We start from the raw sequence: 54335 nt of genomic DNA, 5'->3' as shown, positions 1-54335 counted from the left end.
CCCGAGCCGCCCGTGCGGTGCGTGCAGCTTCTGCCAGCAGGGCCTGCAGAACCATTGCCTGGACATGCGCTACTACGGCAGCGCCATGCGCACGCCGCACGTGCAGGGCGCCTTCCGCCAGCAGATCGTGGTCGAGCAGCACCAGGCGCATCGGCTGGCCGATTCGGTGAGCGACGGCGAAGGCTCGATGGCCGAGCCCTTTGCGGTGGCGCTGCATGCGGTGCGGCGCGCCGGCTCGTTGCTCGGCAAGCGCGTGCTGGTCACGGGCTGCGGGCCGATCGGTGCGTTGGCGATCATCGCGGCGCGGCGCGCGGGCGCCAGCCACATCGTCGCCACCGACGTCGGCGCGCACACGCTGGGCAAGGCGCTCAAGGTGGGCGCCGACGAGGTCGTCAACGTGGCGGACGAGCCCGAAGGCCTGGCACGCTTCACCGCCGACAAGGGCAGCTTCGACGTGCTGTTCGAGGCCAGCGGCAATGCGCGCGCCCTGGTCGGGGCCTTCGACGCGCTGCGCCCGCGCGGCATCATCGTGCAGCTGGGGCTGGGCGGCGACATGACGCTGCCGATCAACACCATCGTGGCCAAGGAGTTCGACCTGCGCGGTGCCTTCCGCTTTCATGAGGAGTTTGCGGTGGCGGTGGAGCTGCTCAACAAGGGGCTGGTCGACGTGAAGCCGCTGATTTCGGCCACGCTGTCGTACCGCGATTCCGCGCGTGCGTTCGCGCTCGCGGCCGACCGCACGCAGGCGATGAAGGTGATCCTGAACTTCGACTAGAGCCTTGCGCATCCTGCTCATCGATCCCGGGCTGGTGCCCGCCACCGGCCACAACCAGGCGATGCTGCAGGAACTGGACGCGGCGATCCGCGAGGGAGACGGCACGGCCACGTTGGTCTGCGCATGCGCGCGGCAGGTCGATACCCGCCATTTCGCACATCTGGCTTGCGAAGTACGCCCCGTCTTCCGGTTTCACGGCTATGCAAGATGGCGTGCCAGCGACGCGGCGCAGTTTGCAAGTCCGACATTCTTCGAAGATGTGTGCATCGAAGATCTGTCGAGCCTGCCGCTTCAGGACTTCGACATCGTGCTGATGCCGACCGCGTATCCCTTCCACCTGGCGGCACTGGCCACCTGTGGCGAGCGCTTTCCGCAGCTGCGAATCGCATGCGGCCTGTTGATGCCACCGCGCTTCTGGGCAGCGGACGAGGCATCGGTGGCCATGCTCGAAGCCGCCATGCACCGCGCGGTGCTTCTTCTCGGCAAGCGCGAAAACACCCTGCTCTACTCCGAGTCCGGCCAGTGCCGCATCGGATCGGCGCTGGTATCCACCCCATGCCTCTTGCCGCCTGCGTCGCGCGCGACTCTGCGCCAGATGCAGCAACTCTGCCGCGACGTTCCATCGACTTTTGGCGGCGCGCTGCGCCTCGGCTTCCTTGGTCAACCCGAGGTGCGCAAGGGGTTCGCGCATGTCGAGGCGCTGGTGCAGGCCGGCTTGCCTGCCGGCGTCTCGTTGACGGTGCGGCTGCCACCCGGCTGGGAGGCGCTTTGCGCGAAGTGGACGGCCGATGCACCCGCAGTGGACGCAACAAGCGCGCCCATGGACAACCGGGCCTTTCTCGACGCGATGGCTTCCGTCGATGTGGTGCTGGCGTTCTATTCCCCGGGGCACCACCGCGAGCAGATGTCGGGCATCGTGGCCGAGGCGATCTGCCTCGGAAAACCCTTGCTCATTGCCATTGGTTGCGATGCACTGATCGACTTTCTCGCCAGGCAAGCGCCCGGCAGCTACCTCTGCCAACCCTATGGACTCGAAGGCCTGGTCGCCGCACTGACGGCATCACCCGGATCGTGGCGCAGCAGGGCTCTCGCAGCGCGCGCATCGGCAGCCGCCATGCAGGAGTTGAAATCCGCCGACCGATACCTTGCCATTGTTTCCGGCTGACCAGGCGCATGAAGCGACCGCCTCGGCACGTCACCGGCTTCGCTGGTGCCCGACCTCGAAGTCATTGCGCCCGCTGCGATCCACGCCTTTGAGCAGCCACAGCGGCCGTTGCGCGAAGTTGACGGCGACGCCGCTCTTGCCATCCGCCGGACGCAGGCCGCGCTCGAACACCGACGTCGCCGGCATGTAGCGCAGCGCGACACCGGTGCGGCGTTTCGTCGACGTGTTGGCCTTGGCGCCGTGGATCATGTAGACGTCGTGCAGCGACATCTGGCCCGCCTGCAGTTCGAGATCGACTGCATCGGCTTCGTCGAACGCGCCTTCGGCCATGCGCTGGTTCAGCGTGAGGTCGGTGCGGTCTTCGTGAAGATGCGGGTGCAGCACCTCGCCGACATGCGAGCGCGGGATCACGCGCAGGCAGCCGTTCTCGACGGTCGACTCTTCCAGCGCAACCCATACCGTGCAATTGGCGAGCGGGCGAATCGGCCAGTAATGCCCGTCCTGGTGCCACGGCGTCTCGAAGCCTTCCGACGGCGGCTTGCAGAAGACGTGGCATCCCCAGAGGATCACGTCGTCACCCATCACGCCGGAAACGAGTTCGACGATCTCCGGATCCATTGCAAGTTCGAGGAACTGCCGGCTGCCGCGCACGCCTTCGCCGTTGTCGCCTTCGATGTGGGCCGAGACGAGCTTCTCGGGCCGCACGCCGGGGTTGTCGCGGATCAGCGCATCGAGCGCCTCGCGCATCTGCGTCACGCGATCGGGCGCGAGGCGAAACCGCGGGATCACATAGCCTTCGGCGGCGTAGTGCGCGATCTCGCTGTCCGATAACCGCGCCATGGCTAGCCTCTGACGAACAGCGTCACCAGCGGCTCATCGCCCACCTGGCGGCTCCAATGGCCATGCACCGCCGCGTCGAAGGTCGCGCCTTCGGGCAGCGCATCATCGGAATAGAAATGCTCGCCGGGCTTGAAGACACGCGACACGCCGCCCTGCAGACCGATCTCCATCTGCCCCTGCAGGATGAAGACCCACTGCGGCGTGGTCGTGCAATGGAACTGGCTGCGAAAACCCACCGGGCTATGGCGCAACTGGTAGCCCGGCGATGAAAACAGCTTCGACAACTGCGATGCCGGCGTGCCCTCCGCGAGTTCGACAGGTTCCTCCCGAAAACGCGCCTTGCCGTCGGTATCGGTGAACAGGATGATCTTGTTGAAGATGGTCATGTCGTGCAGGTCTTTCGATCAATCGAGGCGCACGCCGCTGGTACCGTGGAACACGTGCGCGTTGGCCGGATCGAGCGCGAGGTAGACGGTGTCGTCCGGCCCCACGTCGGCGCGGCCGTGCATTACCAGCACCAGTTTCTCGGTGCCGATCTGCAGCAGCAATTCTGTTTCGGCACCGGTGGGCTCGACCACCACGACCTGGGCCGGAATGCCCTGCTTGGCGGGCGCCAGGACCAGATCGGTCGGCCGCACGCCGTAGTGCACCGCCAGGCCATCGCTCACTTTCGCGCCGTCCGGCAACGGCCAGTACGCCCCTTGCGCCTCGACCCAGAAACTGCCCTCCACCTTGCGCACCGTGCCGGCCAGCACGTTCATCGAGGGCGAGCCGATGAACTGCGCCACGAACAGGTTGCCGGGCCGGTCGAACAACTCGAGCGGCGTGCCGATCTGCTCGATGATGCCGTCGTGCATGACCACGATGCGGTCGGCCATGGTCATGGCTTCGATCTGGTCGTGCGTCACATAGACGGTGGTGGTCTTCAGCCGCTGGTGCAGCGCCTTGATCTCGGCGCGCATTGCAACGCGCAGCTTGGCGTCGAGGTTGGACAACGGCTCGTCGAACAGGAACACCTTGGGGTCGCGCACGATGGCGCGGCCCATCGCCACCCGCTGGCGCTGGCCGCCGGACAGTTCGCGCGGATAGCGCTCGAGCAGCTTGTCGAGGTTGAGGATCTTCGCAGCGTTGGCCACGCGCTCCGCCGTGATGCCCTTGTCGGCGTCGCGCAGGCGCAGGCTGAAGGCCATGTTCTCGCCGACCGTCATGTGCGGATACAGCGCGTAGCTCTGGAACACCATCGCGATGTCGCGGTCCTTCGACTCGAGTTCGTTGACCACCTTGCCGTCGATGAGGATCTCGCCACCGGTGATGTCCTCCAGGCCGGCCAGCATGCGCAGCAACGTGGACTTGCCGCAGCCCGACGGGCCGACCAGAACGACGAACTCGCCATCGGCAATGTCGAAGCCGAGGCCCTTGAGGATGTCTGTCTTGCCGAAGGATTTCTTGATATTGCGGAATGTGACTGAAGCCATTTGGGTCTTCTCCTCGTTCTTGTCGTTCAGCTCTTCACGGCGCCAGCGGTGAGGCCGCCGACCATGTAGCGCTTGAAGGCGTAATAGATGGCCGCGGGTGGCAGCGCGTAGATGAGGCCGGTGGTCATCAGCAGTTCCCACGGCGAATCGTCCGCCGCCAGGAAGTTGCCGAGCGCCACGGCCAGCGTCACGCTCGTGTCCTTCGAAAGCAACAAGAACGCGAAAAGGTATTCGTTCCAGGCCAGCAGCAGTGCGTACGTGCCCACGGCCACCAGCGACGGCACCATCAGCGGCAGGTACACCAGGCGAAACAGTTGCAGCGGCGAGGCGCCGTCCATTCGCGCTGCTTCGTCCAGCTCGTAGGGCAGCTTGTCGGAGGCCTGCTTGAGCACCCAGATGCAGTACGGCGAGGCGATGGTCACCATCGCCAGGATCAGCGACCACTGGCTGTTCAGCAGCCCGTAGTTGCCCATGGTCTTGTACATCGGCACCGCAAGAAACGCGGCGGGAATGAAGTACGTGAACAGCGCCATGTTCAACACCGTGCGACCGCCGCGCACGCGCAGCCGGCTGATCGCAAAGGCCGCGGTGGTCGCGACGAACAGCGTGAGCACGCCCACCGTCACCGCGATGAGCAGCGAGTTCCCGAGCTGCTGCCAGAAGTGGTTGAGGTAGAAGTGCTTCTGCCCGAAGACCGTCGCGAAGTTCTGCAGCGTCGGATGGGTCGGCCACAGGTGGCCGGAGGTTGCGGAGTCCCTCGGCGAGAGGGCGAACAGCACCATGTGATAGACCGGGATCAGCGTCCACAGCGTGACGGGGATACCGATCAGCAGCAGCTTGGCCTCGGTGGCGATGGCCTTGGGTGTCCAGCGCTTGCTCATGTCGACCTCCGGTTCATTTCGACAACCTCTTCATCATGAAGTAGACGAGTGGCAAGACGAGCGGCATCGCAACGACGATCGACGCCATCGACAAGTCCACCTGGTCCAGCCGCAGGTAACGAATGCCCAGCGTCGCCAGCACGTGCGTCATGTCGGCAGGGCCGCCGCCGGTGAGCAGGTAGACGCTGTTGAAGTCACCCAGCGTCCAGATCATCGAGAGGATGGTCGAGGTGAGGTACAGCGTCTTCAGCGCCGGCCAGCTGATGAACTTGAATTTCTGCCACGACGTGGCGCCATCGACGGAGGCGGCCTCGTATTGCTCGCTCGGAATCGCGAGCCGCCCCGCCACGAGGATCAGTGTCCAGAACGGCAGCGACTTCCACACGTGCATCAACATCGCGAACGTCAGCGCCAGCGTTGGATCGTTGAGCCAGTTGGGCCCATCGGCGCCGGTCAGCCGGAAGATGGTCGTGTTGATCACGCCCCACTCCGGGTTGAGCATGAAGCGCACCGACAAGATGGTCGGGATCGACGGCATCGCCCACGGCAGGATGAACAGCGCCGACACGATCTTGATCCACCAGCGTGTCTGCACGAAGAAGCCCGACAGCACCAGCGCCACGATCATCTTGATGTTGATGGCGACGACCAGGAACACGAAGGTGTTGACCACCGAGCGCAGGAAGATCGGGTCGGCTTCCAGGTGGACGTAGCTCTGCGGATGCCGCGCCAGCCAGAGGCCATAGCCCACCGGGTACAGCACGAACACCAGGAAGATCAGCAAGTAAGGCAAGACCATCCACCGGCCCCAGGCCTGCCATCGGTCTTTGCCCCGGGTGGCGGGTGGCGTCGCGGGTGGCGTGGCGGCCACGGCAATTGCAGAGCTGCTCATGGGATGCCCCTCATTCAAAAACAATCCGATTCCCGGAACACCACGGAACCGGCTTTTGCCGGCTCGCGGGTGTCGGGAGCGATTACTTGGCGACGACCTTGATGCGCTCGATCATCTCGTCCACGGCCTTGTCGACCGCGATCTTGTCGGTCACGACGCGGCTCATCGCCTTGGCCCACACGTTCTCGTTGTTGAGAATGGTGAACTTGTAGTTCTTCGTGAATTCGAAGGTCACCGTGCCGCTGGCGTACTGGTTGAACACCGACTTGCGGTGCTCATTGGCCTGCCAGAACGGACGTGCCTGGCCTTCCTTGGTCACCGGGAACCAGCGGCCGAGCGCGCCTTCCACATAGGGCGTCAGGTTCTCTTCCTGCAGCAGGAACGACACGAACTCCTTCGCACGCGCCTTGTTCTTGGCTTCCTTGAACACCACCCCAGTCTTCACCGCCGTGCGGTAGACCATCTTGCCGCCGTCGGGCTTGTTGGGGAAGCCTGCCGTGCGGATGCGTTCGGTGAAGTTCTTCTTGGCCTCTTCGCGCTGTTCCGGCGTGAGGGTCTGGTTGTCCATGTCGTCGAGCCACTTGGCCGCGATCGAGATGGTCGCGTTGTGCGTCATCACTGTCGTCTTGTTGTGGAACGCGACGTTGTTGTCCGGATCCTTCCAGCTCGTCGACGACGGCGGCGTGCAGCCCTTGACGTAGGGCGCGGTGTAGTCGGTGAGCGCGCCGATCAGGCCGGCCTTGACCTTCGGGTCGTCGACCAGCAACTTGCCGTTGTCATCGACCAGCTTCACGTTGTAGGCGTCCATGAAAGTCAGGAACGAATAGAACGAGTCGCTCGAATCCACGCCCATCGGCATGCCGATGCCGAAGGTGCGCTTGCCCGACTTCGCACGGCTGCCCGGCTGGACCTTGTCGCACCAGAACGACCAGTAGTCCTTCCAGCCCGTCGGGATGTCCGACTCCTTGAAGCCGGCTTCCGTCAGCATGTCGAGCCAGTACTCGATGTGCATGGTCTGCTGCTTGATCGGGAAGGCGTAGTAGGCCTTGGCCTTGGTCTTGTCGTCGTAGAGGTAGGTGGTCTCGATGGTATTGGGCGCAAAGCGCGCCTTGATCGGATTGATCACGCTGCTCAGGTCTTCGAGCTTGTCCTCGTAGGCCCACTTGCCGGTGACCTGGAAGTCATACACGTCGGCATATGCCACATCGGGCGGACTGCCGGAGTCGAGCGCCGACACGGTCTTTGGAATCATGTCCTGGACGGGGTACTGCGACAGGTCGATCTTGACGTCCTTGTGCAGTGCCTCGTACTTCTTGATGGCCGCGAACAGCGCTTCGTCCTCGGCCTTGTAGAAGCCCTTGACCCACCAGACGGTGAGCTTTTCCTCGGCGGCCGCCTGGCCGCTGGCCAGGAGCCCCAGCGCGACGAGCGATGCGGCGAACAGCGGTTTCAATTTCATAGCGAGTTGTCTCCTTGATTTGCGGGATGCGTCGATTTCAACGGGAACGGGAACCTGGATGAATGTCTGCAGCCGTGCCGGCCACGGCCTTGAGCCGTGGCGGCGGCCTGCTCAATCGCGGAAGGCGGCGGCGCGAGCCGAGCACGGCCTCGATGTCGGCGCGTGCACCGTCGATCAGCTTGAGGACGGAACGTTCGGCCTTTGCGCCATCGTGGGCGATGACGGCATCCAGCACGGCGCGATGCATCGGCAGCGAGAGCGCCGGTCCATTGCTTCGCGTGGTGGAAATCTCGAAGCTGGTGCGCAGCAAGGCGTTCAAGGCCTTGCTCATTTGCGTGAGCATGCGGTTGCGCGCGGCACGCAACAGGCCATGATGAAACCGCAGGTCATGCGTGACGTAGTCCCCGCCGTTCTCGATGGCGCTCTTCATGCCGTCATAGGCCGATTCGATTTCGTCGATGTCCTCGGCAGTCGCACGCTCTGCCGCCAGCCGCACGGCCGCGGGCTCCACCACGCGGCGCAGGTCTTGCAGGTCGCGCAGGAATTCCGGCGTCAGGCCCACGCGAGCCTGCCAGGTAATGACGTCGGGGTCGAACCAGTTCCACACGTCCTGCGGCAGCACGCGGCTGCCGACCTTGGGGCCTGTCACGACCAGGCCCTTGGCCGCAAGCGCCTTGATCGCCTCTCGCACCACGGTGCGGCTCACGCCCAGTTCTTCGCCCAGGATCGGCTCCGGCGGGATGATGCCGCCCTCGCGATAGCGACCCGCGACGATGGCCTCGCCAAGCAGGTCGACCGTGTGGCCATGGGCGTTCTTGACCATCGGCGGCCGGTCCAAAGTTCAGGAATCCACCGGCGTCAACAACGGCTGGCCCGCGAAATGGGCGCGCAGGTTGTCGAAGGTGAGCTGCCCCATGGCCTCGCGCGTCTGCCGCGTGCCGCTGCCGATGTGCGGCGTGAGCACCACGTTCGCCATCTCGCGCAACTCGACGGGCACGTTGGGCTCGTCGACGAACACATCGAGCGCCGCGCCGGCAATTTCGCCCGCCTGCAGCGCGGCGATGAGCGCGGGCTGGTCGACCACGCTGCCGCGCGCCACGTTGATCAAGTAGCCGTGCGGGCCGAGCGCCTTCAGCACCTTCGCATCGATCATGCCGCGCGTCGCAGCGCCGCCGGGTGTAATGACCACGAGGAAGTCGACCGCTTCCGCCAGAGCCGCGGCAGAGGGGTAGTAGGTGTACGGCACGCCGGCGCGCGGCGAGCGCGCGGTGTACGAAATCTCCATCCGGAAAGCCAGCGCCCGGTCTGCGATGGCCTGGCCGATGCGGCCGATGCCGACGATGCCCAGCCGTGCGCCGGTCACCTTGCGCGCCAGTGCGATCGGGCCGTTGGCCCAGGAGCCGTTGCGCACGAAACGGTCGGCCTGCGGTATGCGCCGTGCGATGGACAGCAACAGGCCGATGGCCAGGTCTGCCACGTCATCGTTCAACACCTCCGGCGTGTTGGTGACCGGCACGCCGCGCTCGTGCGCCGCAGCCACGTCGACACCGTCGTAGCCCACGCCGAACACGGAGATCACTTCGAGCGCGGGCAACCTGGCGATGAGTTCGCGCGGCACCTTGGCTTCGCCGTTGGCAACCACGGCGCGGATGCGCGGCGCCACCGCCGCAAAGGCATCGGGGTCACTGACGTGGATGCGGTCATGCACCGTGTACTCGCCGCGCAGCGCCTCCATGAGGAACGGCATCAGCGGCGCGACGGCCAGGACTTCAGTCTTGTCGGTCATGACTTGATACCCACCTTTTCGACCAGCTGCTTGAAGTACGCGTGGTCTCGCTCCATGGCCTTGCCGAAGGCGTCGGCGTCGAGGTAGGCGAAGCCGAGGTTGAGCTTTTCGAGCGACTCGCGCATGGCCGGGTCCGCGGCCGTCTTGCGTGCAGCCTCGCGCAATGCATCGACTACCGCCGTCGGCGTGGCCTTGGGTACGGCCAGGCCGCGCCAGGTGCCGATCGACAAGTCGATCTTGCGCTCCTTCAGCGTGGGCACCTTGTCGAAACTCTTGAGCCGCTCGTCGGCCATGACCGCCAGTATCTTGAGCTTGCCGCCCTGCACATGCGCGGAGACTTCGCCGGGACTGACCGAGACCGCGTCGATATGGCCGCCGAGCAGCGCCACCACGCCGGGCGCGGCGCCCTGGTAGGGCACATGGTTGAACTTCACGCCCGTCTTGTCTTCGAAGCCCGCTGCCGCGAGATGCCAGATCGAGCCATTGCCCGAATTGCCGACCTTCATTTCGCCCGGCTTGGCCTTCGCCGCCGCGATGAACTCCTCGATGGTGTTCCACGGCGCATCGCTCTTCACGGTGATGGCCGCGGGGTCGGCGTTCAGCCGTGCGACCGGACGGAAATCGGCATAGGTGAACTTGGAAAGATTCAAGTGCGGCAGGATGACCAGTTCGGCGATCACCACGCTCACCTTGTAGCCGTCGGCCTTGCTGTTGAGCACGTCGCTCATGCCGACCACGCCGCTGGCACCGGGCTTGTCGTTGACGATGAAAGGCTGCGCGAAGTTCTTCTTGGCAAGCTCGGAAAAGCTGCGGGCCAGGGCGTCGGTGCCGCCGCCGGCCGATGCGGGCACGACAAGCTCCACGGGCTTGGCCGGATAGTCCTCGGCAAAGGCCGCGAAGGACGTTGGCAACAGCATGGCGCCGAGGCCCTGCAGGACTTGGCGGCGATGCGCCAGAGGGGAGTTACGCATGTGTGTGTCTCTCTGTTTCTTCACTCGGAAACCCTAGCCCGGAGGCGCTCATCGCGGCTTATCATATGATGATTGAACTGGCCAGCCCTGCAGGGAAACCCTGACCTCCGGCCTCCAGAAAACATGCAATACGGAGATGAAAACCGATGCACTTGGTCGCGGTCGATTGGGGCACAAGCTCCTTGCGTGGCGCCCTGCTCGACGAGACCGGAGAGGTGCTCCGCGAGCAGAGCCATCCACGCGGCATCCTGAGCATTCCTCCAGGCGGCTTCGCCGATGTGTTCGAGTCGCTCTTCGCCGAATGGATGCGGCCCGAAGGCACGCGCTGCATCATCTCCGGCATGGCCGGCAGCCAGCAAGGCTGGATCGAGGCGCCCTACTGCGCCTGCCCCGCGGGGCTCGACGAAGTGGCGCGCAGCATCATCGACATCCAGCCGGGCCGCATCGCGCTGTTGCCGGGCCTGCGCGATGAGCATTCCGGCGTGCCCGACGTCATGCGCGGCGAGGAGGTGCAGATCTTCGGTGCGATGGCGCTCACGGGCTTGCGCGACGGACTCTTCGTGCTGCCGGGCACGCACAACAAGTGGGCACGCGCGAAAGGCGGCCGCGTGGAGGGCTTTCGTACCTTCATGACGGGCGAGTTCTATGCGCTGTTGAGCCAGCACTCCATCCTCGCCCGCACGCTCGATGCCGATGCCCCGCTCGATGAAGCCGCCTTCCTGCAAGGCGTCACGCAGACCCACAACCGCGAAGGGCTGCTGCACAACGCATTCGGCGCGCGCACACTGGCGTTGTTCAACCGCATGCCGAAGTCGCAGTTGTCGAGCTACCTGTCAGGGTTGCTCATCGGCGAGGAACTGCGCACGCAGTCGCTGCAAACGACGAGCGAGGTGGTGCTGATCGGCTCCGCCGCCCTCACCCAACGCTATGCATTGGCGCTCGGCGCTGCCGGCGTCCTCACGCGCACGCTGGGCGCCGAAGCCACATGGGCCGGGCTGCACGCACTGGCCAACACCCAAGGACGCCGCACATCATGACCGCACTCGACAGTTTCAAGGCTGCCATTCAGCAACTTCCCCTCATCGCAATCCTGCGCGGACTCACGCCGGCCGAGGCCGCCGCCGTGGGCGATGCCATCGTCGAGCCCGGCTTTCGCCTGCTCGAGGTGCCGCTCAATTCCCCGCAGCCGCTGGAGAGCATCGCGTTGATGCGCAAGCGATTTCCGCAAGCGCTGGTCGGCGCGGGCACAGTGCTGAGCGCGCAGCAGGTGCGCGAGGTGCATGCGGCCGGCGGGCAGCTCATCGTGTCGCCCAATTTCAATGCGGAGGTCATCGCCGAGGCGGCCCGGCTCGACTTGGTGAGCCTGCCCGGCGTGATGACGCCCACCGAGGCCTTCGGCGCGTTGGCCGCGGGCGCCACCGGCCTCAAGCTGTTCCCGGCCGAGCTGGCCTCGCCATCGGTCGTGAAGGCCCTGTTGGCGGTGCTGCCGGCGGGCACGCCGCTGATGCCGGTGGGCGGCATCGCGCCGCACAACATGGCCGAATGGCGCGCCGCGGGCGCGGCCGGCTTCGGCATCGGCTCGTCGCTCTACAAGCCCGGCAAGGCCGCGGCCGCCGTGCGCGAGGACGCCATTCGATTCGTGTCGGCCTGGACCGGCACCACCACCGCTTGAGGACCACCATGGTCGAATCCATCATCAAGGGCAACATCCTCGAGACCCCCGACGCGCAATATGCCAGCCCGCGCGTGCGCAAGCTGCGCGAAGACCTCGCGCTGGCCCTGCGCGCCGCGGCGCACCACGGGCTGTCGGAAGGCGTCTGCAACCACTTCAGCGTGCTGTTGCCGGGCCCGAAAGGCCGCTACCTCATCAACCCGCGCGGCCTGCACTGGAGCGAAGTCTGCCCCGATGACATCGTGTTGATCGACGTGCATGGCGAGGTGCTCGCGGGCCGGCATCGCGTCGAGCCGACCGCTCTCTTCATCCATGGCGCGGTGCATCGCCTCACAGGCCATGCGGTGGTGCTGCATTGCCATATGCCTTATGCCACGGCGCTCACGCTGACCAGCGACCGCGCGCTCGACCCCACCTTGAGCCAGAACGCGATGCGCTACATGGGTCGCATCGCCATCGACACCCAATACAACGGCCTCGCACTCGACGATGCCGAGGGCGAGCGCATCGCCCGGGCGATGGTCGGCAAGGATGTGGCCTTCCTCGCGAACCACGGCGTGATCGTGGCCGGCGCGACCATTGCGCATGCCTACGACGACCTCTACTACCTGGAGCGCAGTTGCATGCATCAGGTGATCGCGCAGCAGACCGGGCGGCCGCTGGCGCCGGTCGACGCAGCGCTGGCGGCGCGCGTGGCGGCGCAGATCCAGGGCGAGCGCGAGCAGTCCGACTTGTTCTTCGAGGCGTTGCGCCGACTGCTGCCGGCGCCGCGCTGATGGCTGATGGCTGATGGCTGATGGCTGATGGCTGATGGCTGATGGCCGATGGCCGATGGCTGGACGCTGGAGCGCGGACTCGCGGTGCCCAAGAGCGCTCCAAATCCAGCGAGATCAAGGAAGAGTTCGATCTTGAACTCTTACCCGCGAACATCCATCGGCCCCGGCGATTCCCGACTGGCCACGTTTTCCTGCCGCGCCAGAACCCGGTCTCTCACCTTCAACACCGCTTGCGCGCCTGCTTGCGCAAATCGATGCACAACGAGAGGTAGACGCGCGTCGAGATCCTGTGATCGTTGCCCGTGCGCAATCGCTGCAAGCGCGTCGAAGCCACGGCAGACCCCGCTCGCGACCAGGCCGGTCACAGCAAGCATCGCCACCGTGTGAATGCCGACGGCCGCGAGTGCCAGCCACAGCGAGTCCAATGCCGTGCCTTGCCGCGCCGCCCCGTCACCCATGCACAGCGGGGCCAACGCCGGCACCAGCATCAACCCGGCGCCATGCGCCGTGGACATCATGAAGGACCAGAGCGCCAGCCCTATATGCCCCGCCGGGCCGCGGGCCGCCGCAGGTGCGCGGCCCGACAGGTGAACCCCTGCGGCGAGCAACATCAGGCCGCCAGCAAGGACTTGCCGCACCACCCGATCCATCACCACGCCGAATGCCACCGCGGCAACCACGAGCGCCACCGACGCGGCATGGCCGGCGGCGATCGGCAACAAGGCTCGCAGCGCCTGCGTCCGATTGCGCGAACGCATGCCCCAGGCCGCAGCCAGCATCCAGCCGCTGGACGGATTCAGCCCGTGAAAGGCGCCGAGCCCCGCGACCGCAAGCCATGGCCACAGGTTTGCCATGATGTGCTCAGGCTTCCGAGTGGCAGCACGCACCGGCCGCAGGCGCAGGCTTCTCGATCGGTGCCGGCTCGTAGCGGTCGTGGTGACGCACCCAGTCCATCGTGAAAGCCGGGTTGTGCTCGTCGCGGCCCTTCGGCATGAGATCGAGCATGTTGTACGTGCCCATCATCACTTCGACGCCGCGCCCGTAGGTCGAGTAGGTGTGGAAGACGTCGCCCGCATCGTCCTTGTAGAACACGCTGACGCCGGGCAATTCCTCGCTCATGAAGGGACGCTTGCCATAGTTGTAGTCGACCTCGCCGCTCACCCGCTCCTCGGGCGTGAAGCTGACGCCGAAGTCGTAGTTGAAGTCGCTGCCATTGGAGGACACCCACTTGAACTGCCAGCCCATGCGCTCGCGAAAGCGCTCGATCTCGGCCAGCGGCGCGCGCGAGATGACCAGCACCGTCACGTCGCGGTGCTCGAGGTGGATCTGCATTCCGTCGATGTGGTCGGCCATGAACGAGCAGCTCTGGCAGCCTTGCGCCCAGCCCGGGCCGAGCATGAAGTGCTGCACCAGCAATTGGCGGCGGCCTTCGAAAAGGTCGGCCAGCCGGCGCGGGCCTTCGGGCGTTTCGAAGACGTAGTTCTTGTCGATGCGCGTCCATGGCAGCGCGCGACGTTCGCGGGCGATCTCGTCGCGCAGGTGCGTCAGTTCCTTTTCGCGATCGAGCAGCGCCTTGCGCTCGGCAATCCATCTGTCCCTGGAGACGACGGGATGGTTCACTGTCGAATCGGCTTCGGTGGTCGCTGTGTTCATGATGAAGTGCTCCTTGGTTGGGTTGGACAAGCCGTTCAGTTGCCGTGTTCAGTTGCCGTGTCTAGTTGTCGTGTCTGGGGCGGCGCACGGCGCGGACCTTTCCGCTCGAGCCGCCACCGCAATAGAAGAGATCGGCGCCGTCGGATTCGAGGCCGCTGATGCCAATGCCGATCGGCATCTCGAGCCGCTCGATCACCGTGCCGCTTTGGGGGTCGATGCGGCGAATCTCGCTGGCGTCGCCTTCCCAGGTGGCGTGCCACAACTCGCCGTCGACCCAGGTCACGCCGGTGACGAAGCGGTTCGATTCGATGGTGCGAATGACCGCGCCGGTGTCCGGATCGATCTGGTGGATCTTGCGGTCGCGATACTGGCCGACCCACAGGCTGCCCTCCGCCCAGGTGAGCCCCGAGTCGAAGCCATGGCCCGGCGCCGGGATCGAGGCCAGCACGTCGCCCGTGACCGGATCGATCTTGTCGATGCGCTGCTCGGCGATCTGGTAAAGGTGCGTGCCGTCGAAGGCGGTGCCGGCGTCGCACGCGCGGTCGAGCGTGCGCGTGGTCTCGCCGCTGTCGGGATCGAAGGCGACCAATCTGGTGCCGGTGGCGGCCCAGACCCGATGGCCATCATGGGTCACGCCGGCGATCTTGTCGGCGCCGGCGAAGGGGCCGTATTCGCGCACGATCTCGGCCTCCTGGACCGTCGCGCGGGGCGCGCCCTTGCCTGTCTTGATTGCGTTGCTGCTCATTGCTGGCTCCTTGTCGTGCGCCTTGGTTCAGCGCGTGGAGACAACTCTATTCAATCGGCAGCGCAGCGGGGAGTAACAAGATCGTCGTGAATCCTGCGAGCGGCGGCGACAGCCAGCGACGCGCCCGCGCCTGTCCGATGGCGCGCACTCTTCCCTCTGCCTCGAGTTCGACGAGCGCACGCTGCACCGTGCGCTGGCTGGCCCCCAGCGCCAGCGCGAGGGCCGAGGTCGACCACGCAGCGCCGTCGGAGAGCAGCGCCACCAGCGATGCCTGGTCGCCATCGATGGGCGGCGCCAGCACGACGACGGCGCGCGCATCGTGCGGCTGGAGCACGAAGCCCCGCGCGGTGGCCTCGATCTGCGCCATCGACTTGACGAGCGCGCGCAGGCGGCCGATCTCGACCCGCAGGCGCGCGCGGTGCGTCTCGTCGGGATGGCCTGTGCGAAAGGCGCATTCGATCAAGGCTTCGCGATCGACATCGCCTGGCCATGCCTCGGCAAGCGTGCGCGCCAGGGCGAACAGCACCGGCCGGCGTGCCAGCGGCAGCCACGCATCGGCGACATGCACCCTGTGACGCAGGGCGTCGATCACCAGCGCGTCCGAGTCCAGCAGCGCGGCGACCTCATCGAGGCGCAGCGCCTGCTCGCCGCCGGCGAAGATGCGCCGCGCAGCGGGACGGCCGAGCGCGGCCTCGGCCTCCTCCACCTCGCCCCTCAGCGCCGGCACGCGGGCGCGCTCCGCAGCCTCACGCGCACGGGCGAGTGCGGCCTGCGCCGGGCCGATGCGCAGCGAACGCAGCGCGAGTTCCGCAGCGGTCAACTCGGCCACCGCTGCCAGCGAGGGCGGCAGGCCGCGTGGATCGAGTCGTGCGAGCGCCAGGGCAGCCTCGTCGAGACGGCCCAGCAGCACGAGACGGCGCGTCGCAATCAGCCGCGCCTGCAGCGCGTTGGCATGGTCGGCGCGGGCTTCGAGCGTGCTCGCCGCCGAAGTCAGCGACCGCGGCGAGCCGCCGAGGTCGCGCATCGCCAGCGCCACTTCGGCTTCGGCGACCACGCAGCGCGCGCGGGACAGCTCTTCATGGGCGCCGAAGCCACGCGCGGCGCGGCGCAGCAATTCGCGGGCGCGCGCGAGTTCGCCCAGCTGGGCCATGGCAATGCCGCGCAGCGCCAGCGCCGGCGGATCGTCGCGCAGGGCGACCCGCTTGAGCGCGCCGAGCGCATCGCCGGCGGCAAGCGCGCGCGCGGAGGCGGCAATCAGTGAATCCATGACGACAGGCTAATTTGTCCGTGCCGGCGAGGCCGCGAGATGGCCCATCAGATCCTGATTTCCGAGCCCCGCCTTCCCTGATGGCCGCCTGACGGGTTGCACAACTTCATGACACTTCGCTCTACGCTTACACGCGGTTGACATAAGGGGTCCACCATGAAGGCACTTGTTCCCCACATGGAGTTATCAATGAAAAAGCTCACTTTCGCAGTTGCCGCAGCGGCCTTGCTGTCGCTCGGTGCCGTTGGGACTGTTGCGCAAGCGCAGCCCTCGATCAACGCGCAGGTCTATCTGTCACCGCCCGTGGTCGTACCCGCACCTCCGGTCTATGTGCCGCCGGCGCGCGTGTATTACGCACCCCCGCCGCCCCGCCGGTTTTACGACCGCGAGCGCGCCCACCGCTGGGACGAGCGCCACAGCTACTACCGCCATGATCGCGACGGCGACGGCGTGCCGAACCGGTACGACCGCGCGCCCAACAACCCCTATCGCCGCTGAAGCCGCGTGTCAGGCCATGTCAGGCCGCGTCAGCGTCGACAGCCTGCTCAGCGCGCCGCCGCATAGGCCGGCGCCTCGCTCGACAGGCTCTGCTTGACCTGGCGCGTCAGCGCGTCGGCAAGCACTTCGATCTGGCCCGCCTCGACGCCTTCCAGCGCCTGGCGGGCCACGTCGTCCGGGGACGCCTTCGGCCCCGGGATCCCGGCGGTCATGTCTGTCTCCATGAACGCAACATGCAGGCTCGTGACTTGCGTGCCCTGCGCGCGCAGCGCCTCGCGCAACCCGTTGCTCAACGACCATGCGGCCGATTTCGATGCGCTGTAGGTCGCCGAGGTGGGCAGGCTGAGCCAGCTCAGCACCGACAACACATTGAGGATCGCGCCCCCGCCATTGGCCTCGAGCACCGGCGCGAAGGCACGGGCCATCGCCCAGGAACCAAAGAAGTTGGTATCGAATTCGGCGCGTGCCGCGTCGAAGGCTTCGGCCGGTCCAAGCAGCGCGCCGCCACGAGAGATGCCGGCGTTGTTGATCAACAGCGTCACGTCGCCGCATGCCCTGGCCGCAGTCTCGACCTGCGCGGCGTTCGTCACGTCAAGCGCAACCGGCGTCACGCCAGCGAGGGTGATGCTCGCCGGATCACGCGCGGCGCCATAAACCTTCTTCGCGCCAGCGGAGAGCGCCGCCCTCGCAAAGGCCAGCCCCAGCCCACGATTGGCACCGGTCACGAAGACCACGGAGTCCTTGAGTTTCATCAGCGTCTTTCGGTTGTCTGTAGATAAAAATGAGTCAGGCTTGCTGCACGCGACGCAACATGCCCGCTGTCGAACGCGGCCACCCGACACGGCCGAACCAGGCACCGCCCGCAATGGCCGATGCGATCACAACGCCGTAGGCAACCATCGCCACGCCCTGCATCGCGAACACCTGCACGAGATCGCCGCCCCACCGCAGCGCAAGCCAGCCGCCGACTGCGGCAACAGCCAGACGCACCAGGTTGCCCATCACGGGCCACAGCAGGCGCCCGGCCCCCTGCGAAGCGAAGTACAGCACCAGGCCGACGCCGAAGAAGCCATACATCGGCCCGGCCGCCTGCAGGTATTGCGTGCCGGTGTCGAGCATGCCGGGGTCGCTGCCGAACAGCTGCAGCCATGGGCGCGGGAACAGCGCCGCAGCGAGCCCGATGGTCTCGGTCAATGCAAACGCCAATGCCGCGCCGGCCCACGCAGCGCGCATCGCACGCTCGCGCTGGCCCGCACCCATGCAGGTGCCCACCATTGCAAGCAGCGGCGCGCCCAGGCCGAAGACCAGCGGCACCAGCAGGTATTCGAGGCGCGATGCCGTGCCATAGCCCGCAATGGCGCTCGCGCCGAAATGGCCGGCGAGCGCCGTCGCGATACCGATGGCGAGGTTGGTCGACAGCGTGGAGATCGAGCCGAGCAGCCCGACGCGCAGGATGTCCCGGAACAGCGCCCAGCGCAGCCGGATGCCGGTGAGCTTCAGCTTGAGCAGGCTGCGGCTCGAACGCAGGTACACGACCAGCGCGATCGTTCCCAGCAGGTAGTACAGCAGCAGCGCAATCGCGCCACCCGCGATGCCCATGCCCGGAATCGGACCCCACCCGAAGATCAACAGCGGCGATGCCGGCACCAGGAAGACGACGCCGGCGACCATCACGTTCGCAGGGACCGCCATATTGCCTGTGCCCCGTATCACGGCGGCCAGCGAGTTGAACAGCCACACCAGGATGGCGCCGACGAACACCCAGTCGGAGTAAATCAGCGCAGCCTCGAGTGCGGCGCCCGAGCCCCCCATCAGCGTGTAGAGCCAGCGTCCGCCCAGCAGCAAGGCCAGCGAGAACACGACGCCAAATCCCAGCGCGATGACGATGGCATGCAGCACCAGGGCATCCGCGTCGGCACGCCGGCCACCGCCGAGCGCACGCGCAATGGCCGATGCAATGCCGCCGCCCATCGCGCCCGCGGAGGTCATCTGCATCAGCATCACGATCGGAAACACCAGCGCCATGCCCGCCAGCGCATCGAGTCCCAGCTTGCCGACGAAGTAGGTTTCGATCAGGCCCGTCGCCGCTTGCGCCACCATCACGAGGATGTTCGGCGCGGCAAGCCGCAGCAGCGTGGGCACGATCGGCGCCTCCAGCAACAGCCGCGTGCGCGGATCGATGTTGCCGGCCTCGCGCGGTGTTGCGTCAGGGGTCGCAGTCCTTTGCATGGTGCGCCCTTCCTCAAGCGCGCGCCGCGGCCGGCACGACTGGATTGGCCAGCTTGGGCGGCGTTGCCGGACGGCGGATCATCAGCACCAGCACCGCGGCCACCAGGCAAGCCGCCCCGGCAACGTAGAGCGCCGGGCTGTAGGTGAGCAGCAGCGTGCGCGAGAAGCCCGCGCCATAGGCCGCGACGGCGGCGCCGAGTTGATGCGCGGCAAACACCCAGCCGAACACCAGCCCCACCTTCTGCGGGCCGAACGTGGCGCCAGCAAGCTTGACGGTCGGCGGCACGGTCGCGATCCAGTCCAGGCCATAGAACATCGCGAACAGGCCGAGGCCATAGATCGAGAATTCCGAATGCGGCAACCAGAACAGCGACAACCCGCGCAAGCCGTAGTACCAGAAGAGCAGCTTGCGGTTGTCATAGCGGTCCGAGAGCCAGCCCGACAGGATCGTGCCGACGAAGTCGAACGCGCCCATCATCGCGAGCACCGATGCCGCCGGAACCGCGCCCAGGCCGTTGTCTCCGCACAGCGAGATGAAGTGCGTCTGCACCAGACCATTGGTGCTCAGGCCGCAGATGAAGAAGGTGCCGGCCAGGATCAGGAAGGTCTTGTCGCCGATGACCTCGCGCAGCACCGCGAACGGCGTGGCAAAGGTCATGGACATCGGCGCGGCGGCCGGGGCAGCACCTTGCGGACCGGGCTTCTCGCCGAATGGCAAGAGGCCCACATCGGACGGCCGGTTGCGCATGAAGCACAGCGCCAGCACCGCGATGAGCACGCAGCCGATGAAGATCGGCACGATGGCGGAACGCCAGCCCCAATGCTCGATCATCCAGGCCGCCAACGGCAGGAACGCTAGCTGTCCGGTCGCCGCGCTGGCGGTGAGCATGCCCACCACCAGCCCGCGACGCGCGACGAACCAGCGATTCGCGACCACCGCGCCCAGCACCAGCGCCGTCATGCCGGTGCCAAGGCCGAGCATCAGGCTCCACAGCACGAAAAGTTGCCACAGCTGGCTGGCCACCGTGACCACCGCCATGCCAAGGCCCACCAGCGTGAGAGCGACGCCGATCACGGCGCGCAGGCCGAAGCGCTCCATCAACACGGCGGCGAACGGCCCCATCAGGCCGAACAACGCAAAGCGAAGCGCCAGCGCCGACGAAATCTGCTCCGTGCTCCAGCCGAATTCCGCGGTGAGCGGTTTCAGCATCGCGCCCGGCAGGCCGAGCGCGGCCGACATGGTCAGCATGGTCAGGAAAGTGATGCCGGCGACGACCCACCCATAGTGGATGCCGCGACGCTGGAGCCAGGCGGAGAGTTGAGTGGCAAACATGGGAACCCTGTCGGATCTTGAAAAAGAGGAGAGGAAGCCGCGCCGCTCAGGCGGCGGCTTCGGCAGGCTCGTCGGCGCCGAGCAGGGCCAACGATTCGTCGATGAGTCGATGCAGCGCCATCACGCGCTCCACGCCGAGGATCTTGTTGAGGCCAAGCTGCGCCTCGCGCCAGTGCACCTGCGCCTCCTTGCGCTTCTCGATGCCTGCCTCGGTCACGGCGATCAGGTGGCTGCGCGCATCGGCGCCCTCGCCCTGCACCAGCCAGCCGGCCGCTACCAGCGGCTTGAGGTTGCGTGTGAGCGTCGACGCATCGACGTTCATTGCCCGCGCCAGATCCACCGGCCGCAGCGGGCCAAGGCGGATCACGTGCGAAAGCAGCGAGTACTGCGAGGTCTTCAACCCGCTCGCCGCGACGTGCGCATCGTAGTGGCGCGAGACCACCCGGCCAAGCTGGCGAAGCTTGAAATTTGTACATCCGCGGGGTGTGGCAATTGCGTTCATGCATTTATTGTAGCTACAATCATTGCATATGCAACTGTTAAGGAAAAACCATGTCGCAGGACAGCCCTCTTGAACGTTGGCTCGCCGAAGAGCGCGAAATCACCGCTCACCTGGACGCCGGCCCCGGCCCCGGCCTTGCAAGCCCGGCCCAGATCGAAGGCAAGACCGGACTGGAAGTCATGCAGATGATGCTGGCCGGCGAAATTCCCTACGCCGCCATCGCCAAGACGCTCGACTTCACGGTGGTGGAGGTACGCCCCGGCGTCGCGATCTTCCAGGGCCAGCCACTGCCCCGGCACCTGAACCCGCTCGGCACCATCCACGGCGGCTGGGTCGCGACCATGCTCGATTCAGCGCTGGGCTGTTCGATCCACACCATGATGCCGCCCGGCCGCGGCTACACCACCGCCGAGCTCGGCGTGAACTACGTGAAAGGCCTCACGCCCAAGGTGGCGCGCGTGCGCGCCGAAGGCAAGGTCATCCACTGCGGCAAGCAACTCGCCACCGCGGAAGCCCGCCTGTTCGGCCCCGATGGCACGCTGTATGCGCATGCAACGACGACCTGCCTCGTCTTCGAGCTCCCCAAGCGGTAGATGAAACACCCCCGATGCGCCTGCGGCGCTTCCCCCTCAAGGGTCCTCAAGGGGGCGCACCCGGCGGCCCGGCAAAGCCGGTTCCGCGGGTGCCCACGAACAGACCAGGACGAGCCCTTCCCCGAAGCGCCTGCGGCGCTTCCCCCTCAAGGGGGCGATACCAGCAGCCCGGCAAAGCCGGTTCCGCGGTATCCCTGGCATTTGGCGGCGCCGGTTTCGTGGGTCGAGGGTCACGCGGTTGCGTGTCTCGAGGGGGCGCACCCGGCGGCCCGGCAGAGCCGGTTCCGAGGGGGAAATGGAACACCCCCGATGCGCCTGCGGCGCCTCCCCCTCAAGTGGGCGCACCCGGCGGCCCGGCAAAGCCGGTTCCGCGGGTGCCCACGAACAGACTTCGCATTACCCGTCCTGGCTTCATGCGTCGCGGGCCACGCGATAGCGTGGCGGAAAACGATATGAGAGGGGCTGGTCCGCGCCGTGGGCGCGAGTCAAAATGCCGCGATGAGACTACTCCACACGATGCTGCGCGTTGGCAATCTCCAGCGCTCGATTGACTTCTACACGCAGGTGCTCGGCATGCAATTGCTGCGCACCTCCGAGAACCCCGAGTACAAGTACAGCCTCGCGTTCGTGGGCTATGAGGGCAATCCGGCACAGGCCGAGATCGAGCTGACCTACAACTGGGGCACCGAGAGCTACGACCTCGGCACCGCGTACGGCCACATCGCACTCGGCGTGCCCGATGCCCATGCGGCCTGCGAAAAGATCAAGGCCAATGGCGGCAACGTCACGCGCGAGGCCGGTCCGGTCAAGGGCGGCACTACGGTGATCGCGTTCGTGACGGACCCTGACGGCTACAAGATTGAATTGATCCAGCGTCCCGAAAACGCGGCCGGCGGCGGGCTGCGCTGAGTAGCCTTCGCTATCTGTCCAGAGCATGGCACGGCACGTCGCGTTGCTACGGGGTGTCAACGTCAATGGCATCACGATCCATGGCGCGGACCTGAAGAAGGTATTTGTCGAACTCGGGTTCGGCGAAGTGCGAACGGTACTGGCCAGCGGCAATGTGCTGTTCGACGCCACCGCCCTCGCGGCAACTCTCAAGAAGCGCATCGAAGCCGCACTGCGCGAGCGTTTCGGCTACGACGCCTGGATCGTGCTCGAAACGCAGGCCCGACTCGCGAAGGTTGCCGAGGCCTGGCCCTTCGAACGCATCGACGACGAGCGCCACCCTTACGTCGTCTTCAGTTCCGAACCCAAGGTGCTCGACGAGTTGATCGCGCAGGCCGGCACGATCGACCCCGCCGTCGAACGCCTGCAGGCCGGGAAGGGCGTGCTGTACTGGCAATGCCCACGCGGCAGCAGCACCGACACACCGGTGGCCAAGCTCCTGGCCAAACCCCGCTACAAGGCCAGCATCACCACGCGCAATCTGCGCACGGTCGAAAAACTCATCGCCGATTGATTTCGCGCGGCAAACATCCGGCACCGCATCCTTTTGCGACGCCCATTCGTCTTGTCGGTGTGTCTCCCAACATCAACCCGAAGGACCTGTCATGAAACACATGGTGAGCTACAAACTCAAGCCCGATTGCGTCGAGGAAAACGAGCGCCTGGCCAAGGCCGTCTACGAAGCGCTCGAGCAGGCTCGGCCACAGGGGCTACGCTACGCGACGTTCAAGCTGGAGGACGGCGTAAGCTTCATTCACATGGTCGCGCACAGCGAGGCCGACGGCAGCAACGCGCTGACCTCGCTGCCCGCCTTCAAGGCGTTTTCCGCGGGCGTCAAGGAGCGCTGCGAAGTACCGCCGCACCGCGTGCAACTGACAGAGATCGGATCCTATGGATTCTTCGGCGAATGAGGTGAGGCCACCGGACGACATCATCGGCGTTCTGGAGCAGGGCCGCAGGCAGTTTCTCGCGCTGGTCGCGCACATTCGCCCCGACCTGCACCGCTACTGCACGCGCATGACCGGCTCCGTCACTGACGGCGAGGATGTCGTCCAGGAAACGCTGGGCCGCGCCCTCTTCGAACTCTCGCAATTCAAGGAATTGCCGCCACTGCGCCCCTGGCTTTTTCGCATCGCGCACAACAAGGCCATCGACCATCTGCGGCATGAAAAATACCGTCGCAGCGAGCCAATCGAAGCCGCGAGCGATGTCGCCGACGACACGGCGCGCGAACCCGACAACATGCTCGCGCGCAGCCAGGCGATGCGCGCGGCCATCTCGTGCTTCCTGGAACTCGCGCCGGCCCAGCGCGCCTGCGTGATCCTGAAGGATGTGCTGGACCATTCGACCGATGAAATCGCTCTCGAACTGAATCTGAGCGTGCCGGCCGTCAAGGCGGCGCTGCATCGCGGGCGCGCCACGTTGCTGCATGCGAGCAAGGCGCCATCTCCTGCTCCTCCCGGCCGTGCCGTTTCGCCCGCACTCCTGCGCTACGCCTCGCTGTTCAACGCCCACGACTGGGACGGCGTTCGCGCCATGCTGGCCGATGACGTGCGGCTCGACCTGGTGTCGCAACGCAAGGCCGCCGGCCGGCGCGAAGTCGGCATGTATTTCAGCAACTACGACCGCACCGCCGGCTGGCATTTGACGCCCGCATGGCTCGACGGCCGCGAGGTGCTGGCCGTGCGCCTGCAGGCGCAGCCGGGCCAGCCGCGCTACTTCATCGAACTCGGTTGGGCGCAAGAGCGTGTCGCCTCGATCCGCGACTTCCGCTACGTGCCCTACATCGCGCAGGAAGACCTGATCGAGCCTGTGGACTGAAGAAGACGCCGCGCCTCAACAGCCCAGCAAATCCGCCAGTCCGTTGATGTCCCGCGCATGCAGCGTGTTGTCTGGGCGCGGCGACACGTCCTTGGGCCGCTTCCGGCCGAACTCGAGCGGGCGTTCGATGTAGCCGGTTTGGAGGCCGCAACTGCGCGCGGCTTCCAGGTCGTCGTGGTGGGCCGCAGCCAGCAGCACTTCCGACGGGCCCAGGTCGAATACGCCAGCCACGCCGAGGTAGGTGCGTGGGTCCGGCTTGTAGGCCTTGAATACCTCTGCCGACAGCACGCAGTCCCATGGCAGGCCGGCGCGCTTGGCCATCTCGGTCAGCAGGCCGATATTGCCGTTCGAGAGCGTGCAGATCGTGAACTTGCGCTTGAGCCGCGTGAGTCCCTCGACCGCATCGGGCCAGGCGGGCAGACGATGCCAGGCGCGGTTCAGATCCCGCTTCTGCGTCTTGTCGAGGCGATCGACCTTGAATTCGAGCAGCACGTCTTCGAGGATGGCCAGGTGCAGTTCGTCGACGAGCGTGAAACCGCCCTCGCCCGCCGCCAGCCGTTCCATCACGCCGCGCATCGCCGGCTGGTAGCCCGCCCGCCACGCCATCGCGAAAGCGTCGGCATCGACCTCGGGCAGCACCTGCTTCACCTCGGCCTCGATGCCGCCGTGCCAATCGACCACCGTGCCGAATACGTCGAATGCGATGACCTTCAGCAAACTCTGGTCGAAACCCTCGCTCATCGTTTCAGTTGGCTGGCTTCGCGCGCCAGCGTCTCGATGCGGCCCCAGTCGCCCTTGGCGATGGCGTCGGTCGGGACGATCCATGAACCGCCGACGCAGGCCACGTTCGACAGTGCCAGAAAGTCCGGCGCATTGGCCAGGCTGATGCCGCCAGTGGGACAGAAGGTCACGTCGCCGAACGGGCCCTGCCACGCCTTCAGCATCGGCAGGCCGCCGGCCTGCATGGCGGGGAAGAACTTGAGTTGCGTGTAGCCATCTTCCTGCGCCGACATGATCTCGCTGCCCGTGGCCACGCCGGGCAACAGCGGCAGGCCGATGTCGTGGCAAGCCTTGCCGACGGAGCGCGTGTAGCCGGGGCTCACGCCGAACTTCGCACCCGCCAGCGCCGAGGCCTGCGCGTCGGCTGCGCTGCGGATGGTGCCGGCGCCGGCGACGGCATCGGGCACTTCCTTGGCGATGGCCTCGATGCATTGCAGCGCCTGCGGCGTGCGCAGCGTGACCTCGAGCATGCGGATGCCGCCGGCCACGAGCGCGCGCGCCAGCGGAACGGCATGGGCCACGTCGTACAGCACGATCACCGGAATCACCGGGGCGTCGCGCATCACTTCGAGCGCCGTCAATCTCGTATCTTCTTTTACAGCCATGTACAGGCTCCTTCTTCTGCGGTCAGCGCGTTGCGGCGCATGCCGGCGAACAGTTCGCGGCCAAGGCCACGGCCGTCGGCGGCGCGTTGGGAATCGGGTTGAACGGCATTCTCGCGCGCCGCCCATTCGTCATCGGGCAGCAGCACGGCCAGCGTGCCGACCACGGCGTCGAGACGGATCAAGTCACCGTCGCGCACCTTGGCCAGCGGGCCGCCAGCGGCCGCTTCGGGCGACAGATGAATGGCGGCGGGAACCTTGCCCGACGCGCCGCTCATGCGCCCGTCGGTGACCAGCGCCACACGGAAGCCCTTGCCCTGCAGCACCGACAACGGCGGCGTGAGCTTGTGCAGCTCGGGCATGCCGTTGGCCTGCGGGCCCTGCCAGCGCACCACGCAGACCACGTCACGATCAAGTTCGCCGGCGGTAAAGGCCTTCTGCAGCGCGAACTGCGAATCGAACACGCGGGCCGGCGCCTCGATCACGTGGCGGTCATCGGGCACCGACGACACCTTGATCACGCTGCGACCCAGGTTCCCGCTCAGCAGCTTGAGGCCGCCCGTCGCGCTGAATGGCTTGTCGACCGGGCGCGTGATGGCTTCATCGGCCAACGGCGCGGCCGCGTTCCAGCGCAACGTGGCATCGCCGGCATCCGCCAGTTGGGGAATGCCGGCGAACTCGCGAATGCCGCCGGCACGCACAGTGAGCACATCGGCATGCATCAGGCCGGACTCGACCAGTTCGCCGATCACGAAGCCGGGGCCGCCCGCGGACTGGAACTCGTTGACGTCGGCGGTGCCGTTGGGATACACGCGGGCCAGCAGCGGCACCACGTCGGAGAGCTTGGAGAAGTCGTCCCAGTCGATGACGATGCCCGCGGCGCGCGCCACGGCCACCCAGTGAATCAAGTGGTTGGTCGATCCGCCCGTGGCCAGCAGCGCCGCCATCGCGTTGACGATGGCCCGCTCGTCGACCATCACGCCGATCGGCGGGCAGTCGAAAGCCTTGTCCGCAGCACGCCCGAGCACGGTACGCACAGCCTCGCGCGTCAGCGCCTCGCGCATCGAATCGCCGGGCTGGATGAACGCGCTGCCCGGCACGTGCAGCCCCATCGCCTCCAGCAACATCTGGTTGCTGTTGGCCGTGCCGTAGAAGGTGCAGGTGCCTTGCCCGTGATAAGCCGCCATCTCGGCTTCGAGCAAGCCCTTGCGCCCGACGAGTCCCTGCGCAGCCTGCTCTCGCACTTTCGACTTGGCGGTGTTCGACATGCCTGACGGCATCGGCCCGGCCGGCACGAACACCGTCGGCAAATGGCCGAAGTGCAGCGAGCCGATCAACAGGCCCGGCACGATCTTGTCGCAAACGCCGAGCAGCAGCGCCGCGTCGAACATGTCGTGCGTCAGGGCGACGGCCGTGCTCATCGCGATCAAATCGCGGCTGAACAGGCTGAGTTCCATCCCGGGCGTGCCCTGGGTAACGCCGTCGCACATCGCGGGCACGCCGCCCGCCACTTGCGCGGTGGCGCCGAGCTTGCGCGCCTCGTTCTTGATGATGTCGGGGTAGCCCTGGTACGGCGCGTGGGCCGAGAGCATGTCGTTGTAGGCGGTGACGACGCCAATGTTCGGCGCCCGTTCGCTCACCACCTTGAATTTGTCGTTGGCCGGTATGCCGGCCACGGCATGCGCCACGTTGGCGCATCCCATGCGATCGGAGCCCCGGTCGCGGTCACGAATTTCGGCCAGCTGTTGCAGGTAGGCACTGCGCATCGGCTGGCTGCGCACGCGAATCCGCTCGGTGACCTCTAGAACTGTGGGGTGTGTGGTCATGGCCAATCATCGTACCAAAGCAAAAAGAAAAAGCCCGGCGCTGCCGGGCTTTCCGTCGATACGATTTTGCGCCTGACTGCCGATTCAGTCGACCAGCTTGACTTCGACGCGGCGGGCCTGGGCGTTGCTGCCGGTGCCTTCCGAAACGGCAGGCTTCTTCAGTTCGAGCTTCTCGGCCGGGACATTGAGTCCGGTCAACACGTCACGCACCATTTCGGCACGCTTCCTGGCGAGTTGCTCGTTGATGGCGGGGTCGCCGGTGGTGTCGTGGAAGCCTGAGATTACGGCCTTCTTGCCGCCTTCGACGCCCTTGATCACCGCGGCCAGCGCTTCGGCGGCGCCCGGCGCCAGGTCGGTGCTGCCGGTCGCGAAGTAGAAGTAGACGATGCCGTTCTCGACACGGATGCTCGCGCCATCCGGAATAACGACCGCTACCGTTTCGACGACCGTGGCCACGACGGGCGCGGTGGCTGCCGCAACCGCGGGTCGGGCCTTGTGCGCCTTTCCGTTCGCATACAGCGCAATGCCGATCGCGAGGAAAAGCACGAGCGAGATAACGCCCACTGCGATGCCGAGAATGAGGTTTTGTTGACTGTCGTCGTCGCTGAGGGAAGCCATCGGGCGAACTCCGTTGTTGAGGGGCAAGTAAATAATGGTGCGGTGAACCATGATGAGCCGCAAATTGTAGGTGGGCTTGCACCCGACCCCGGACCGCCCGGGCTCGACCCCATGCCCAAGCCGCTGCGCGATCCGCAGCCCATGCTTGACCGCGTGATCGAGGAATGGGGCGGCCACCACGACCTCTGGATCTTCGGCTACGGCTCGCTGATCTGGAAACCGGAGTTCGAGCATTCCGAACGGCGACCGGCGCGGGTTCACGGCTGGCATCGCGCGCTCAAGATGTGGAGCCGCGTCAACCGCGGCACGCCGCAGAACCCCGGGCTGGTGTTCGGGTTGCTCTCGGGCGGCAGCGTGCGGGGGATGGTGTTCCGCATTCCGGCGACCGACGGGCTCGAAGCGCTCGGCCGGCTGTGGCTGCGCGAAATGCCGACCGGTGTGTACGACCCGCGCTGGCTCGACTGCGTGACCCCGGGTGGCACGGTCCGCGCGCTCGCGTTCACATTGTCGCGACGCAGCCCCAATTTCACCGGCGAACTCAGCGAGGCACGCTACCGCGAAATCTTCGCCAGCGCCGCGGGTCGCTATGGCACGTCGATCGACTATGCGCGGCAGACCTTGCTGGAATTGCGGCGCCATGCGATTCACGACGCGGCACTGGCTAGGCTCGTCAGGATGGCTGGCGTCGACCTTTACCCGAAGGGGGCGCCGCCCGATACTCGCGGAAACATCCAGGAGAAGCCATGACCGATCGATTCGCGGCCTTGACCGCCCTCGTCCTTTCCGGCGCCTTGCTTGCCGGCTGCGGCAGCATGAGCATGGGAAAGGCCGTTGCCGTCGCCAACCTTGCGCCGACGGGCGCGATCACGCCAAACCCGACCTTGGGCAAGGCGACCTTCACTGCGCTGGACCACGGCGTGCGCCTCGTGGGCGAAGTCAGTGGCCTCGCGCCCGGCAGCGAGCATGGCTTCCACATCCATGAAAAGGGCGACTGCGGCGACAACGCAATGGCCGCCGGCGGCCACTTCAATCCGACTGGCGGCACGCATGGCAAGTTCGGCGCGGCCGGCAGCCATGCCGGCGAGTTGCCCAGCCTGGTGGCCGACGCCAGCGGCGTGGCGCGCTTCAACGTCGAGGACCATTCCATCTCGCTCGCCGACGGCACTCCCAACAACGTCGTGGGCCGCGCACTGGTGGTTCACCGCGACCCGGACGACTTCAAGACCCAGCCCGCCGGCAATTCGGGCCCGCGCACGGCCTGCGCGGTGATCACGAGGCGTTGACCAGCAGCGCTTCGGCGCGCGCGAGCATTTCCAGCGTGTCGATGTCGGTGACGATGCCGACATCGTCGACCTCGATATCCGCCACCCGGCCGGCCGCGCGTTGCGCCTTGAGAACCGGTGCGGCGCCAAGGTTGCCCTCGAGCGCCATCAGCGCATCGCGGCATGCGCGCGAAAAACCGACCGGATGACCGCGCTCGCCGCGGTACGAGGGCTGCGCTGCTTGCGTCTGCCCGACCAGCATGGCCGCCACTTGCCGCAATGTCGCCGGCGTCACCAGCGGAAGGTCGCCCGGCAATATCAGCCACCCTGCCGCCTCCGCGGTGTTGCGTACCGCAGCAGCGATCGAGTCGCCCATGCCGGGATGGCCTGCGTCTTCCAGATGCCACGGCAGGCCGCTCGCCTGCACGTTGGCGAGCGTGTGCTCGAGCACGGCCTTTCCGGCCAGCAATGCCCTCAACTTGGAGCCGTTGCCGCCGGAGGCCACGAAGCGTTCTCCGCGGCCGGAGGCCAACACGATGACGGTGGGCAACTCATTCATGACGGAAGTATCCACCGACAATATCGCGATGAGCTCACCGAACGATTCCCTCGCCGCGCTGCGCAAGAGCTACGAGCGCGCCGAACTCGACGAAACCCGCAGCGCCGAAGACCCGCTGCAGCAATTCGAGCGCTGGCTCACCGAGGCCATCGACGCCAGGCTGCCCGAGCCGAATGCGATGACGCTTGCCACCGTCGGCGGCGACCTGCGGCCATCGACCCGCATCGTGCTGATCAAGGGCTACGACGCGCGCGGCATCGTCTGGTTCACCAACTACCAGAGCCGCAAGGGCCAGGAACTGGCGGGCAATCCTTTTGCGGCGCTGCAATTCCATTGGGTCGAACTGGAGCGCGTCGTCCGCATCGAAGGCCGCGTCGAAATGGTCGATGGGGCCGAAAGCGACACCTACTTCGCCAGCCGCCCGCTGGACTCGCGCATCGGCGCCTGGGCCAGCCCGCAGAGCCAGGTCATCGAAGGGCGGCAGGTGCTGGTGAAGAACGCGGCGGTCGCCGCTGCCAAATATCTTCTCTCGCCGCCGCGGCCGCCGCACTGGGGCGGCTATCGGCTGGTGCCGGATCGGTGGGAGTTCTGGCAGGGGCGCGCAAGCCGGCTGCATGACCGGTTGCGCTATCGCCGCGAAGACGGGAACTGGCGACGTGAACGGCTCGCGCCCTGAGTTCCTTCAAAGATAGCCGACGAGCGCCATCACGGCGGAGAGCGTCACCAGCGCCAGCACCGTCGACACCACCACGCTCGCAGTGACCAGTTCTTCCGCGACCTGGTAGCGCTGCGAAAACAGGAACACGTTGGCGCCCATCGGCAGCGCCGCGGCCACCACCATCACCGCGAGCGGCAGTCCGCGCAGGCCCAGCACCCAGCCCAGGGCGGCCGTCAGGAGCGGATGCACCACGTTCTTGAACAGGGCCTGCACCAGCGCGCCGCGCCAGTGCTGCCCCACCGGCGTCAACGCGAGCGTCACGCCGACCATCGCCAGCGCCACGGGGCTGAACGCCTGGCCCAGCAAGCGGATCGGCGTGTCGATCGCTTCGGGAAGCGTCCAGCCCGTTTGCGCGAACAGCAGCCCCGCGATGATCGGCAGCGGCACCGGATGAATGATCGCGCTGCGCAAGGCACGGCCGAGGGTGCGCAGGATGGCCGAGCGGTCTTGCCGGCCCACACCGCTGAGGGCGGCATGCTCATGCGCCACCGCGAGTTCCAGCACCACGGTCGCACTGGTCAGCAGCACCAGCGAGTGCAGCGAAATCAGCGTCAGCAGTACCACCATGCCATTCGGCCCATAGGCGAGTCCGACCAGCGCGATGCCGATCATCACGGTGTTGCTGTAGGTGTTGGCCAATGCCAGCACGGCGGCCGTCCGGTTGAAACCGCGCCAGAGCATCATCGCCGCGAAGATCAGCCCGGCCGCAAGGAAGTAGGCCGCCACCGGCCGCAGGCTCAGTTGCTCGACATGCACGGTGCTCATCGAACGAAAAAGCAGCGCCGGCGCGAGCAGCATGAAAATCAGATTGGACAAGTCCTTCACCGACTTGCCGCCGATCCAGCCGCGCTTGCCCGCCAGATACCCCGCCGCGATCAGCACAACGACCGGCAGCAGCGAGGAAATGACGGTCGCATCCACACTCAGTGCTTGAGCTTGCTCGCAAAAGTCTTCTGGAACTTCTCGACCTTGGGCCCGACCACGAAGGCGCAATAGCCCTGGTTCGGGTTGTTCTTGAAGTAGTCCTGGTGGTAGTCCTCGGCCGTCGAATAGTTGGACAGCGGCTCCACCTCGGTGACGATGGGCGAGCGGTAGGTCTTGCTTTCGGTGATCTCGCGAATGACCGACTGCGCCACCTCTCGCTGCGCGTCGGTGATGGTGTAGATGCCGCTGCGGTATTGCGTGCCGGTGTCGTTGCCCTGGCGGTTCAGCGTGGTCGGATCGTGCACCACGAAGAAGATCTCGAGGATCTCGCGCAGGGAGATCTGCGCGGTGTCGAACTCGACCTTGACCACTTCCACATGGCCGGTTCGGCCGGTGCACACCTGCTCGTAGCTCGGATTCACCACCGAGCCGTTGCAATAGCCCGACTCGACGTCGGTCACGCCCTGCACGCGGTCGAACACCGCCTCGGTGCACCAGAAGCAGCCGCCGCCCAGCACGATCGATTCAGTCGCAGAAGACATTTTTTGAGTCCTGAATGTTGCAAAAGAAGCAGGGTGGCATTGTGGCGGCTTGACGCTCGGAGCGCCGGTGACTACATTACTAACCCGTCAGTCATTAACGTTTTCTCGATGCCGTCCCCGAGTTTTCTTGCCACCAAGCTACGCACGGTGAGCGTCAAGCGCGAACGCCGCAAGGAAGCCCGTCCGGGCGAGTTGCTGGACGCCGCGCTCGACTTGTTCGTCGAAAAAGGCTTTGCCGCCACGCGCTCCGAAGAAGTGGCGGCGCGTGCCGGCGTTTCCAAGGGCACGCTGTTCCTCTACTTCCCGACCAAGGAAGAGCTCTTCAAGGCCGTGGTAAGGGAGAACCTCTCCGGCCATTTCACGGGCTGGAACAAGGAGTTCGAGGCCTTCGAGGGCAGCACGCCCGACATGCTGCGCCACGTCATGCGCCTCTGGTGGCAACGCATCGGGGCGACCCGGCTCTCGGGCATCACCAAGCTCATGATGAGCGAGGGCAGCAATTTCCCCGAGCTGGCGGCGTTCTACCAGGCCGAAGTGGTGATGCCCGGCCACGATCTGCTTCGCCGCATGTTCCGGCGTGGCGTGGAGCGCGGCGAATTCAGGCCGCTCGACATCGACATGGCGATCTACACCATCGTCGCCCCCATGATTTTTCTCATGCTGTCCAAACACTCAAGCAACATCTGCATGGCGCCGAGCATCGCTCTCGACCCCGAACAATACATCGCGATGCAAGCCGAAACCCTCTTGAGCGGCCTGTGCGCGCCGGCCGGGAGCGCCTCGTGAAAAAAAGCTGGCTCCGTTGGCTGCTTGCCGCACTGGTGTTGTTTCTGATTGCCGGCGGCGTGCTGCGCGCACTGTCTGCGCGCAAGGCGCAGCAGGCGGCCATCGCCTCCGCGGCCCAACCCGCCGAAACAGAAGTGGTGCTGACGCCTTCGGAGGTCGTGCGCGCCGCGCCGCGCGAACTGATTCAGACGCTGCCGGTCTCGGGCACGCTGCGCGCGGTCGATTCCGCCGTGGTGAAGGCGCGTGTCGCCGGTGAACTGATGGGCCTTACGCTGCGCGAAGGCGACACCGTCACGGCCGGACAGGTCGTCGCGCGCATCGACCCTGTCGAATACAACTTCCGCGTGCAGCAGGCGCAGGAGCAGGCCGATTCGGCCCGCGCGCAAACCGAGATGGCGCAACGCACGCTCGACAACAACAAGGCGCTCGTCGACCAGGGTTTCATCTCCCGCAACGCGCTCGACACCTCGCAGTCGACCCTCAATGCCGCGCAATCCACGCATCGTGCCGCCCTCGCCGCCGTGGACGTGGCGCGCAAGTCGCTGAACGACACCGTGCTCAAGAGCCCGATCTCCGGTCAGGTCGCGGCGCGCCTTGCGCAACCTGGCGAGCGCGTCGCCATCGACGGCCGCGTGCTCGAAGTGGTCGACCTGAGCCGCATCGAGGTCGAGGCCACGCTGTCGGCGGCCGATTCGGTGTCGGTGCGCGTCGGCCAGCGCGCCTCGCTGCAGATCGAAGGCAGCACCGCCGGCATGGCCAGCACGGCGTCGGCCGAACGCAATGTCGGCGCGAGCGTGGTCCGCGTGAACCCGAGCGCGCAGGCCGGCAGCCGCAGCGTGCTGGTCTACCTGCGACTCGACAGCAACACCGGATTCCGCCAGGGGCTGTTTGCACAAGGCACGATCGACGTGGGCCGCAACACCACACTGGCGCTGCCGCTCACCGCCGTGCGCATCGACAAGCCTGCGCCCTATGTGCAAACCGTGGTCGACGGCCGTATCGCCTACCGCCAGGTGCAAACCGGACCGCGCGGCCGGTTCGAGGGACAGACGCTGGTGGCGGTCACCGGGGTCGAAGACGGCGCGCTGGTGGTCGCCGGAACCGTCGGCCCGCTGCGGGAAGGCACGCGCGTGAAGCTGGCCGAAGCCGCCAAGCCGCCCGCCGCGACACCCGCCGCGAGTGGTGCGACCGCTGCAACCGCTGCGTCCGCTGCATCCACGGCCCCTGCCGCACCGGGCGCCGCGCGCTCGGCGCCCTGATCGGCAGGCCCGGCCATGTGGTTCACTCGCGTCAGCCTGCGCAATCCCGTCTTCGCCACCATGCTGATGCTGGCACTGGTGGTGCTCGGCATCTTCTCGTACCAGCGGCTGCAGATCGACCAGTTCCCCAACATCGACTTCCCGGTGGTGGTGGTCATCACCGATTACCCCGGTGCCTCGCCCGAGATCGTCGAGAGCGAAGTCACCAAGAAGCTCGAGGAAGGCGTCAACTCGATTGCCGGCATCAACAACCTCACTTCGCGCAGCTACGAGGGCCAGTCGGTCGTCATCATCGAGTTCCAGCTGTATGTCGACGGGCGCAAGGCGGCCGACGACGTGCGCGAGAAGGTCGCCAGCGTTCGCCCGCTGTTCCGCGATGAAGTGAAGGATCCGCGCGTGCTGCGATTCGACCCGGCTTCGCGCCCGGTCTGGTCGGTGGCCGTGCTGCCGGACGCCTCCGCGCAGCGCCAGCCGAGCGCCATCGAGCTGACCAACTGGGCCGACCAGGTGCTGAAGAAGCGTCTTGAAAACGTGCGCGGCGTCGGCTCGGTCACGCTGGTGGGCGGCACCAAGCGCGAGATCAACCTCTATCTGAATCCGGGCGCGATGGAATCGCTCGGCGTGAGCGCCGACCAGGTGGTGAATGCCGTGCGCAACGAGAACCAGGCGCTGCCGGTGGGCGCGGTTCGTTCGCCGGAGCAAGACCGCGTAGTGCAGATCGACGCGCGCATGGAGCGGCCGGAGGACTTCGGCAAGATCATCGTGGCCCGCAAGACCGGCGCGCCGATTCGCGTCGACCAGGTGGCGCGTGTTTCCGATGGCGCGCAGGAACTCGACACCCTCGCCCTCTACAACGGCCAGCGCACGCTGCTGCTGTCGATACAGAAAGCGCAGGACGAAAACACCATCGGAGTGGTCGACGGCCTCGTCAAGGCCATTGCCGACATCAAGTCGCAACTGCCGCCGGGCGTGAAGCTGGAGCCCATCGCCGACGCGTCGCGCTCCATTCGCGTGGCAGTGCAGAACGTGCGCCAGACGCTGATCGAAGGCGCATTGCTCACGGTTCTGATCGTGTTCCTGTTCCTGAACTCGTGGCGCTCGACGGTCATCACCGGCCTGACGTTGCCGATCGCCTTGATCGGCACCTTCTGGTTCATGCAGATGTTCGGCTTCACCATCAACATGATCACGCTGATGGCGCTGTCGCTGTGCGTGGGCTTGCTGATCGACGACGCGATCGTGGTGCGCGAGAACATCGTGCGCCACGTGCAGATGGGCAAGGCGCCGTACAAGGCCGCGCTCGACGGCACGCAGGAGATCGGCCTGGCGGTGCTGGCCACCACGCTGTCGATCGTCGCAGTGTTCATGCCGATCGGCTTCATGGGCGGAATCATCGGCAAGTTCTTCCACGAGTTCGGCATCACCATCGTGGCGGCCGTGCTCATCTCGATGTTCGTGAGCTTCACGCTCGACCCGATGCTCTCCAGCCTCTGGCATGACCCGGCCATCGACAAGCACGGCAAGCGCGGGCCGCGCGTCACGATCTACGACAAGACCATCGGCCGCGTCACCGGCTGGTTCGACGACGCGACCGAGAAGATGGCCGAGGGCTACCAGGCCATCCTGCGCTGGTCCCTCCAGCACAAGCTCGCGACGGTGCTGGCAGCGTTCGGCATCTTCGTCGGCAGCATCTTCATGGTGCCGTTGCTGGGGACCGAGTTCGTGCCCAAGGCCGACTTCTCCGAGACCGCGATCAACTTCTACACACCCGTCGGCTCGTCGCTCGAAGTGACGGAAGCCAAGGCGAAACAGGTCGAAGGCATCCTGCGCGACATGCCGGAGGTGCGCTACACGCTCAGCACCATCAACACCGGCGATGCGCAGGGCAAGATCTACGCAAGCATCTACGTGCGACTGGTCGATCGCAAGGCGCGCAGCCGCAGTGTCGACCAGATGTCGGCCGTGCTGCGAGAGAAGCTGCGCGCGGTGCCCGGCATCACCGTCACGCACGTCGGCCTGCGCGATTCGGTCGGCGGCAACAAGGCCATCGAGTTCTCGCTGCAAGGGCCTGATTTGCAGGAACTGGAGCGCCTCTCCAAGCTCGTCACCGAACGCATCCGCACCATTCCCGGACTGGTCGACCTCGACTCCAGCCTGAAGCCGAACAAGCCCACGGTGAGCGTGGTGGTCAAGCGCGATGCGGCGTCGGACCTGGGCCTTGGCGTGGCGCCGATCGCCGCCGCCTTGCGCACGCTGGTGGCCGGCACCACGGTCGGCAACTGGCGCGCACCGGACGACCAGACCTACGACGTCAACGTGCGCCTCGCCCCCGAAGTGCGCAATGCGCCCGGCGACCTCGCCCGCCTGCCATTCGTAAGCACGGCCATGGGCGCCAACGCCGACGGCAGCAGCCGCATCGTGCGCCTGCAGCAGGTGGCCGACGTGCGCGAATCGACCGGGCCCAACCAGATCAACCGCCGCGCCCTCGCCCGCGAGGTCGCGATCAACGCCAACAACGACCTGCGCTCGGCCGGCGAAGTCTCGGCCGACATCCGCACCGCGCTCGACGGCATCGCGTTCCCGCCCGGCTACGGCTACCAGTTCAGCGGCTCGACGAAGAACATGCAGGAGTCGTTCGGCTATGCGGTCTCCGCGCTGGCGCTCGCGATCATCTTCATCTACATGATCCTGGCCAGCCAGTTCAAGAGCTTCCTGCAGCCGATGGCGCTGATGACCGCGCTGCCGCTCACGCTCATCGGCGTGGTACTGGCGCTGCTGATGTTCCATTCGACGCTGTCGATGTTCTCCATCATCGGCATCGTGATGCTCATGGGCCTTGTCACCAAGAACGCGATCCTGCTGGTCGACTTCGCGATCCGCGCGCGTGCGCCGCATCTGGCCGACGACGGCACGACCGTGCCCGGACTGCCCCGCGCCGAAGCCCTGCTGCTCGCGGCCCGCGTGCGGCTGCGGCCCATCCTGATGACCACGCTTGCCATGATCTTCGGCATGGTGCCGCTCGCATTTGCACTCAGCGAAGGCGCCGAGCAGCGCGCGCCGATGGGCCAGGCGGTGATCGGCGGCGTGATCACCTCGTCGCTGCTGACGCTGGTCGTCGTGCCGGTCGTGTACTGCTACATGGACGACCTCGCCAACTGGGCGCGGCGCAAATGGCAGGGTACGCCGGCCACCCCGGTGGACGCCACACCTAAAATTCAAGGCTTGTCCTGACCCGACCGAGAAAGACCATGAACCCCAACGCCAATCCCACGCTTGCACACCTGCGCTTCAACATGATCGAGCAGCAAATCCGCCCCTGGGATGTGCACGACCCGGCTGTCCTCGAATTGCTCAACGAGATCCATCGCGAAGACTACACGCCCGCAGCGCACCGCACGCTGGCGTTCTTCGACATGGAACTGCCGCTTGGCGACGGCAGCGTGCCCGGCGAAATCATGCTGGCGCCCAAGATCGAGGCCCGCACGCTCAACGACCTGCAAGTGAAGAAAAACGAAACCGTGCTCGAGATCGGCACGGGCTCCGGCTTCATGGCTGCCCTGCTCGCGAACTGCGCGGCCAGCGTGCTGACGCTCGAGATCAATCCCGCGATCGCCGCCAGTGCCGCCGAGACGCTGCGCCGCAATGGCGTGCGCAATGTCGAAGTGCGCGTGGCCGACGGCGCCAAGCCGCTGCCCAGTGGCCCCAGCTTCGACGTGATCGTGCTGAGCGGTTCGGTCGCGAAGATTCCGCAGAACCTGCTGGGCTCGCTGAAGATCGGCGGCCGCCTGGCCGCGATCGTCGGCGACGAACCCATGATGCGCATGCACATCGTCACGCGCCTCAGCGAAGGCCAGTGGAGCACCGCCCAGCCCTGGGACACGGTGGCGCCGCGCCTGCTGAACTTCCCCGAGCCCTCGCGCTTCGCGTTCTGAGCGCGGCCGAAAGCATTCCATGATCGATCAAGTCACCCCGACCCAGCTCGCCGCGTGGTTCGCCGCCGACCCGGCCGCGGCGCCGGTGCTGCTGGACGTGCGCGAGCCCTGGGAATGGGAGACGGCCAGCGTCATGCCGGCCGGCTTCAAGCTCGTGACCATTCCCATGAACGAGATACCCGGCCGCCTGGCCGAACTCGATCCGAGCCAGCGCGTGGCCTGCCTCTGCCATCACGGCGCGCGCAGCCAGCGCGTGGCCATGTTCCTGGCGCAGAACGGCTTCGATGCGCTGGCCAACGTGTCGGGCGGCATCAATGCGTGGTCGATCCAGCACGACCCCGCTGTCCCCCGCTACTGACGCCTCGCCCGCGCAGATTATTTCCAGGACCTTCAATGCCCCTCTGGCCCCGGCTGCTTCCACTTCCTGCCTCATTGCTCCTGGCGCTTTCCCTCCCGGCTCATGGCCAGAGCCTGATCGAACTCTTCGACGCAGCGCGCGGATACGACGCAACCTACCAGGCGGCACGCGCACAGTACGACGCCAGCATCGCGCGCGCCGCGCAAGCCAAGGCGGGCATCCTGCCGGCGGTGGGGTTGTCGGGCAGCGCCGTGCATACCGTCGGCACCGTCGACACGCCGCAGGCCGACGTCTCGCGCAAGATCAACACCGAGGCAGGCGGCATCAACGCCGTGCAGCCGATCTACCGCCCCGCCAACTGGGCCACCTACGAGCAAGGCAAGCGCCAGGCCGAGATCGCGCAGGCCACGTTGACCGCGGCCGAGCAAGACCTCATCGTGCGCGTGAGCCAGGGTTACTTCGACGTGCTCGCCAGCCAGGACACGCTGGCGCTGGTGCGCGCGCAGAAAGTGGCCACGGCCGAGCAACTGGCATCGGCCAAGCGCAACTTCGAGGTCGGCACCGCGACCATCACCGACACGCGCGAGGCGCAAGCCCGCTATGACCTGGTCATCGCGCAAGAGATTGCCGCCGAGAACGACCTGCAGGTCAAGATGCTCGCGCTCGACCAGCTGGTCGGCCGCATCGGCACGACGCCGACGCCGCTGGCCGCGCCGGTCACGCTGCCGGCATTGCAGCCGGCGGACATCAACGCCTGGGTGGCGGAGGCCGACGCCGTGCATCCGTTGATCATCCAGGCCAAGCTCGGCGTCGACGTGGCCGGGCTCGAAGTGAAGAAGGCCGAGGCCGGCCACAAGCCCACGCTCGACCTGCAGGCCGGCTACAACGTCACCAACAACCCGCAGGGCACGACCACCGTGCTCGGCAAGTCGCGCATCAACGCCGGCACCGTCGGCGTCGTGTTCAACCTGCCGCTGTTCGCAGGCTTCGCCACCGAGAACCGCATCAAGGAAACGCTGGCACTCGAAGACCAGTCGCGCTCCATCCTCGACAACGCGCGGCGCAGCGTCAACCAGGCCACGCGCGCGGCCTACCTGGGCCTGGTGTCGGGCGCGGGCCAGGTCAAGGCATTGGAGGCGGCGGAGGCCTCCAGCCAGAGCGCGCTCGATGCCAACCGGCTGGGCTACCAGGTCGGCGTGCGGATCAACATCGACGTTCTCAATTCGCAGAGCCAGCTCTACCAGACCAAGCGCGACCTGGCACTGGCACGCTACAACGTGCTGCTGGGCAACCTGAAGCTGCGCCAGGCCAACGGCACGCTGACGCCCAACGACCTGCAGCCGATCAACGCCACGCTCGCGCAGGCCGGCAGCGCCGCGGCAGGCGCTTCGCCCAACGTGCCTTCCGCCGCAACCATCAGCCCGGTGCCCGTGCCGTCGAACACGATACCCGGCGCGACACCACTGCCGCAGCAGCCGATCACCATGCCGCCGCCGGTGGTCAATCCGCCGGTGAAATAAAACACCCCCGAAGCGCCTTCGGCGCCTCCCCCTCAAGGGTCCTCAAGGGGGCGCACCCGGCGGCCCGGCAAAGCCGGTTCCGCAGGTGCTCACGAACAGACTTCGCCGTGCTCGTCCTGGCTCAAGGGGGCGCACCCGGCGGTCCGGCAAAGCCGGTTCCGCGGGTGCCCCACGAACAGACTTCGCCGTGCTCGTCCTGGCTTCATGCGTCGCGGGTCGCGCGATCGCGCGATCGCGCGATAGCGTGGTGAGAAACTGATTTGTGTCGAGCGTCGAGTCATCAGGAAGGCATCACGCAGCGCCCGCCGGTGCGCGTTCGCGCAGCACCAGCGTCTGGACCGCGATGCCAATGGCGCCGCTCTCGTCAAACAGGCGCGAGGTGGCGATGCCTGTGCCGCCGCCGTCCACCTGGGTTTCGGAAAGAAGCCCGATCCATTCCCCGACCGGCTCACGATAGAGGTGCAGGCTGAGGTCGGCATTGGAAAACAGGTAGCGGTTGACCGGGAGCACCCAGCTCAGTCCATTGCCGAAGTCCGCCGCCGCTGCGGCACGCATGGCCGGCGACGTCGGCGCGCCTTGCACCAGCGGCACGGCCAGGCGAAACCAGGCGCCTGACGGGCCAGGCCTTGACGGATCGCCTTGCGCGACGCGCGTCTCCATGGCAGTGCGATGAAAAGACGTTCCGTCGGGCAGCCCCGGAATTCGCACCTTGTCGCTGCATTCCGCGGGCAGGCGGTCCAGGCGCACAGGCGACCAACCCCCAGGGAGGTCCCTCGGCAACGTCAATGGGTCCCCGCGCACCAGCAACGCATGGCCGCGCGCAACCAGCACATCGCCCGCGAGCATGTCGATCGTGACGCGCGCCGTCGACCGACCCGGCTGTAAATTGCAGTGCGTACGCAGCGGCGCCACGGGCACCGGCTTGACCAGTTCCACGCTCATGCGCGCCACGCGCCAACCCGGAGCGGGCGCCGCGCCTTCGGCAACATGGGCCAGCAGCGCGCTCGGCGCGCCGCCGTGCTGGGCTCGCGGGTCCCACGGGCCGCGCGAGAGTTCAGTCGGCAGCCATGTGCCTGCCTCGCGTTCGTAGACTGCCGAGGGGCCGGATGATGAAGCGGTTGGGATCATGGTTCGCTGGATTCGGCCTTCGCTTGGACGGCCACTGAAAGGATGAAAAAATTCTAGGCTGCTGCCGCTATCCCGGTGTTCACGTTCGCGACGCATGAAACCAACCGCCCCGCGCCCCCCTGCCCCGCCGAAGCGGAGAAGGCCGCTCCAGGCGCGCTCGAAGCAAACTTCGCGCGCGCTGCAGGAAGCCTTTGTTCAGCTTCTGGTCGAGCGTGAATACGCGCAACTGACGATCCGTGAGATCGTGATGGTGGCCGGCACCGGCCTCGGCAGCTTCTACCAATACTTCGCCAGCAAGGACGAACTGGCGCGCACCTGCATTCACCTGAGGAGCAAGGCGCTGCTGCAGTCGATGCGCGAAGCGGTGAATCGCCTTACCGGGCGGCCGCTGCCTGAAGTTGTCGACGCCGTGCTCGAATCTCAGCTCGCCGCCGTGCGCGAGCGCCCGCAGGAATGGGGCGTGCACTTTCTGCTGGAACGGCATCTTTCCGGCCCCGAGGCCTACCGGAAGATGTACGGGCAATTCATCGATGAATGGGTTCACGTGTTCGACGCGAGCACCGGACTGCCGCCGGATTTTCCGAAGCAGGAGGCCGCGCTGGTGAGCCAGGCCATCCTGTACGAGTTGTTCGCCACCACCCACATCCGCGCGACCCGCAAGCCCGACCTTGGCGTACTCGAACAGCAGGCGCGCGACGCATTGCATGCCTATCTGGAACGCATCGCGTCGCGTTGCGGCGCGGGCAAAACCTGAACAAGCGCGGAAGAAAGCGGTCTGAAAACCCGTGGCGTGCGCGCAGGCTTTCCCTCGTCACGCCTTGGGAATCGTCCTCGAAGCGCCATTGCGCGCGAAGGCCCGAACCTGAACATCCCCGCGCACCATTTTCCCTAGACTTGTCGCAACTCAATCACAAGGCAAAGGCGGCAAATGTCCTGGCAAACACACGAGGTCAGCAACCAGTTCGATGAACTGCAAGACTACAACCTGTTCATGACCGATGCGCCGCTGCAGGAAGCGTTGGAACGCGCTGGCGCCGACTGGGCCACGCCGCAAATGACATCGTTCGGCGAGACGCTGGGACAGGCCGAGACTTGGCAGCTCGGTGCCGACGCGAACAAATACAAGCCCGAATTCGACGCCTACGACGCGCGCGGCCGCCGCATCGACAGCGTCGGATTCCACCCGAGCTGGCACCGGCTCATGGCCCTCTATCGCGGCGAGGGCCTGATCTCGCTGCCGTTCCGCGACGAGACGCAGCGCGGCCGCTGGGCCACATGGGCCGCAGGCTTCTACCTGAATGGCCAGGTCGAAGCCGGCGTGCTGTGCCCGGCCACGATGACGCAGGCCGCGATCCCGGTCATCCGGAAAGAGCCTGCCCTTTGGGAGAAGTACGGCGCCAGGCTGATGAGCAACGAATACGACCCACGCGACGTGCCGATGGAACAGAAGAAGTCGATCTGGATCGGCATGGGCATGACCGAAAAGCAAGGCGGCTCCGACGTACGCGCCAACACCACCACGGCCACCCCGGTCGGCGCCGGCGGGCGCGGTGGCGAGTACCTGATCCGCGGCCACAAGTGGTTCTTCTCGGCGCCGATGAGCGACGCCCATCTCGTGGTGGCACGCACGGCCGAAGGCGGCCACTCCTGCTTCTTCGTGCCCCGCTGGCGGCCAGACGGCAGCAAGAACCCGGTGCAGATCCAGCGGCTGAAGGACAAGGTCGGCAACCGCAGCAATTCCAGCAGCGAAGTCGAGTTCCAGGACGCGCTCGGCATCCTGATGGGCGAAGAAGGCCGCGGCATTCCGACCATCATCGAGATGGCCACCTTCACGCGCCTGAACTGCGTCGTAGGCAGCGCCGCATTCCTGCGCCAGGCCGTCGTCCAGGGCGTGGCCTATGCGCGCAAGCGCAAGGTTTTCGGCCGCCTGCTGGCCGAGCAGCCGCTGATGCGCGCCGTGCTGGCCGACCTGGCGCTTGAAAGCGAAGCCGCGCTCGCGATGTCGATGCGCCTGGCAGAAGCCTTCGAGCATGGCGAAGAACCAGCGCAGCGCTTCTGGAAACGTGTGATGACACCGGCGGCCAAGTTCTGGGTCTGCAAGCGCGCGGTCGAAGTGTCGGGCGAAGCCATGGAAATCTTTGGCGGCAACGGCTACGTGGAGAACGGCCCGATGGCCCGCATGTTCCGCGAGGCACCGGTCAATTCGATCTGGGAAGGCTCCGGCAACGTGATGTGCCTTGACGTGATGCGCGGCATCGGCCGCGAACCGGAAGGAGCGCACGCCTTGCTGCGGGAGTTGGCCGGCGACGCGAACGGCGACGTCCGCATCACCGGAGAGCTGAAAGCCCTCGGCGAGATGCTGCAGCAACCGCCCGAGCAGCTCGAAGCGCTCGGGCGCCAGTTCACGCAACGGCTGGTGCTGGTGGCACAGGCAACGCTGCTGCGCACGACCGCGCCGGCCTTCGTGGCAGAAGGCTTCATCACGACGCGACTGGACCCGCAATGGGGCCGCGTCGTCGGCGCGGTCGATACGCGCAAGCTCGACGTTGCCGCGCTGCTGGAGCGCGCATTTCCAGCGGCTGTCGGATCACAAGCCTGAAAGGACGAAATATTCACGCCGCCGGACTTGCCTGAAGCCTCGGGGCTCAGTCTTGAAGCCCCGGCTCCGTCGGCTCCGCAATCGCCAGCAGGGCCTCGGCCGTGCGCTGTGCCGCGCCGCGATTGGAGGATGAGAACGCCAGCGCGGCCTGCACCATCGCGTCGTGGCGCGCCGGGTCGGCCACCAGCAGCAGCGCAGCTTTTACAGCCTGCGCCATGTCATTGACGCGCAGCGATGCACCGGCGACGAGCGACAGATCCGCCGCCTCGGCAAAGTTGAAGGTCGATGTGCCCATGACGACCGGGCAGCCACAGGCAGCGGCTTCGATCAGGTTCTGCCCTCCCAGTGGCTCGAAGCTGCCGCCAAGCAGCGCCACATGTGCCAGTCCGTAGTACAGCGCCATCTCGCCGAGCGAATCACCGAGCCAGATTTCGGCGTCGCCCTGGTCCTCGCCGGCCGCGCTGCGGCGCGCGACGGCAAAGCCGTTGGCTTCCACCAGCGCCGCCACTTCGTCGAAGCGCTGCGGATGCCGCGGCACGATCATCCATTGCACGTCATGCACGCGTTTGGCAATCGACTTGATCGCCGCTTGAGGGGGCGGCACCGGCGCCGTCGCGCCGAAGCGCTTGAGGACTTCCAGCAATTGCTGCTCCTCGCCGTCACGCGAACTCGCGAACACGATGACTGGCTTGGGAAGCTTGGCCCGCAGGTTGGCGGCCGCAGCCAGTTGGCGCGTGTCCGGCGCGGCATCGAATTTCATGTTGCCGAAGATGCCCGTCACCTTGGCGCCCAGCGACACGAGTCGATGCGAGTCGGCCTCGGTCTGTGCCCACACCGCCGTCAGCGACGAATAGGCAGGCCGCGCCAGCCATCCGAAACGCTCGGCCGACGCCAGCGACTTGGCGTTGAGCCGCGCGTTGGCCAGCACCAGCGGAATGCGGCGCTCGGCGCAGGCGGCCGTCATCTCGGGCCAGACTTCGGTTTCCATCAGCACACCGATGCGCGGGGAGAAACGGTCGAGAAAGCGCGCAACGGCCGCAGGCGTATCCCAGGGCTGCCACACCTGGACGTCGCCCGGGCGCAATTGCTTGGCGCTCTCTTCACGGCCCGTCGCGGTGCCGTTCGTCAGGAGCAGCCGGATGCCGGGCGCCTGGCGTCGCAGTTCCTCGATAAGGATGGCTGCGGCACGCGCCTCGCCCAGCGAGACCGCGTGGATCCAGCACCAGTCGGTGCCGCCGGGCGTCGTCGGGTAGTGGCCGAAGCGTTCTTCCACCGCAACGGCGTAGCCAGGCTCGGCCACCGCACGGCGGCGCAGCTTGCGGCGCAGCAAGGGCTGCATCAATCGGGTAGCAATGCCGTACAGGCGCAGGGACAACGAACGCACGTGATTCCGGTTCTTCTTCGTCTTGATCAATGGGCGGCTTCGGCCAGCCTGGCGTCGGGCTTCACTGTCCTCAGCAAAGTCAGCATCGTCTCCTGAATGCGATGCAGCGCAGCATCGGTCTGCCCTTCGAAGCGCATCACCAGCACGGGCGTGGTGTTCGATGCGCGGATCAGGCCGAAGCCATCGGGCCAGTCGACGCGCAGGCCGTCGATGGTCGAGACCTTGGCAGGCGCATCGAAGCGCGCAGTGCTCACCAGCGTTTCGACCAGGCCGTGCGGCTCGCCTTCGGCACAGGCCACGTTGAGTTCAGGCGTCGAGAAGCTGGTCGGCAGCCCGTTGAGCACGGCGTTGGCGTCGGGGCTCTTGCTGAGGATCTCGAGCAGGCGGCAACCGGCATAGGTGCCGTCGTCGAAGCCGAACCAGCGCTCCTTGAAAAAGATGTGGCCGCTCATCTCGCCACCGAGCGGCGAGTCGAGTTCCTTCATCTTCGCCTTGATGAGCGAATGGCCGGTCTTGTAGATCATGGCCACGCCGCCGGCCGCTTCGATCGCCGGGCCGAGGCGCTGCGAGCACTTCACGTCGTAGATGATGGTGCCGCCCGGCACGCGCGACAGCACGTCCTGCGCGAACAGTTGCATCTGGCGGTCGGGAAAGATGTTCTGGCCGTCCTTGGTGACGATGCCGAGCCGGTCGCCGTCGCCGTCGAAGGCCAGGCCGAGTTCGGCGTCGCCGTTCTTCAACGCGGCCATCAGGTCCTTGAGGTTCTCCAGCTTGCTCGGGTCGGGATGGTGGTTGGGGAAGTTGCCGTCGACTTCGCTGAAGAGTTCGGTGACTTCGCAACCGAGCGCACGAAAGATTGCCGGCGCCGATGCGCCCGCAATGCCGTTGCCCGAGTCGACCACGATCTTCATCGGCCGCGCGAGCTTGATGTCGCCGACGATGCGCTGCACATACGCCGGCAGCACATCGACTTCGCGCACGCTGCCGCCGGGTGCCAGCGTCGCGTTACCGGCTTCCATGGTGCGGCGCAGCTCCTGGATCTCGTCGCCATAGATCGCGCGGCCGGCCAGGATCATCTTGAAGCCGTTGTAGTCCTTCGGGTTGTGGCTGCCGGTCACCTGGATACCGCTGCGGCAAAGCGTGTGCGCCGCGTAGTAAAGGATGGGCGTGGTGACGGCGCCCACGTCGATCACTTCGACGCCGGTGGCGATCAGCCCGCGGATGAGCGCGGCGCTCAACGAGGGGCCCGACAGGCGGCCGTCGCGTCCGACAGCCACCGTCTTCTCGCCAGCCGCGCGCGCGGCGCTGCCGAAGGCGCGTCCAAGCGCCTCCGCCACTTCGACGTCGAGCGTGCCGGGCACCACGCCGCGGATGTCATAGGCCTTGAATATCGAAGCGCTGAGTTGCATGAAAGAGTCCCCGCTGGTCTGAAAAAAGCGAACGGCATTGTAGGCCGTAGGTTGGTGGGGATGATGTCCGAAAACGGCCAGTCCCAGAATGGCAGGCTCGTATCATTCCCCCATGCCAAACCTGTCCGACCCCGCCCTGGAGAGCGACGCCTGCTACCTTGCGATGAAGACGCACGATGCGCGCTTCGACGGGACGTTTTTCACCGCGGTGACATCGACCGGCATCTATTGCCGGCCGGTGTGCCGCGTGAAATTGCCGCGCCGCGAGAACTGCCTTTTTTTCCGGCACGCGGCGCAGTGCGAGGCGGAAGGCTTCAGGCCGTGCCTGCGCTGCCGGCCCGAGCTGGCGCCGCGCGCCGCAAGCTGGTCGACCGAAGACGCCTCGCGCATCCTCGCGCAACAAGCCGCGCGGCTGATCGACGAGCCCGATGCGTGGGCCGAAGACGGACCTGGAGCGGCTCGGATCGCCGCCCGCCTCGGTGTGAGCGACCGGCACTTGCGCCGCATCTTCGAAGCGCAGTTCGGCGTTTCGCCATTGCAGTACCTGCAGACACGCCGGCTGCTCGCGGCCAAGCAACTGATCGCCGACACGAGCCTGCCGATGACACAGGTGGCGTTGGCCAGCGGCTTTGCCAGCGTGCGGCGCTTCAACGCGGCCTTCCTGGCGCACTACAAGCTCAACCCGAGCGCGTTGCGGCGCGCCGGCGGCGGCCGCGAGGGCCGGGCGATCGAAGTGCGGCTCGGTTATCGGCCGCCTTATGACGCCGCCGCCACGTTTGCCTTCTTCGAGCGGCGCGCATTGGGCGGTATCGAGGCCGTAGGCACCGGCGTGCTCGCACGCACGCTGCGCATCGCGCAGGGCGCACGCACCCATGCGGGCTGGCTGCAGCTGCGTTTCGATGCCGAACGCGAGCAGGTGCTGCTCTCGGTCAGCGACTCGCTCGCGGCGGTGCTGCCGGTCGTCATCAGCCGTGTTCGAGGCATGCTCGATCTCGATGCCGACCCCATTGCCATCAACGCCGCGTTGAACGCGCATTTTCCGCAAGGCGACGGGCTGCGCGTGCCAGGCACGCTCGACGGCTTCGAGCTTGCGGTGCGCGCCGTGCTGGGACAGCAGATCACCGTGGCAGCGGCTCGCACGATGGGCACGCGGCTGGTCGCGGCTTTCGGCGAGCCGATCGAGACACCAGTCAAGGGGCTGAGCCATTTGTTCCCGACACCGTTGGCGATCGCCGCCGCGAGTGGCGATGCGCTGGGCCAGCTTGGCATCGTGAAGCAGCGCCAGGCTGCGTTGCAGGCGTTGGCGCGCGAGACAGCCGCAGGACGGCTCGCGTTGCACGCCGGCGCCGATGTGCCGGCCACGCTGGCCGCGCTGCAGGCCCTTCCCGGCATCGGCGACTGGACAGCTCAATACATCGCCATGCGCGCGCTGCGCTGGCCCGATGCCTTTCCCGCCGGCGACGTGGCGCTGCAGAAGGCGCTCGGCGTCACCGGCGCCAAGGCGGCGCACGAAGCCTCTCTCGGCTGGCGGCCGTGGCGCAGCTATGCGGTGCTGCGCGCATGGCATTCGCCGCCATCGGCCTCGACGAACACTCCCGCTCATGCAACGAGCGCCCTCATCGAACATCAATCATCATGAAATTCAAGAACCCCGCTGCCATCCACAGCACCCACATCGACAGCCCTCTTGGCGGCATCACGCTCGCCGCCACCGACGCCGGACTGGCCGGCTTCTGGTTCGACGGGCAAAAGCACCTGCCCGACATGAGCGCCTGGTACGCCGACGATACGCATCCGGTGTTGCGCGAAGCAACTGCCCAGGTACGCGACTATTTCGCGGGCCGCCGCACGGATTTCGACCTGCCGCTCGACCTGTCGCACGGCACCGAATTCCAGCAAGCCGTATGGAAAGCGCTCTGCGCCATCGAGCCCGGCACGACGACAACCTACGGCGCACTGGGCGCGGGCATCGGAAGGCCCACCGCGGTTCGCGCAGTGGGCGCGGCCGTCGGACGCAATCCGATCAGCGTGATCGTGCCGTGCCACCGCGTGCTCGGCGCCGGCGGTGGCTTGACCGGCTACGCGGGCTCGCTGGAACGCAAGAGCGCGTTGCTCGCACTGGAGGGCGCTCTGTGAGCCAATCCACCGGGAAATCGCGTCGCTGGCTTGTCGACTTGCTGCTGCTCGCCGCGCTGTGGGGCGCTTCGTTCCTGTTCATGCGCATCGGCGCAGCCGAGTTCGGCGCGCTGCCGACGGCCGCGGTGCGCGTCACCATCGCCACGCTGTTCCTGTTGCCCTGCCTCTTCCTCGCACGGCAAGGTCCGGCGCTGGCGCAACACTGGAAGGCGATCCTGCTCATCGGCGTGGCGAACTCCGGCCTGCCGTTTGCGCTGTTCTGCTTTGCCCTGCTGACCTTGAGCAGCGGACTCGCGGCGGTCCTCAATGCCACGGTGCCGATGTTCGGTGCGCTGGTCGCGTGGGCCTGGTTTCGCGACCGGCCCGACAACTCGCGACTGGTCGGCCTCGTCGTCGGCTTTGTCGGCGTGGCCTTGCTGGCGAGCCGCAGCGCCTCGCCGCACGCCGACGCCGCGGGAGACGCCGGCAGCGCACAACTGCTGGGCGTGGTGGCCTGTCTGGGCGCTTGCCTGAGCTACGGCGTCTCCGCCAGCGCCACCAGGCGCTACCTCGCCGGCATTCCGTCGCTGGCCACGGCCACGGGCAGCCAGATCGGCGCGACCTTGTTCCTCGCCCTGCCCGCCATCTGGCTCTGGCCCAAGCACATGCCGAGCCTGCATGCGTGGCTCGCGCTGACAGCCCTCGGCATCCTGTGCACCGGCGTGGCCTATATCCTGTTCTTCCGCCTCATCGCCATGGCGGGGCCGGCCCGCGCGCTGACCGTGACGTTCCTGGTGCCGGTGTTCGCTGTGTTCTACGGCGCGGTGTTCCTCAGCGAGCCGATCACCACGTGGATGCTGATGTGCGCGGCGGTGATCGTCTGCGGCGTGGCGCTGTCGACCGGTGTCGTGAAGCTGCCGTTTCGGCGTGCGGCGGTCAGGCAGGCCTAGATGGAAGCGATCCCGATCTCGTTCCTGGACACGAACTTGAATTGAAGATCAATTCACGAACTCGCGAAGTTCAAGTCCGACGGCCTTCTAGAAAGCCCCGACCACCACGTTGATGCTGAACGCCAGCACCAGCATGTTGAACGCGAACGACAACACGCTGTGGATCAGCGTGATGCGCCGCATGTCCGGCGAGATGATCTGCACATCGGACACCTGCGAGGTCATGCCGATCACGTACGAGTAGTAGACGAAGTCGAAGTAGTCGGGCGGCGCGGTGCCAGGAAAGTCCAGCCCGTGGTCGTCCGGCTTGCGCGCCATTTCCTGCAGGTAGTAGCGGTGCGCGTAGTGGAACGCGTAGATCGTGTGGATCATGAGCCACGACTCGGCCAGCGCCACCAGCGCCAGCACCATGTGGACGGCCCGCTCCAGGCCCGCCAGCAGCTTGACTTGCTGCAGCAGCATCGCAATGGCCGCCACGCTGAAGGCGACGGCGGCCAGCATGATCAAGAGCAGCAGCAGGTTGGGCTGGTCGAGCGACTGGGCACGCTCGCGCGTCTGTTGCGCATCGAAGGTATGCGCCAGCCACCAGGCCAGCCCGAGGTAAACCGCGACGCCGACGACCCATCCAAGGATCCCGCGGGCCATGCCGTTGAGCAGCGGCGACGGCAGCAGCCCCACGGCGATGCCGACCGCTGCGCCGTAGCCCAATCGCTGGACACCCGTGGTGGACGAAAGGTGTTTTTGCATGCGGCCGACTGTAGCGCCCGTCGGCAGGAAAGGGCGTTTTCGCCGGCCGGCGCGTTATCCGCGCGCGCCCTCTCCCGCAAGCCGGCCCAGCATGGCCAGCGCCCGTTCGCTGCGCGCATCCCATGCGTGGCCGTAGTTGAGGCGCAGGTGATGGCCGAAGCCTCGCGTCGCCGAGAAAACCGGCCCCGGTGCGACGCTGATGCCGTGGCCGAGTGCGCGGCGATGAAGCTCCAGCGCATCCACTTGCGCCGGCAACTCGACCCACATGAAATACCCGCCGAGCGGCCGCGTCGCCCGCGTGCCGTCCGGAAAATGATGACCAAGCGCCTGCGCGAATGTCGCTTGCTGCGTCGCCAGCGTCTGCCGCAGCTTGCGCAGGTGCTTGTCGAAGCCGCCTCGCTCCAGGTAGCCGGCCAGCGCGAGTTGCGCCGGCACGGCCGTGCTCAGCGTGGTCGTCAGCTTGCGGCGGGCCACGCTGCGGGCATAGCGCCCCGGCGCAGCCCAACCGATACGGTAGCCCGGCGCCAGGCTCTTCGAGAAGGACGAGCAATGCAGCACCAGCCCCTCGGTATCGAAGGCCTTCGCCGGTGCGGGTTGCTTGTCGCCGAAATACAGCTCGGCGTAGACGTCGTCTTCGATCAACGGCACCCCATGGCGCGTGAGCAGTTCCACGAGCGCCTTCTTTTTTGCGGCGGGCATGAGGCTGCCGAGCGGATTCTGGAATGTCGTCATCAACCAGCAGGCGCTCGGCCTGTGGCGCGCAATGGCCTGCTCCAGCGCGCCCAGTTCGATCCCTTCGCGCGGATGCGTCGGCACTTCGACAGCCCGCAAGCCCATTCGTTCGAGGGCCTGCAGGGCAGCGTAGAAGGTCGGCGATTCGACGACGACCGAATCGCCTGGCCGCGTCACCGCCCCAAGGCACAGGTTGAGCGCCTCCAGTGCGCCGTTGGTGATCACGATGTCGTCGGCCGGCACGTTGACACCGTTGGCCAGGTAGCGCAGCGCGATCTGCCGGCGCAGCGCGGCGCTGCCCGGCGTGAGGTCGTCGACCGTGCTCCACGGGTCCAGCTTCTTCGCACTCGACGCCATGAGCTGTCCCAGTCGCGGCAAGGGAAACAGCAGCGGACTCGGAAATGCGGAGCCGAACGGCACGACCTCGCGCGTCATGCTGGCTTCGAGGATGCTGAAGACATGCTCGCTCACGTCCAGCGCCACTGATTCGCCATCGGGCTGCGACGTCAGTTCCGCCTCCGGCGGCGCGGCGCGGGGTCCGCCTTCCGCCACGTAGTAGCCCGACCGGTCCCTGGCGCGAATCAGGCCGCGGGCCTCCAGCAGGTAATACGCCTGGAACACCGTCGACGCGCTGACCCCTCGGCTTTCGCCCGTGCGCCGCACCGACGGAATGCGGTCGCCGGGCCGGAGCGTGCCGTTGCGAATGGACGCCTCGATATCGGCGGCGAGTGCCTCATAGCGCTTGATGGGCGGTGTCTGGCTCATGGCCGCCCGACTCTATCTGCTATGCACCGATCAGGTCGAACTGCATCTGTTCTTTTTGGCCGGTTCGGGCCACAGTTCAGGGCATGTCAAATCTCTTGTGCCGGGTGGGCGCGATTCTCTTTTGCGGGCTCGTGGCGGTTCCGGCGATGGCGGCGGGGCCCGAGGACACCATCGCGCAGCGCGTGGCCGCCTGCATCGCCTGCCATGGCCGCGAAGGCGCGACCACCGGCGCCGGCTACTTTCCGCGCCTGTCGGGCAAGCCGGCCGGCTACCTCTACAACCAGTTGCGCAGCTTCCGCGACGGCCGCCGCTTCAACAGCGACATGGTCTGGATGGTGCGGCACCTCTCGGATGACTACCTGCGCGAGATGGCCGAGTACTTCGCCGGGCTCGACCTGCCCTACCCGCCCGTGCCGCAGACCACCGATGCAAGCGAAGCCTCATTGAAGCGCGGCCGGCAACTCGCACTGGAAGGCGACGCCGCACGCGGCATCCCGGCTTGCGTGCAATGCCACGGCATTACGATGACCGGCGTGCAGCCGGCCATCCCTGCGTTGGTCGGCCTGCCGCGCTTGTATGTGTCGTCGCAACTCGGTGCCTGGCTCACGCAGGACCGGCACGCGCTCGCGCCCGATTGCATGGCCGAGATAGGCCGCAAGATGACGACCGCCGACATCAACGCGGTGGCAAGCTGGATCGCGCTGCAGCCGATGCCGGCCAACACCAAGGCGGCAGCGGCATTGCCCGCACCGCTGCCGCTGCCCTGCGGCGGGATGGAGGCGAAGTGATGCGGCGCACTGGATGGTTCCTGCTGGCGCTCGTGGCATTGCTCGGGGTGCTTGCGGCGGTCGTCTGGAAGTTGAACCTTCGCGACGAAGACCCGCTGCCCGATTCGGCCGCTGCCTTCACCGCCCAGCCGCAACAGGTCGAACGCGGCCGCTACCTCGCATTGGTCGGCAACTGCGCGGGCTGCCACACCACGCGCGGCGGCGAGCCCTATGCAGGCGGCGTGGCCATCGACACCCCGTTCGGCACGGTGTATTCAAGCAACCTCACGCCGGACAAGGCACACGGCATCGGCGACTGGAGCGCCGCCCACTTCTGGCGCGCGATGCACAACGGCCGGTCGAAGGACGGTCGGCTGCTGTACCCCGCCTTTCCCTACCCCAACTTCACCAAGGTCACGCGGGAAGACTCCGACGCGATCTATGCCTACCTGCAGCAAGGCGTGGCCGCATCGCCGCGCCCCAACGATGCGCATCGACTGCGCTTCCCTTACGACATGCAGGCCGCACTCGCGGTGTGGCGCGCGCTTTCATTCACGCCCAAACCCTTCGTCGCCAATGCCTCGAAGCCGGCGGAGTGGAACCGTGGCGCGTACCTGGTCGACGGCCTGGCGCACTGCATCGCCTGTCACGGCGCACGCAACGTGCTCGGCGCGACGGAGCAGGAGCGCGGCCTTTCCGGTGGATCGATTCCGGTGGAGAACTGGTATGCGCCGTCGCTCACGTCGTCGCGCGAGGCCGGCCTCTCCGATTGGGACGCGCAGCAGATCGTGGCGCTGCTGCAAACCGGACGATCCGCGCGCGGCTCGGTCATGGGGCCCATGGCCGACGTGGTCTATCGCAGCACGCAGCACCTGAACGAGGCCGACCTGCATGCGATGGCCACCTACCTGAAGGCACTGCCAATCCCCAGCGGCAGCCCCACACCCGAATCGTCGAAAACGATCCGCCGCGACCCTGGCGTGATGGCCGCCGGCCAGAGAATCTTCGACCAGCGCTGCGCTTACTGCCACGGCGACAAGGGCCAAGGCGCACCGGGGGCCTACCCGCCCCTTGCCGGCAATCGGGCCGTGTTGATGGACTCGCCGATCAACCTGATCCAGATCGTGCGGCACGGCGGCTTCCTGCCTTCGACCGCGGGCAACCCGCGCCCCTACGGCATGCCGCCGTTCCGGCAGGCACTGGACGACAACGACGTGGTCGCGGTACTGAGCTACGTGCGCGGCGCATGGGGCAACAACGCCGCACCGCTGTCCGCGCAGGACGTACTCAGGCGCTGACGGGACGCGGCGTCGCGCCGAGTGGATTCATGTCAGTGCGCCATGACGCCGGAGCGTCTTGCGCGACGCATGCAACAGGACGAGCATGCGAAGTCTGTTCGTGGGCACCCCCGGAACCGGCCGCACGCGTTTCGGGGATGCTCCATTTCAGTTTTCCACGACGCTACCGCGGGACCCCGACGCACGAAACCGGCGCTGTCGAATGCCAGGGATACCGCGGAACCGGCTTTGCCGGGCCGCTGGTATCGCCCCCTCGAGGGGGAGGCGCCGCAGGCGCTTCGGGGGTGATTCATTTCAACGTCGATTCAAGCTGGCCCACGGCCTTCACCAGCTCGGCCAGCGAGCGCACTTCCATCTTTTCCATGACGTGGGCACGGTGGGCCTTGACGGTGCGTTCCGCCGCACCCAGTTCCCAACCGATCTGCTTGTTGAGTGCGCCGTTCACGACCATGTCGAGCACCTGGCGCTCGCGCG

General features: G+C 66.6%; 57 protein-coding genes (1 of these 57 only partly in view). 27 read left to right on the top strand and 30 right to left on the bottom strand.

What is annotated here, in order from left to right:
- Together WKW80_RS26810 and WKW80_RS26805 are read left to right on the top strand one after the other, a co-directional pair.
- A partial coding sequence (locus tag WKW80_RS26810; protein WP_340366623.1) for an L-idonate 5-dehydrogenase occupies nucleotides 1–775 on the top strand: 775 nt, incomplete at its 5' end.
- Between the two features lie 4 nt (nucleotides 776–779).
- Complete coding sequence (locus tag WKW80_RS26805; protein ID WP_340366622.1) at nucleotides 780–1940, top strand: hypothetical protein; 1161 nt, start codon at nucleotides 780–782, stop codon at nucleotides 1938–1940.
- Nucleotides 1941–1970: 30 nt separating this feature from the next.
- On the opposite strand, the gene WKW80_RS26800 is transcribed toward WKW80_RS26805, so the two are convergent.
- The 9 genes from WKW80_RS26800 to WKW80_RS26760 all read right to left on the bottom strand — a co-directional run bounded on the left by WKW80_RS26800 (nucleotide 1971) and on the right by WKW80_RS26760 (nucleotide 10244).
- Complete coding sequence (locus tag WKW80_RS26800; RefSeq protein ID WP_340366621.1) at nucleotides 1971–2780, bottom strand: phytanoyl-CoA dioxygenase family protein; 810 nt, start codon at nucleotides 2778–2780, stop codon at nucleotides 1971–1973.
- Between the two features lie 2 nt (nucleotides 2781–2782).
- A complete protein-coding gene (locus WKW80_RS26795; RefSeq protein ID WP_340366620.1) occupies nucleotides 2783–3166 on the bottom strand; it encodes a cupin domain-containing protein in 384 nt (127 codons plus the stop codon).
- An 18-nt stretch (nucleotides 3167–3184) separates the two neighbouring features.
- Entirely contained in the window at nucleotides 3185–4255 is a 1071-nt protein-coding gene (locus WKW80_RS26790; protein ID WP_340366619.1) for an ABC transporter ATP-binding protein, read from the bottom strand.
- A gap of 26 nt (nucleotides 4256–4281) precedes the next feature.
- On the bottom strand, nucleotides 4282–5136 hold the full coding sequence (locus tag WKW80_RS26785; RefSeq protein ID WP_340366618.1) for a carbohydrate ABC transporter permease: 855 nt from the start codon (nucleotides 5134–5136) through the stop codon (nucleotides 4282–4284).
- Between the two features lie 13 nt (nucleotides 5137–5149).
- Entirely contained in the window at nucleotides 5150–6028 is an 879-nt protein-coding gene (locus tag WKW80_RS26780; RefSeq protein WP_340366617.1) for a carbohydrate ABC transporter permease, read from the bottom strand.
- 82 nt (nucleotides 6029–6110) lie between these two features.
- Entirely contained in the window at nucleotides 6111–7487 is a 1377-nt protein-coding gene (locus tag WKW80_RS26775; protein WP_340366616.1) for an ABC transporter substrate-binding protein, read from the bottom strand.
- A gap of 37 nt (nucleotides 7488–7524) precedes the next feature.
- Entirely contained in the window at nucleotides 7525–8310 is a 786-nt protein-coding gene (locus WKW80_RS26770) for a FadR/GntR family transcriptional regulator (protein ID WP_340366615.1), read from the bottom strand.
- A gap of 18 nt (nucleotides 8311–8328) precedes the next feature.
- The gene (locus tag WKW80_RS26765; protein ID WP_340366614.1) at nucleotides 8329–9273 is read right to left on the bottom strand and encodes a 2-hydroxyacid dehydrogenase; all 945 of its coding nucleotides are present in this window, start codon (nucleotides 9271–9273) and stop codon (nucleotides 8329–8331) included.
- Entirely contained in the window at nucleotides 9270–10244 is a 975-nt protein-coding gene (locus WKW80_RS26760) for a Bug family tripartite tricarboxylate transporter substrate binding protein (RefSeq protein WP_340366613.1), read from the bottom strand. The genes WKW80_RS26765 and WKW80_RS26760 overlap by 4 nt, the downstream gene beginning before the upstream one ends.
- A 146-nt stretch (nucleotides 10245–10390) precedes the next feature.
- Between WKW80_RS26760 and WKW80_RS26755 the strand changes: the two genes are divergently transcribed.
- Genes WKW80_RS26755 through WKW80_RS26745 form a run of 3 tightly spaced genes read left to right on the top strand, consistent with a single transcriptional unit; the run spans nucleotide 10391 to nucleotide 12692 of the window.
- Entirely contained in the window at nucleotides 10391–11281 is an 891-nt protein-coding gene (locus WKW80_RS26755) for a 2-dehydro-3-deoxygalactonokinase (protein WP_340366612.1), read from the top strand.
- Nucleotides 11278–11916, top strand: coding sequence for a 2-dehydro-3-deoxy-6-phosphogalactonate aldolase (locus WKW80_RS26750; protein WP_340366611.1), 639 nt, complete (start codon nucleotides 11278–11280; stop codon nucleotides 11914–11916). Before WKW80_RS26755 ends, WKW80_RS26750 begins: the two co-directional genes overlap by 4 nt.
- A gap of 8 nt (nucleotides 11917–11924) precedes the next feature.
- A complete protein-coding gene (locus WKW80_RS26745; RefSeq protein WP_340366610.1) occupies nucleotides 11925–12692 on the top strand; it encodes an aldolase in 768 nt (255 codons plus the stop codon).
- A 140-nt stretch (nucleotides 12693–12832) separates the two neighbouring features.
- Here WKW80_RS26745 and WKW80_RS26740 read toward each other — a convergent pair whose 3' ends face one another.
- The 4 genes from WKW80_RS26740 to WKW80_RS26725 form a co-directional block, all read right to left on the bottom strand.
- Nucleotides 12833–13546 (bottom strand): hypothetical protein, encoded by a 714-nt coding sequence (locus tag WKW80_RS26740; RefSeq protein WP_340366609.1) that lies wholly within the window; start codon nucleotides 13544–13546, stop codon nucleotides 12833–12835.
- Between the two features lie 7 nt (nucleotides 13547–13553).
- Complete coding sequence (locus WKW80_RS26735) at nucleotides 13554–14345, bottom strand: DUF899 domain-containing protein (protein WP_340366608.1); 792 nt, start codon at nucleotides 14343–14345, stop codon at nucleotides 13554–13556.
- A 61-nt stretch (nucleotides 14346–14406) separates the two neighbouring features.
- Nucleotides 14407–15090 (bottom strand): Vgb family protein, encoded by a 684-nt coding sequence (locus WKW80_RS26730; RefSeq protein ID WP_340366607.1) that lies wholly within the window; start codon nucleotides 15088–15090, stop codon nucleotides 14407–14409.
- 46 nt (nucleotides 15091–15136) lie between these two features.
- On the bottom strand, nucleotides 15137–16357 hold the full coding sequence (locus tag WKW80_RS26725; RefSeq protein ID WP_340366606.1) for a helix-turn-helix domain-containing protein: 1221 nt from the start codon (nucleotides 16355–16357) through the stop codon (nucleotides 15137–15139).
- Nucleotides 16358–16546: 189 nt separating this feature from the next.
- On the opposite strand from WKW80_RS26725, the gene WKW80_RS26720 reads away from it, so the two are divergent.
- Nucleotides 16547–16855, top strand: a complete 309-nt coding sequence (locus WKW80_RS26720; protein ID WP_340366605.1) for a hypothetical protein — start codon at nucleotides 16547–16549, stop codon at nucleotides 16853–16855.
- 47 nt (nucleotides 16856–16902) lie between these two features.
- Here WKW80_RS26720 and WKW80_RS26715 read toward each other — a convergent pair whose 3' ends face one another.
- The 4 genes from WKW80_RS26715 to WKW80_RS26700 are packed head-to-tail and all read right to left on the bottom strand — an operon-like array spanning nucleotide 16903 to nucleotide 20919.
- Complete coding sequence (locus WKW80_RS26715; protein WP_340366604.1) at nucleotides 16903–17607, bottom strand: SDR family oxidoreductase; 705 nt, start codon at nucleotides 17605–17607, stop codon at nucleotides 16903–16905.
- A 34-nt stretch (nucleotides 17608–17641) separates the two neighbouring features.
- Nucleotides 17642–19084, bottom strand: a complete 1443-nt coding sequence (locus tag WKW80_RS26710; protein WP_340366603.1) for an MATE family efflux transporter — start codon at nucleotides 19082–19084, stop codon at nucleotides 17642–17644.
- Nucleotides 19085–19097: 13 nt separating this feature from the next.
- Entirely contained in the window at nucleotides 19098–20417 is a 1320-nt protein-coding gene (locus WKW80_RS26705; RefSeq protein ID WP_340366602.1) for an MFS transporter, read from the bottom strand.
- Nucleotides 20418–20463: 46 nt separating this feature from the next.
- Nucleotides 20464–20919 (bottom strand): MarR family winged helix-turn-helix transcriptional regulator, encoded by a 456-nt coding sequence (locus WKW80_RS26700; protein WP_340366601.1) that lies wholly within the window; start codon nucleotides 20917–20919, stop codon nucleotides 20464–20466.
- Between the two features lie 50 nt (nucleotides 20920–20969).
- On the opposite strand from WKW80_RS26700, the gene WKW80_RS26695 reads away from it, so the two are divergent.
- From WKW80_RS26695 to WKW80_RS26675, 5 genes are all read left to right on the top strand, one after another.
- Entirely contained in the window at nucleotides 20970–21512 is a 543-nt protein-coding gene (locus tag WKW80_RS26695; protein WP_340366600.1) for a PaaI family thioesterase, read from the top strand.
- A gap of 498 nt (nucleotides 21513–22010) precedes the next feature.
- Nucleotides 22011–22421: a lactoylglutathione lyase gene (gloA, locus tag WKW80_RS26690; protein WP_340366599.1), complete on the top strand. Its 411-nt coding sequence runs from the start codon at nucleotides 22011–22013 to the stop codon at nucleotides 22419–22421.
- Between the two features lie 25 nt (nucleotides 22422–22446).
- Complete coding sequence (locus tag WKW80_RS26685; protein WP_340366598.1) at nucleotides 22447–22974, top strand: DUF1697 domain-containing protein; 528 nt, start codon at nucleotides 22447–22449, stop codon at nucleotides 22972–22974.
- A 91-nt stretch (nucleotides 22975–23065) separates the two neighbouring features.
- Nucleotides 23066–23371, top strand: a complete 306-nt coding sequence (locus WKW80_RS26680) for a hypothetical protein (RefSeq protein WP_340366597.1) — start codon at nucleotides 23066–23068, stop codon at nucleotides 23369–23371.
- A gap of 1 nt (nucleotide 23372) precedes the next feature.
- Entirely contained in the window at nucleotides 23373–24281 is a 909-nt protein-coding gene (locus tag WKW80_RS26675; protein ID WP_340366596.1) for an RNA polymerase sigma factor, read from the top strand.
- Between the two features lie 15 nt (nucleotides 24282–24296).
- Here the strand turns inward: WKW80_RS26675 and WKW80_RS26670 are convergent, their stop codons facing one another.
- The 4 genes from WKW80_RS26670 to WKW80_RS26655 form a co-directional block, all read right to left on the bottom strand.
- Nucleotides 24297–25022: a haloacid dehalogenase type II gene (locus WKW80_RS26670; protein WP_340366595.1), complete on the bottom strand. Its 726-nt coding sequence runs from the start codon at nucleotides 25020–25022 to the stop codon at nucleotides 24297–24299.
- Nucleotides 25019–25666 carry a bifunctional 4-hydroxy-2-oxoglutarate aldolase/2-dehydro-3-deoxy-phosphogluconate aldolase gene (eda, locus tag WKW80_RS26665; RefSeq protein WP_340366594.1) on the bottom strand — a complete coding sequence of 216 codons (648 nt, stop codon included), beginning with the start codon at nucleotides 25664–25666 and terminating at the stop codon, nucleotides 25019–25021. The genes WKW80_RS26670 and eda overlap by 4 nt, the downstream gene beginning before the upstream one ends.
- Nucleotides 25657–27489 carry a phosphogluconate dehydratase gene (edd, locus tag WKW80_RS26660; RefSeq protein ID WP_340366593.1) on the bottom strand — a complete coding sequence of 611 codons (1833 nt, stop codon included), beginning with the start codon at nucleotides 27487–27489 and terminating at the stop codon, nucleotides 25657–25659. Before edd ends, eda begins: the two co-directional genes overlap by 10 nt.
- 84 nt (nucleotides 27490–27573) lie before the next feature.
- Nucleotides 27574–28107 (bottom strand): OmpA family protein, encoded by a 534-nt coding sequence (locus tag WKW80_RS26655; RefSeq protein ID WP_340366592.1) that lies wholly within the window; start codon nucleotides 28105–28107, stop codon nucleotides 27574–27576.
- Nucleotides 28108–28218: 111 nt separating this feature from the next.
- On the opposite strand from WKW80_RS26655, the gene WKW80_RS26650 reads away from it, so the two are divergent.
- On the top strand, nucleotides 28219–28854 hold the full coding sequence (locus WKW80_RS26650) for a gamma-glutamylcyclotransferase (RefSeq protein WP_340366591.1): 636 nt from the start codon (nucleotides 28219–28221) through the stop codon (nucleotides 28852–28854).
- The gene (locus WKW80_RS26645) at nucleotides 28851–29390 is read left to right on the top strand and encodes a superoxide dismutase family protein (protein ID WP_340366590.1); all 540 of its coding nucleotides are present in this window, start codon (nucleotides 28851–28853) and stop codon (nucleotides 29388–29390) included. The genes WKW80_RS26650 and WKW80_RS26645 overlap by 4 nt, the downstream gene beginning before the upstream one ends.
- Here the strand turns inward: WKW80_RS26645 and WKW80_RS26640 are convergent.
- A complete protein-coding gene (locus tag WKW80_RS26640; protein ID WP_340366589.1) occupies nucleotides 29377–29928 on the bottom strand; it encodes a nucleotidyltransferase family protein in 552 nt (183 codons plus the stop codon). The two genes, WKW80_RS26645 and WKW80_RS26640, sit on opposite strands and share 14 nt — an antisense overlap.
- A 28-nt stretch (nucleotides 29929–29956) precedes the next feature.
- Here WKW80_RS26640 and pdxH point away from each other — a divergent pair, with 28 nt between their 5' ends.
- The gene (gene pdxH, locus WKW80_RS26635) at nucleotides 29957–30604 is read left to right on the top strand and encodes a pyridoxamine 5'-phosphate oxidase (protein WP_340366588.1); all 648 of its coding nucleotides are present in this window, start codon (nucleotides 29957–29959) and stop codon (nucleotides 30602–30604) included.
- A gap of 6 nt (nucleotides 30605–30610) precedes the next feature.
- Here pdxH and WKW80_RS26630 read toward each other — a convergent pair whose 3' ends face one another.
- Both WKW80_RS26630 and msrA read right to left on the bottom strand, forming a co-directional pair.
- A complete protein-coding gene (locus tag WKW80_RS26630) occupies nucleotides 30611–31567 on the bottom strand; it encodes an AEC family transporter (RefSeq protein WP_340366587.1) in 957 nt (318 codons plus the stop codon).
- A 2-nt stretch (nucleotides 31568–31569) separates the two neighbouring features.
- Nucleotides 31570–32112, bottom strand: a complete 543-nt coding sequence (gene msrA / locus WKW80_RS26625) for a peptide-methionine (S)-S-oxide reductase MsrA (RefSeq protein ID WP_340366586.1) — start codon at nucleotides 32110–32112, stop codon at nucleotides 31570–31572.
- Between the two features lie 108 nt (nucleotides 32113–32220).
- On the opposite strand from msrA, the gene WKW80_RS26620 reads away from it, so the two are divergent.
- From WKW80_RS26620 to WKW80_RS26595, 6 genes are read left to right on the top strand one after another with little or no spacing between them, the layout of a single operon-like run.
- Nucleotides 32221–32898, top strand: coding sequence for a TetR/AcrR family transcriptional regulator (locus tag WKW80_RS26620; protein ID WP_340366585.1), 678 nt, complete (start codon nucleotides 32221–32223; stop codon nucleotides 32896–32898).
- The gene (locus WKW80_RS26615) at nucleotides 32895–34157 is read left to right on the top strand and encodes an efflux RND transporter periplasmic adaptor subunit (protein WP_340366584.1); all 1263 of its coding nucleotides are present in this window, start codon (nucleotides 32895–32897) and stop codon (nucleotides 34155–34157) included. Before WKW80_RS26620 ends, WKW80_RS26615 begins: the two co-directional genes overlap by 4 nt.
- Nucleotides 34158–34172: 15 nt before the next feature.
- The gene (locus WKW80_RS26610) at nucleotides 34173–37388 is read left to right on the top strand and encodes an efflux RND transporter permease subunit (protein ID WP_340366583.1); all 3216 of its coding nucleotides are present in this window, start codon (nucleotides 34173–34175) and stop codon (nucleotides 37386–37388) included.
- A 17-nt stretch (nucleotides 37389–37405) separates the two neighbouring features.
- A complete protein-coding gene (locus WKW80_RS26605; protein WP_340366582.1) occupies nucleotides 37406–38089 on the top strand; it encodes a protein-L-isoaspartate O-methyltransferase family protein in 684 nt (227 codons plus the stop codon).
- Between the two features lie 19 nt (nucleotides 38090–38108).
- A complete protein-coding gene (locus WKW80_RS26600) occupies nucleotides 38109–38447 on the top strand; it encodes a rhodanese-like domain-containing protein (RefSeq protein WP_340366581.1) in 339 nt (112 codons plus the stop codon).
- A 35-nt stretch (nucleotides 38448–38482) separates the two neighbouring features.
- Nucleotides 38483–39967: a TolC family outer membrane protein gene (locus WKW80_RS26595; protein WP_340366580.1), complete on the top strand. Its 1485-nt coding sequence runs from the start codon at nucleotides 38483–38485 to the stop codon at nucleotides 39965–39967.
- A 291-nt stretch (nucleotides 39968–40258) separates the two neighbouring features.
- Here WKW80_RS26595 and WKW80_RS26590 read toward each other — a convergent pair whose 3' ends face one another.
- Complete coding sequence (locus tag WKW80_RS26590) at nucleotides 40259–41095, bottom strand: thioesterase family protein (protein ID WP_340366579.1); 837 nt, start codon at nucleotides 41093–41095, stop codon at nucleotides 40259–40261.
- Nucleotides 41096–41189: 94 nt separating this feature from the next.
- Between WKW80_RS26590 and WKW80_RS26585 the strand changes: the two genes are divergently transcribed.
- Both WKW80_RS26585 and WKW80_RS26580 read left to right on the top strand, forming a co-directional pair.
- Nucleotides 41190–41849: a TetR/AcrR family transcriptional regulator gene (locus tag WKW80_RS26585; RefSeq protein ID WP_340366578.1), complete on the top strand. Its 660-nt coding sequence runs from the start codon at nucleotides 41190–41192 to the stop codon at nucleotides 41847–41849.
- Between the two features lie 174 nt (nucleotides 41850–42023).
- Nucleotides 42024–43694, top strand: a complete 1671-nt coding sequence (locus WKW80_RS26580; RefSeq protein ID WP_340366577.1) for an isovaleryl-CoA dehydrogenase — start codon at nucleotides 42024–42026, stop codon at nucleotides 43692–43694.
- A gap of 46 nt (nucleotides 43695–43740) precedes the next feature.
- Here the strand turns inward: WKW80_RS26580 and WKW80_RS26575 are convergent, their stop codons facing one another.
- Both WKW80_RS26575 and WKW80_RS26570 read right to left on the bottom strand, forming a co-directional pair.
- Nucleotides 43741–45078 carry a 3-deoxy-D-manno-octulosonic acid transferase gene (locus WKW80_RS26575; RefSeq protein WP_340366576.1) on the bottom strand — a complete coding sequence of 446 codons (1338 nt, stop codon included), beginning with the start codon at nucleotides 45076–45078 and terminating at the stop codon, nucleotides 43741–43743.
- A gap of 26 nt (nucleotides 45079–45104) precedes the next feature.
- Complete coding sequence (locus WKW80_RS26570) at nucleotides 45105–46487, bottom strand: phosphomannomutase/phosphoglucomutase (RefSeq protein WP_340366575.1); 1383 nt, start codon at nucleotides 46485–46487, stop codon at nucleotides 45105–45107.
- A 112-nt stretch (nucleotides 46488–46599) separates the two neighbouring features.
- Here WKW80_RS26570 and WKW80_RS26565 point away from each other — a divergent pair, with 112 nt between their 5' ends.
- From WKW80_RS26565 to WKW80_RS26555, 3 genes are read left to right on the top strand one after another with little or no spacing between them, the layout of a single operon-like run.
- Nucleotides 46600–48126 (top strand): DNA-3-methyladenine glycosylase 2 family protein, encoded by a 1527-nt coding sequence (locus WKW80_RS26565; protein ID WP_340366574.1) that lies wholly within the window; start codon nucleotides 46600–46602, stop codon nucleotides 48124–48126.
- A complete protein-coding gene (locus tag WKW80_RS26560; RefSeq protein ID WP_340366573.1) occupies nucleotides 48123–48623 on the top strand; it encodes a methylated-DNA--[protein]-cysteine S-methyltransferase in 501 nt (166 codons plus the stop codon). Before WKW80_RS26565 ends, WKW80_RS26560 begins: the two co-directional genes overlap by 4 nt.
- The gene (locus tag WKW80_RS26555; RefSeq protein ID WP_340366572.1) at nucleotides 48620–49552 is read left to right on the top strand and encodes a DMT family transporter; all 933 of its coding nucleotides are present in this window, start codon (nucleotides 48620–48622) and stop codon (nucleotides 49550–49552) included. Before WKW80_RS26560 ends, WKW80_RS26555 begins: the two co-directional genes overlap by 4 nt.
- Nucleotides 49553–49639: 87 nt before the next feature.
- Here WKW80_RS26555 and WKW80_RS26550 read toward each other — a convergent pair whose 3' ends face one another.
- Nucleotides 49640–50299 carry a DUF1345 domain-containing protein gene (locus tag WKW80_RS26550; RefSeq protein ID WP_340366571.1) on the bottom strand — a complete coding sequence of 220 codons (660 nt, stop codon included), beginning with the start codon at nucleotides 50297–50299 and terminating at the stop codon, nucleotides 49640–49642.
- A 54-nt stretch (nucleotides 50300–50353) separates the two neighbouring features.
- Nucleotides 50354–51778, bottom strand: coding sequence for an aminotransferase-like domain-containing protein (locus WKW80_RS26545; RefSeq protein WP_340366628.1), 1425 nt, complete (start codon nucleotides 51776–51778; stop codon nucleotides 50354–50356).
- A 101-nt stretch (nucleotides 51779–51879) separates the two neighbouring features.
- Here WKW80_RS26545 and WKW80_RS26540 point away from each other — a divergent pair, with 101 nt between their 5' ends.
- Together WKW80_RS26540 and WKW80_RS26535 are read left to right on the top strand one after the other, a co-directional pair.
- Nucleotides 51880–52584 carry a c-type cytochrome gene (locus WKW80_RS26540; RefSeq protein WP_422822966.1) on the top strand — a complete coding sequence of 235 codons (705 nt, stop codon included), beginning with the start codon at nucleotides 51880–51882 and terminating at the stop codon, nucleotides 52582–52584.
- A complete protein-coding gene (locus WKW80_RS26535; RefSeq protein ID WP_340366570.1) occupies nucleotides 52584–53861 on the top strand; it encodes a c-type cytochrome in 1278 nt (425 codons plus the stop codon). Before WKW80_RS26540 ends, WKW80_RS26535 begins: the two co-directional genes overlap by 1 nt.
- A gap of 289 nt (nucleotides 53862–54150) precedes the next feature.
- On the opposite strand, the gene WKW80_RS26530 is transcribed toward WKW80_RS26535, so the two are convergent.
- On the bottom strand, nucleotides 54151–54335 hold the 3' end of the coding sequence (locus WKW80_RS26530; protein WP_340366569.1) for a response regulator transcription factor. Its footprint extends 460 nt past the window's final position; only the last 185 of its 645 coding nucleotides appear in the window; the start codon falls outside the window, past its right edge; its stop codon occupies nucleotides 54151–54153.

Source organism: Variovorax humicola, from assembly GCF_037889915.1.
Lineage (GTDB): Bacteria > Pseudomonadota > Gammaproteobacteria > Burkholderiales > Burkholderiaceae_C > Variovorax > Variovorax humicola.
This window is presented reverse-complemented; position numbering and strand designations above follow the sequence as displayed.

Excerpts from the sequence above, each read along its gene's own strand:
- WKW80_RS26800 (WP_340366621.1), bottom strand. The coding sequence starts at position 2,780 with ATGGCGCGGTTATCGGACAGCGAGATCGCGCACTACGCCGCCGAAGGC.
- WKW80_RS26795 (WP_340366620.1), bottom strand. The coding sequence starts at position 3,166 with ATGACCATCTTCAACAAGATCATCCTGTTCACCGATACCGACGGCAAG.
- WKW80_RS26790 (WP_340366619.1), bottom strand. The coding sequence starts at position 4,255 with ATGGCTTCAGTCACATTCCGCAATATCAAGAAATCCTTCGGCAAGACA.
- WKW80_RS26785 (WP_340366618.1), bottom strand. The coding sequence starts at position 5,136 with ATGAGCAAGCGCTGGACACCCAAGGCCATCGCCACCGAGGCCAAGCTG.
- WKW80_RS26780 (WP_340366617.1), bottom strand. The coding sequence starts at position 6,028 with ATGAGCAGCTCTGCAATTGCCGTGGCCGCCACGCCACCCGCGACGCCA.
- WKW80_RS26775 (WP_340366616.1), bottom strand. The coding sequence starts at position 7,487 with ATGAAATTGAAACCGCTGTTCGCCGCATCGCTCGTCGCGCTGGGGCTC.
- WKW80_RS26770 (WP_340366615.1), bottom strand. The coding sequence starts at position 8,310 with ATGGTCAAGAACGCCCATGGCCACACGGTCGACCTGCTTGGCGAGGCC.
- WKW80_RS26765 (WP_340366614.1), bottom strand. The coding sequence starts at position 9,273 with ATGACCGACAAGACTGAAGTCCTGGCCGTCGCGCCGCTGATGCCGTTC.
- WKW80_RS26760 (WP_340366613.1), bottom strand. The coding sequence starts at position 10,244 with ATGCGTAACTCCCCTCTGGCGCATCGCCGCCAAGTCCTGCAGGGCCTC.
- WKW80_RS26755 (WP_340366612.1), top strand. The coding sequence starts at position 10,391 with ATGCACTTGGTCGCGGTCGATTGGGGCACAAGCTCCTTGCGTGGCGCC.
- WKW80_RS26750 (WP_340366611.1), top strand. The coding sequence starts at position 11,278 with ATGACCGCACTCGACAGTTTCAAGGCTGCCATTCAGCAACTTCCCCTC.
- WKW80_RS26745 (WP_340366610.1), top strand. The coding sequence starts at position 11,925 with ATGGTCGAATCCATCATCAAGGGCAACATCCTCGAGACCCCCGACGCG.
- WKW80_RS26740 (WP_340366609.1), bottom strand. The coding sequence starts at position 13,546 with ATGGCAAACCTGTGGCCATGGCTTGCGGTCGCGGGGCTCGGCGCCTTT.
- WKW80_RS26735 (WP_340366608.1), bottom strand. The coding sequence starts at position 14,345 with ATGAACACAGCGACCACCGAAGCCGATTCGACAGTGAACCATCCCGTC.
- WKW80_RS26730 (WP_340366607.1), bottom strand. The coding sequence starts at position 15,090 with ATGAGCAGCAACGCAATCAAGACAGGCAAGGGCGCGCCCCGCGCGACG.
- WKW80_RS26725 (WP_340366606.1), bottom strand. The coding sequence starts at position 16,357 with ATGGATTCACTGATTGCCGCCTCCGCGCGCGCGCTTGCCGCCGGCGAT.
- WKW80_RS26720 (WP_340366605.1), top strand. The coding sequence starts at position 16,547 with ATGAAAAAGCTCACTTTCGCAGTTGCCGCAGCGGCCTTGCTGTCGCTC.
- WKW80_RS26715 (WP_340366604.1), bottom strand. The coding sequence starts at position 17,607 with ATGAAACTCAAGGACTCCGTGGTCTTCGTGACCGGTGCCAATCGTGGG.
- WKW80_RS26710 (WP_340366603.1), bottom strand. The coding sequence starts at position 19,084 with ATGCAAAGGACTGCGACCCCTGACGCAACACCGCGCGAGGCCGGCAAC.
- WKW80_RS26705 (WP_340366602.1), bottom strand. The coding sequence starts at position 20,417 with ATGTTTGCCACTCAACTCTCCGCCTGGCTCCAGCGTCGCGGCATCCAC.
- WKW80_RS26700 (WP_340366601.1), bottom strand. The coding sequence starts at position 20,919 with ATGAACGCAATTGCCACACCCCGCGGATGTACAAATTTCAAGCTTCGC.
- WKW80_RS26695 (WP_340366600.1), top strand. The coding sequence starts at position 20,970 with ATGTCGCAGGACAGCCCTCTTGAACGTTGGCTCGCCGAAGAGCGCGAA.
- gloA (WP_340366599.1), top strand. The coding sequence starts at position 22,011 with ATGAGACTACTCCACACGATGCTGCGCGTTGGCAATCTCCAGCGCTCG.
- WKW80_RS26685 (WP_340366598.1), top strand. The coding sequence starts at position 22,447 with ATGGCACGGCACGTCGCGTTGCTACGGGGTGTCAACGTCAATGGCATC.
- WKW80_RS26680 (WP_340366597.1), top strand. The coding sequence starts at position 23,066 with ATGAAACACATGGTGAGCTACAAACTCAAGCCCGATTGCGTCGAGGAA.
- WKW80_RS26670 (WP_340366595.1), bottom strand. The coding sequence starts at position 25,022 with ATGAGCGAGGGTTTCGACCAGAGTTTGCTGAAGGTCATCGCATTCGAC.
- eda (WP_340366594.1), bottom strand. The coding sequence starts at position 25,666 with ATGGCTGTAAAAGAAGATACGAGATTGACGGCGCTCGAAGTGATGCGC.
- edd (WP_340366593.1), bottom strand. The coding sequence starts at position 27,489 with ATGACCACACACCCCACAGTTCTAGAGGTCACCGAGCGGATTCGCGTG.
- WKW80_RS26655 (WP_340366592.1), bottom strand. The coding sequence starts at position 28,107 with ATGGCTTCCCTCAGCGACGACGACAGTCAACAAAACCTCATTCTCGGC.
- WKW80_RS26650 (WP_340366591.1), top strand. The coding sequence starts at position 28,219 with ATGCCCAAGCCGCTGCGCGATCCGCAGCCCATGCTTGACCGCGTGATC.
- WKW80_RS26645 (WP_340366590.1), top strand. The coding sequence starts at position 28,851 with ATGACCGATCGATTCGCGGCCTTGACCGCCCTCGTCCTTTCCGGCGCC.
- WKW80_RS26640 (WP_340366589.1), bottom strand. The coding sequence starts at position 29,928 with ATGAATGAGTTGCCCACCGTCATCGTGTTGGCCTCCGGCCGCGGAGAA.
- pdxH (WP_340366588.1), top strand. The coding sequence starts at position 29,957 with ATGAGCTCACCGAACGATTCCCTCGCCGCGCTGCGCAAGAGCTACGAG.
- msrA (WP_340366586.1), bottom strand. The coding sequence starts at position 32,112 with ATGTCTTCTGCGACTGAATCGATCGTGCTGGGCGGCGGCTGCTTCTGG.
- WKW80_RS26620 (WP_340366585.1), top strand. The coding sequence starts at position 32,221 with ATGCCGTCCCCGAGTTTTCTTGCCACCAAGCTACGCACGGTGAGCGTC.
- WKW80_RS26610 (WP_340366583.1), top strand. The coding sequence starts at position 34,173 with ATGTGGTTCACTCGCGTCAGCCTGCGCAATCCCGTCTTCGCCACCATG.
- WKW80_RS26605 (WP_340366582.1), top strand. The coding sequence starts at position 37,406 with ATGAACCCCAACGCCAATCCCACGCTTGCACACCTGCGCTTCAACATG.
- WKW80_RS26600 (WP_340366581.1), top strand. The coding sequence starts at position 38,109 with ATGATCGATCAAGTCACCCCGACCCAGCTCGCCGCGTGGTTCGCCGCC.
- WKW80_RS26595 (WP_340366580.1), top strand. The coding sequence starts at position 38,483 with ATGCCCCTCTGGCCCCGGCTGCTTCCACTTCCTGCCTCATTGCTCCTG.
- WKW80_RS26590 (WP_340366579.1), bottom strand. The coding sequence starts at position 41,095 with ATGATCCCAACCGCTTCATCATCCGGCCCCTCGGCAGTCTACGAACGC.
- WKW80_RS26585 (WP_340366578.1), top strand. The coding sequence starts at position 41,190 with ATGAAACCAACCGCCCCGCGCCCCCCTGCCCCGCCGAAGCGGAGAAGG.
- WKW80_RS26580 (WP_340366577.1), top strand. The coding sequence starts at position 42,024 with ATGTCCTGGCAAACACACGAGGTCAGCAACCAGTTCGATGAACTGCAA.
- WKW80_RS26570 (WP_340366575.1), bottom strand. The coding sequence starts at position 46,487 with ATGCAACTCAGCGCTTCGATATTCAAGGCCTATGACATCCGCGGCGTG.
- WKW80_RS26565 (WP_340366574.1), top strand. The coding sequence starts at position 46,600 with ATGCCAAACCTGTCCGACCCCGCCCTGGAGAGCGACGCCTGCTACCTT.
- WKW80_RS26560 (WP_340366573.1), top strand. The coding sequence starts at position 48,123 with ATGAAATTCAAGAACCCCGCTGCCATCCACAGCACCCACATCGACAGC.
- WKW80_RS26550 (WP_340366571.1), bottom strand. The coding sequence starts at position 50,299 with ATGCAAAAACACCTTTCGTCCACCACGGGTGTCCAGCGATTGGGCTAC.
- WKW80_RS26540 (WP_422822966.1), top strand. The coding sequence starts at position 51,880 with ATGTCAAATCTCTTGTGCCGGGTGGGCGCGATTCTCTTTTGCGGGCTC.
- WKW80_RS26535 (WP_340366570.1), top strand. The coding sequence starts at position 52,584 with ATGCGGCGCACTGGATGGTTCCTGCTGGCGCTCGTGGCATTGCTCGGG.